This is a genomic window from Streptomyces sp. NPDC001903 (assembly GCF_042891345.1).
In the GTDB taxonomy this organism is placed as follows: domain Bacteria; phylum Actinomycetota; class Actinomycetes; order Streptomycetales; family Streptomycetaceae; genus Streptomyces.
This window is the reverse complement of record NZ_JBIASZ010000025.1, coordinates 27,714-85,384: the sequence shown is the minus strand read 5'-3', so window position 1 is coordinate 85,384 and position 57,671 is coordinate 27,714. Positions and strand designations below refer to the sequence as shown.

Annotated in this window: 42 protein-coding genes (1 of these 42 only partly in view); 14 read left to right on the top strand and 28 right to left on the bottom strand. The window is 72.8% G+C overall.

The features are described 5' to 3' along the window. Both ACFYZS_RS36530 and ACFYZS_RS36525 read right to left on the bottom strand, forming a co-directional pair. Positions 1–936 carry the 5' portion of a hypothetical protein gene (locus ACFYZS_RS36530; protein ID WP_389022599.1) on the bottom strand. Its footprint begins 54 nt before the window's first position, so 936 of the gene's 990 nt are visible here — the first part of the coding sequence; its start codon is at positions 934–936; its stop codon lies beyond the left edge, outside the window. Further along, complete coding sequence (locus ACFYZS_RS36525) at positions 933–4,430, bottom strand: DNA polymerase III subunit alpha (RefSeq protein WP_389022596.1); 3,498 nt, start codon at positions 4,428–4,430, stop codon at positions 933–935. Before ACFYZS_RS36525 ends, ACFYZS_RS36530 begins: the two co-directional genes overlap by 4 nt. Before the next feature lie 190 nt (positions 4,431–4,620). On the opposite strand from ACFYZS_RS36525, the gene ACFYZS_RS36520 reads away from it, so the two are divergent. Next, on the top strand, positions 4,621–5,730 hold the full coding sequence (locus ACFYZS_RS36520; RefSeq protein WP_389022594.1) for a DUF3533 domain-containing protein: 1,110 nt from the start codon (positions 4,621–4,623) through the stop codon (positions 5,728–5,730). After that, positions 5,727–6,455, top strand: a complete 729-nt coding sequence (locus tag ACFYZS_RS36515; RefSeq protein ID WP_389022591.1) for an acetate uptake transporter — start codon at positions 5,727–5,729, stop codon at positions 6,453–6,455. Before ACFYZS_RS36520 ends, ACFYZS_RS36515 begins: the two co-directional genes overlap by 4 nt. 229 nt (positions 6,456–6,684) lie before the next feature. On the opposite strand, the gene ACFYZS_RS36510 is transcribed toward ACFYZS_RS36515, so the two are convergent. Both ACFYZS_RS36510 and ACFYZS_RS36505 read right to left on the bottom strand, forming a co-directional pair. After that, positions 6,685–8,334 (bottom strand): amidohydrolase, encoded by a 1,650-nt coding sequence (locus ACFYZS_RS36510; protein ID WP_389022588.1) that lies wholly within the window; start codon positions 8,332–8,334, stop codon positions 6,685–6,687. Positions 8,335–8,399: 65 nt separating this feature from the next. Next, entirely contained in the window at positions 8,400–9,872 is a 1,473-nt protein-coding gene (locus ACFYZS_RS36505) for a purine-cytosine permease family protein (RefSeq protein WP_389022585.1), read from the bottom strand. A gap of 242 nt (positions 9,873–10,114) precedes the next feature. Between ACFYZS_RS36505 and ACFYZS_RS36500 the strand changes: the two genes are divergently transcribed. Further along, entirely contained in the window at positions 10,115–10,672 is a 558-nt protein-coding gene (locus tag ACFYZS_RS36500) for a TetR/AcrR family transcriptional regulator (RefSeq protein ID WP_389022660.1), read from the top strand. 74 nt (positions 10,673–10,746) lie between these two features. Here the strand turns inward: ACFYZS_RS36500 and adhE are convergent, their stop codons facing one another. The 3 genes from adhE to ACFYZS_RS36485 form a co-directional block, all read right to left on the bottom strand. Beyond that, on the bottom strand, positions 10,747–13,362 hold the full coding sequence (gene adhE, locus ACFYZS_RS36495) for a bifunctional acetaldehyde-CoA/alcohol dehydrogenase (protein ID WP_389022582.1): 2,616 nt from the start codon (positions 13,360–13,362) through the stop codon (positions 10,747–10,749). A gap of 231 nt (positions 13,363–13,593) precedes the next feature. Beyond that, positions 13,594–15,852 carry a radical SAM/SPASM protein FxsBH, inactivated beta-hydroxylase extension form gene (gene fxsBH / locus ACFYZS_RS36490; protein ID WP_389022579.1) on the bottom strand — a complete coding sequence of 753 codons (2,259 nt, stop codon included), beginning with the start codon at positions 15,850–15,852 and terminating at the stop codon, positions 13,594–13,596. Positions 15,853–15,871: 19 nt separating this feature from the next. Further along, a complete protein-coding gene (locus ACFYZS_RS36485) occupies positions 15,872–16,075 on the bottom strand; it encodes a hypothetical protein (RefSeq protein ID WP_389022576.1) in 204 nt (67 codons plus the stop codon). 104 nt (positions 16,076–16,179) lie between these two features. On the opposite strand from ACFYZS_RS36485, the gene ACFYZS_RS36480 reads away from it, so the two are divergent. After that, complete coding sequence (locus ACFYZS_RS36480; protein WP_389022573.1) at positions 16,180–17,040, top strand: alpha/beta fold hydrolase; 861 nt, start codon at positions 16,180–16,182, stop codon at positions 17,038–17,040. Here the strand turns inward: ACFYZS_RS36480 and ACFYZS_RS36475 are convergent. The 4 genes from ACFYZS_RS36475 to ACFYZS_RS36460 form a co-directional block, all read right to left on the bottom strand. Beyond that, complete coding sequence (locus ACFYZS_RS36475; RefSeq protein ID WP_389022571.1) at positions 16,973–17,773, bottom strand: hypothetical protein; 801 nt, start codon at positions 17,771–17,773, stop codon at positions 16,973–16,975. The two genes, ACFYZS_RS36480 and ACFYZS_RS36475, sit on opposite strands and share 68 nt — an antisense overlap. Before the next feature lie 81 nt (positions 17,774–17,854). Further along, on the bottom strand, positions 17,855–18,730 hold the full coding sequence (locus tag ACFYZS_RS36470; protein WP_389022568.1) for a S1 family peptidase: 876 nt from the start codon (positions 18,728–18,730) through the stop codon (positions 17,855–17,857). Positions 18,731–18,878: 148 nt separating this feature from the next. Further along, positions 18,879–19,709: a DUF1684 domain-containing protein gene (locus ACFYZS_RS36465; RefSeq protein ID WP_389022565.1), complete on the bottom strand. Its 831-nt coding sequence runs from the start codon at positions 19,707–19,709 to the stop codon at positions 18,879–18,881. Between the two features lie 78 nt (positions 19,710–19,787). After that, entirely contained in the window at positions 19,788–21,119 is a 1,332-nt protein-coding gene (locus ACFYZS_RS36460) for a DUF5685 family protein (RefSeq protein ID WP_389022562.1), read from the bottom strand. 282 nt (positions 21,120–21,401) lie between these two features. On the opposite strand from ACFYZS_RS36460, the gene ACFYZS_RS36455 reads away from it, so the two are divergent. Then, on the top strand, positions 21,402–21,851 hold the full coding sequence (locus tag ACFYZS_RS36455) for a cell division protein SepF (protein ID WP_383519077.1): 450 nt from the start codon (positions 21,402–21,404) through the stop codon (positions 21,849–21,851). A 9-nt stretch (positions 21,852–21,860) separates the two neighbouring features. Here ACFYZS_RS36455 and ACFYZS_RS36450 read toward each other — a convergent pair whose 3' ends face one another. Together ACFYZS_RS36450 and ACFYZS_RS36445 are read right to left on the bottom strand one after the other, a co-directional pair. Then, positions 21,861–23,030, bottom strand: a complete 1,170-nt coding sequence (locus ACFYZS_RS36450) for an acyl-CoA dehydrogenase family protein (protein WP_389022559.1) — start codon at positions 23,028–23,030, stop codon at positions 21,861–21,863. 196 nt (positions 23,031–23,226) lie between these two features. Next, entirely contained in the window at positions 23,227–24,876 is a 1,650-nt protein-coding gene (locus tag ACFYZS_RS36445) for an MFS transporter (RefSeq protein WP_389022557.1), read from the bottom strand. Positions 24,877–25,167: 291 nt separating this feature from the next. Between ACFYZS_RS36445 and ACFYZS_RS36440 the strand changes: the two genes are divergently transcribed. Together ACFYZS_RS36440 and ACFYZS_RS36435 are read left to right on the top strand one after the other, a co-directional pair. Further along, positions 25,168–26,289, top strand: a complete 1,122-nt coding sequence (locus ACFYZS_RS36440) for a hypothetical protein (protein ID WP_389022554.1) — start codon at positions 25,168–25,170, stop codon at positions 26,287–26,289. 261 nt (positions 26,290–26,550) lie between these two features. Further along, positions 26,551–27,645: a phosphatase PAP2 family protein gene (locus ACFYZS_RS36435; RefSeq protein ID WP_389022552.1), complete on the top strand. Its 1,095-nt coding sequence runs from the start codon at positions 26,551–26,553 to the stop codon at positions 27,643–27,645. A gap of 411 nt (positions 27,646–28,056) precedes the next feature. Here the strand turns inward: ACFYZS_RS36435 and ACFYZS_RS36430 are convergent, their stop codons facing one another. Both ACFYZS_RS36430 and ACFYZS_RS36425 read right to left on the bottom strand, forming a co-directional pair. Continuing rightward, entirely contained in the window at positions 28,057–29,022 is a 966-nt protein-coding gene (locus ACFYZS_RS36430; protein ID WP_389022549.1) for a helix-turn-helix transcriptional regulator, read from the bottom strand. A 61-nt stretch (positions 29,023–29,083) separates the two neighbouring features. Continuing rightward, entirely contained in the window at positions 29,084–29,836 is a 753-nt protein-coding gene (locus tag ACFYZS_RS36425) for a transglycosylase family protein (RefSeq protein WP_389022547.1), read from the bottom strand. 302 nt (positions 29,837–30,138) lie between these two features. Here ACFYZS_RS36425 and ACFYZS_RS36420 point away from each other — a divergent pair, with 302 nt between their 5' ends. Both ACFYZS_RS36420 and ACFYZS_RS36415 read left to right on the top strand, forming a co-directional pair. Next, positions 30,139–30,936, top strand: coding sequence for a hypothetical protein (locus ACFYZS_RS36420; protein ID WP_389022544.1), 798 nt, complete (start codon positions 30,139–30,141; stop codon positions 30,934–30,936). A gap of 216 nt (positions 30,937–31,152) precedes the next feature. After that, entirely contained in the window at positions 31,153–31,527 is a 375-nt protein-coding gene (locus tag ACFYZS_RS36415) for a hypothetical protein (RefSeq protein ID WP_389022541.1), read from the top strand. 20 nt (positions 31,528–31,547) lie between these two features. Here ACFYZS_RS36415 and der read toward each other — a convergent pair whose 3' ends face one another. The 5 genes from der to ACFYZS_RS36390 form a co-directional block, all read right to left on the bottom strand. Continuing rightward, positions 31,548–33,008: a ribosome biogenesis GTPase Der gene (der, locus tag ACFYZS_RS36410; RefSeq protein ID WP_389022538.1), complete on the bottom strand. Its 1,461-nt coding sequence runs from the start codon at positions 33,006–33,008 to the stop codon at positions 31,548–31,550. Between the two features lie 75 nt (positions 33,009–33,083). Further along, complete coding sequence (locus ACFYZS_RS36405) at positions 33,084–33,671, bottom strand: lysophospholipid acyltransferase family protein (RefSeq protein WP_389022657.1); 588 nt, start codon at positions 33,669–33,671, stop codon at positions 33,084–33,086. Positions 33,672–33,727: 56 nt separating this feature from the next. After that, positions 33,728–34,426 (bottom strand): (d)CMP kinase, encoded by a 699-nt coding sequence (gene cmk, locus ACFYZS_RS36400; RefSeq protein ID WP_389022536.1) that lies wholly within the window; start codon positions 34,424–34,426, stop codon positions 33,728–33,730. Positions 34,427–34,542: 116 nt separating this feature from the next. Further along, positions 34,543–35,631 carry a prephenate dehydrogenase gene (locus tag ACFYZS_RS36395; protein ID WP_389022533.1) on the bottom strand — a complete coding sequence of 363 codons (1,089 nt, stop codon included), beginning with the start codon at positions 35,629–35,631 and terminating at the stop codon, positions 34,543–34,545. A 183-nt stretch (positions 35,632–35,814) separates the two neighbouring features. After that, positions 35,815–36,234, bottom strand: coding sequence for a YidB family protein (locus tag ACFYZS_RS36390; protein WP_389022531.1), 420 nt, complete (start codon positions 36,232–36,234; stop codon positions 35,815–35,817). Positions 36,235–36,341: 107 nt separating this feature from the next. Here ACFYZS_RS36390 and ACFYZS_RS36385 point away from each other — a divergent pair, with 107 nt between their 5' ends. The 3 genes from ACFYZS_RS36385 (at position 36,342) to ACFYZS_RS36375 (ending at position 37,999) form a co-directional block, all read left to right on the top strand. Beyond that, the gene (locus ACFYZS_RS36385; RefSeq protein WP_389022528.1) at positions 36,342–36,683 is read left to right on the top strand and encodes a DUF952 domain-containing protein; all 342 of its coding nucleotides are present in this window, start codon (positions 36,342–36,344) and stop codon (positions 36,681–36,683) included. Positions 36,684–36,771: 88 nt separating this feature from the next. Further along, on the top strand, positions 36,772–37,248 hold the full coding sequence (locus tag ACFYZS_RS36380) for a Rieske (2Fe-2S) protein (RefSeq protein ID WP_389022525.1): 477 nt from the start codon (positions 36,772–36,774) through the stop codon (positions 37,246–37,248). Positions 37,249–37,276: 28 nt separating this feature from the next. Continuing rightward, a complete protein-coding gene (locus ACFYZS_RS36375; protein WP_389022522.1) occupies positions 37,277–37,999 on the top strand; it encodes a DNA polymerase beta superfamily protein in 723 nt (240 codons plus the stop codon). A 93-nt stretch (positions 38,000–38,092) separates the two neighbouring features. On the opposite strand, the gene ACFYZS_RS36370 is transcribed toward ACFYZS_RS36375, so the two are convergent. After that, entirely contained in the window at positions 38,093–42,517 is a 4,425-nt protein-coding gene (locus ACFYZS_RS36370; protein ID WP_389022519.1) for an FG-GAP-like repeat-containing protein, read from the bottom strand. A 721-nt stretch (positions 42,518–43,238) separates the two neighbouring features. Between ACFYZS_RS36370 and ACFYZS_RS36365 the strand changes: the two genes are divergently transcribed. Then, entirely contained in the window at positions 43,239–49,424 is a 6,186-nt protein-coding gene (locus ACFYZS_RS36365) for an RHS repeat domain-containing protein (RefSeq protein WP_389022516.1), read from the top strand. A gap of 132 nt (positions 49,425–49,556) precedes the next feature. Beyond that, on the top strand, positions 49,557–50,045 hold the full coding sequence (locus ACFYZS_RS36360; protein WP_389022513.1) for a hypothetical protein: 489 nt from the start codon (positions 49,557–49,559) through the stop codon (positions 50,043–50,045). A 96-nt stretch (positions 50,046–50,141) separates the two neighbouring features. On the opposite strand, the gene ACFYZS_RS36355 is transcribed toward ACFYZS_RS36360, so the two are convergent. The 7 genes from ACFYZS_RS36355 to ACFYZS_RS36325 form a co-directional block, all read right to left on the bottom strand. After that, a complete protein-coding gene (locus tag ACFYZS_RS36355; protein ID WP_389022510.1) occupies positions 50,142–51,164 on the bottom strand; it encodes an ADP-ribosylglycohydrolase family protein in 1,023 nt (340 codons plus the stop codon). Beyond that, a complete protein-coding gene (locus tag ACFYZS_RS36350) occupies positions 51,161–51,895 on the bottom strand; it encodes an NUDIX domain-containing protein (protein WP_389022508.1) in 735 nt (244 codons plus the stop codon). The genes ACFYZS_RS36355 and ACFYZS_RS36350 overlap by 4 nt, the downstream gene beginning before the upstream one ends. Beyond that, complete coding sequence (locus ACFYZS_RS36345; RefSeq protein WP_389022505.1) at positions 51,892–52,980, bottom strand: AAA family ATPase; 1,089 nt, start codon at positions 52,978–52,980, stop codon at positions 51,892–51,894. The genes ACFYZS_RS36350 and ACFYZS_RS36345 overlap by 4 nt, the downstream gene beginning before the upstream one ends. Continuing rightward, positions 52,977–53,573 (bottom strand): nicotinamide riboside transporter PnuC, encoded by a 597-nt coding sequence (gene pnuC / locus ACFYZS_RS36340; RefSeq protein WP_389022502.1) that lies wholly within the window; start codon positions 53,571–53,573, stop codon positions 52,977–52,979. Before pnuC ends, ACFYZS_RS36345 begins: the two co-directional genes overlap by 4 nt. A 126-nt stretch (positions 53,574–53,699) precedes the next feature. Continuing rightward, complete coding sequence (locus tag ACFYZS_RS36335; protein ID WP_389022500.1) at positions 53,700–55,106, bottom strand: pseudouridine synthase; 1,407 nt, start codon at positions 55,104–55,106, stop codon at positions 53,700–53,702. Further along, positions 55,106–55,726: an SMC-Scp complex subunit ScpB gene (scpB, locus tag ACFYZS_RS36330; protein ID WP_389022497.1), complete on the bottom strand. Its 621-nt coding sequence runs from the start codon at positions 55,724–55,726 to the stop codon at positions 55,106–55,108. The genes ACFYZS_RS36335 and scpB overlap by 1 nt, the downstream gene beginning before the upstream one ends. Then, a complete protein-coding gene (locus ACFYZS_RS36325) occupies positions 55,723–56,772 on the bottom strand; it encodes a segregation/condensation protein A (protein WP_389022494.1) in 1,050 nt (349 codons plus the stop codon). Before ACFYZS_RS36325 ends, scpB begins: the two co-directional genes overlap by 4 nt. Between the last annotated feature and the right edge of the window lie 899 nt (positions 56,773–57,671).

Here is a 57,671-nt window from a genome sequence, read left to right as displayed (position 1 = left end):
GGCGTTCGCCCGGTCGACGGCCGCCTCCACCGTCAGGCGGGCCTCGCGGACCGGGTCCAGCGAGATCTGCCGGGACGCCCGCTCGGCGCCCGTGAGGTCCTCGGCGCGCAGCACCATGCCGGTCAGCCGGGCCCGTTGCAGCCCGGCCGCGTCCAGCAGGCGGTACGCCGCCGCCCGCAGGTCCTCGTCGTGCCCGGACGCCTCGGGGAGCCGCCGGGTCCGCTCCCAGCGGGTGCCGCCGGCGAACTGCAGCGTCAGCGACAGGGCCCGGGCGGCCTGGCGCCGGCCGCGCAGTACCGCGCCGAGGCGGACCACCAGGGCGAGGAGGACGGCCCGGGCGTGCGGGCCGTCGAGCTCGTGCCGGGTGAACCCGCTGCGGACGGCGGCCGACGGGGGCAGGTCCTTCGGCGTGACGGGGCGCGGGTCGATCCCGCGGGCGCGCTCCGCTGCCAGCCGGCCCGCCCGCTGCCCCAGGATCCGCTCGACGGTGCCCGGGGAGACGGCCGCGACCGCGCCGACCGTGTGCAGTCCGTACCCGCGCAGCGCCTGCGCCTGCTTGGGGCCGATGCCGTGCAGGGCCTCCACCGGCAGCGGCCCCAGGAAGACGTCCGCCCCGCCCTCGGGCACGGCCAGGACCCCGCCCGGCCCGGACAGCCGGGCGGAGGCCGTCGCCGCCACCGCCCGGTTCCCGGCGACCCCGATCCGTACGTCGGTGCCGAGCCGGGCGAGCGCGCGCAGCCGGACCAGTTCGGCGATCCGGCCGGCGTCCGCGCCGAAGTACCGCCGGGCGCCGCGCACCTGCACCAGCGCCGCCCGGGGCGGCAGGGCCTGCACCGTCGGGGAGAACTCCCGCAGGAGTTCCAGCACTTCGCGGTAGCCCTCCTCGGTCAGCGCCGGAGCGCACCGTACGTGCAGGACTCCGCCCGCCGGGTTCATCCCGCGCTCCCCGGGCTGGAGTGCCACAGCTTGCGGCCGGTGGCGGCGCGGTCGCCGGCCGGCTGGAGGTCGGCCCACGGGTTCATCTCGTACCCGGTGGGCAGGTGGATGCGGCGCCCCGGATCGGCGGCTCCCCCGTCACCCGGCAGCGGCTCCGCCAGGCGGGCCGAGACCGCGTCCAGGCCGCCCGCAGCCCGCAGTTCCACCAGCTCGGCCAGGTCCCAGGCCGCCGCGCCGACCACGCTCAGGCTCTGCGGCCCGCGCCGCTGGACGACACCCCGTACGAGCAGCAGGAACGAGTGGAAGACGGTGTGCGCGCACGCCTCGTGGCTGTCGTCGAAGAAGGCCAGGTCGACCAGGCCCGTCCCGTCGTCCAGCGTGGTGAAGATGACCCGCTTCCCGGAGCGGATCGGCGGGGTCTGGGTGGCCGCCTTGGCCCCCGCGACCAGCACCGTACGCCCGTGCTCGACCTCGCGCAGCCTGCGGGCCGGGACCGCCCCCAGCTCCGCGAGGAAGGCCTGGTGGTCCCCCATCAGGTGCCGGGAGGCGTCCATGCCGAGCACGCCCAGCTCCGCGCTGAGCCGTTCCGCCTCGTTCAGGTCGGGCAGGCCGACCGGGGCCGTGGACCGCCCGCCGTCCAGCGGGAGTTGGACACTGCCCGGCCGGGCCCCCGCCGAGCGCTGCGCACCGTGCAGTTCCGCCACGTGCAGCAGCAGGTCGCGCCGGTTGGCGCCGAACGCGTCCAGCGCCCCGACCTGCGCGAGCCGCCCCGCGACCGGCCGGCCCGGGTGCGCCCGGTCCCAGAAGTCGCGCAGCGATCCGTACGGCTGTCCGTCCTCGATCCGCCGCGCCTGTGCCTCGCTGATGCCGTGGACGTCGGCCAGGGCCAGCCGGAGCCCCCACACCGGCGGAACCCCGGCGTCGGACACCAGTTCGATGCGGTGGGCCACCGCCGAGCGGTTCACGTCCAGCGGCAGCACCGGCACGCCCCGGCGCCGCGCGTCCGCCAGCAGCAGCCGCTTCGGGTACATCCCGGGGTCGTGGGTCAGCAACCCGGCGTAGAAGGCCGCCGGGTGATGGGCCTTCAGCCACGCCGACTGGTACGTCGGCACGGCGAAGGCCACCGCGTGCGCCTTGCAGAAGCCGTAGCTGCCGAACGCCTCGACGATCTCCCAGGTCCGGCCGATCACCTCGGCCGAGTAGCCCCGCTCGCCCGCCTTCGCCGCGAACCACACCTTGATCCGCGCCTGGGACTCCGGGTCGGAGAGCCCGCGCCGCACCCGGTCCGCCTCGTCGCGCCCGCAGCCGGTCATGACGTGCACGATCTCGATGATCTGCTCGTGGAAGACCACCACCCCGTACGTCTCGCGCAGCGCGTCCGCCAGGTCCTCGTGCGGGAAGCGGACCGGGGCCCGCCCGTGCCGCGCCTCGATGAACGGCCGCACCATGTCGGCGGCGACCGGCCCGGGCCGGAACAGCGAGATGTCGACGACCAGGTCGTGGAAGGTCGACGGCTGGAGCCGGCCCACCAGGTCGCGCTGGCCCGGCGATTCGATCTGGAAGCAGCCCAGCGTCTCGGCCGAGCGGATCAGCTCGTACGTCGCCGGGTCGCCCGGCGGCACCTGCGCCGGGTCGTCCAGGTCGAGCTCCTCCCCCGTACCGCGCCGGATCTCCGCGACGGCGTGCGCCATCGCGGACTGCATCCGTACGCCCAGCACGTCGAGCTTGAGCAGCCCGAGCTCCTCCACGTCGTCCTTGTCGAACTGGGACATCGGGAACCCCTCGCCGCTGGTCGGCACCACGGGGGTGCGCGCGAGCAGCGAGGCGTCGGAGAGCAGCACCCCGCACGGGTGCATGGCGATCCCGCGCGGCAGCGCGTCCAGCGCCTCGACGAGCTCCCACAGCCGCCCGTGCTCCTCCCCGCGCACGTCGCGCAGCTCGGGGAGCTCGGCCAGGGCCGTGCGGGCGTCGCGGGCCCGGATGTGCGGGAAGGCCTTGGCGAGCCGGTCGACGGTGGCCGGGTCCATGGACAGGGCGGCGCCGACGTCGCGGATCGCGTGCCGGACCCGATAGGTCTCGGGCATGGAGACGGTGGCGACGCGCTCGGTGCCGAAGCGGTCGATGATCCGCCGGTAGACCTCCAGCCTGCGGGCGGACTCCACGTCGATGTCGATGTCGGGCAGGACGTGGCGGCGCTTGGACAGGAACCGCTCCATCAGCAGGCCCTGCTCGACGGGGTCGGCGTGGGCGATGCCGAGGAGGTGGTTGACGAGGGAGCCGGCGCCGGAGCCGCGGGCGGCCACCCGGATGCCCATCTCCCGTACGTCGTCCACGACCTGGGCGACCGTCAGGAAGTACGAGGCGTACCCGTGGTAGGCGATGATGTCCAGCTCGTGGTGCATCCGCTCCCAGTACGCGCGGTCGTCGGCGTGCCCGCGCAGCACCATGCCGGCGGAGGCCCGGGAGGCGAGGACCCGCTGGGCGGTCCGGTGGGCCGCGCCGACGAGGTGGGCCTCGGGGAAGTGCACGGAGCCCATGCCGAGGTCGTCCTCGGGGTCCACCGTGCAGGCCTCGGCGGTACGCAGGGTCTGCGCGAGCAGCCCGCGCGCGTCGGCGGGGCGCAGCCCGGCCGCCCGGCAGATCCGGTCGGCGGCCGCGGCCATGGCGGCGGGGTCCTTGAGCCAGCGTTCGCCGCTGTCGAGGTTGCGGGGGTCGACGGGGACGAGCCGGCGGGCCGCGTCGAGGACGTCGGCGACCGGGCCCTGGCCGGGGTCGGCGTACCGGACGGCGTTGGTCAGCACGGCCGGTACGCCCTGCTCGGCGGCGAAGCCGACCGTACGGGCGGCCAGGCGCAGCGAGCCGGGGCCGGTGCCGGTGCGGCCGTGGTCGACGGCCTCCAGGCGCAGGGAGTCCCCGTACACCTCCCGCCAGGGCGCGAGCAGCCGGGCGGCCCGGTCCGGACGGCCGGCGGCCAGTGCCCGCCCCACCTCGGATCCGGGCCCGAGCAGTACGTACACCCCTTCGCCGCGCAGCTGCGCCCGGGGCAGCACCGGCGGGCCGTCGCCTGCGGCGGCGTGGGCGGCGGTGACCATCCGGCACAGCTCGGCCCAGCCCGCGGCGCCGTCGCGGGCCAGGAAGGTGGCCCGGGGTGCGGACTCGTCGACGAAGGCGCCGCCGGCGACGGGGTTCCGCCGCCGGAAGGACGGCTCGCCGGAGCCGCCCGGGCCGCCCGGCCCGCCCGGGCCCGCGGAGCCCCCCGGCCCCGCGGGACCCGCCGCGGGCGACACGGCCAGGTCGACCCCGAACAGCGGCCGGATCCCGGCCTTGGCGCCGGCCTTCGCGAACCGGACGGCGCCCGCGAGGGTGTCGCGGTCGGTCAGGGCGAGGGCGTCCATGCCCCGGTCGGCGGCGCGTTCCGCCAGCCGTTCGGGGTGGGAGCCTCCGTAGCGCATGGAGAACCCCGAAACGGTGTGCAGATGCGTAAAACCAGGCACCCGCGGCCTCCTGCTTCGCTCGAACGTGAACACCACCCCCGTCTCCACCATAGAGCAATTCGAATACCCGTGCGAAACATTCGTTCGAAAGACCCGCTGGTTCGGCCGCCTGGTCCGGCCGCCTCCCGCCCGTCATCCATTCGGCCCGCCCCTGCTGCGTGCCACCCCCCGTACGCCGAGCGTGTGAGACATGACCCAGCCCACCTCCCCGCCCCCGTCCGCCGGGTTCCTCGCAGAGGTCAAGGACGCCGTGACCGTCCGGGCCGCCCTGCTGCTCGTGGGGGTGCTGGCGCTCCAGCTCGCCTTCGTCACCTCGTACATCGGGGCCTTCCACCAGCCGAAGCCCAACGAGATCCCGATCGCCGTGGCCGCCCCCGCCCGGCCGCTCGCCGAGCAGTCCGCGCAGCAGCTCGCCGACCTGCCCGGGAAACCGCTCGATCCGCACGCGGTCCAGGACGAGGCGGCCGCGACGGCGGAGGTGGAGAACCGGGACGCGGACGGGGCGCTGGTCATCGACCCGGCCGGCCCGACCGACCGGCTGCTGGTCGCGAGCGGCGCCGGAGCCTCGCTCTCACAGGCCCTGGAACAGATCGTCGGCCGCGTCGAGCAGGCCCGGGGCCGGGCCGTACGGGTCGTCGACGTGGCCCCGGCCGCCGCGGGCGACGCGCGCGGCCTGAGCGCCTTCTACCTCGTCATCGGCTGGTGCGTCGGCGGCTACCTGTGCGCCGCGATCCTCGCGATCAGCGCCGGTGCCCGGCCCGCCAATACCCACCGCGCCTTCATCCGGCTCGGTGCGCTGCTGCTGTACTCGATCGCCGCCGGGCTGCTCGGCACGGTCATCGCGGGCCCGGTCCTGGGCGCGCTGCCCGGCGGCATCATGGCCCTGTGGGGGCTGGGCACCCTGGTCGTCTTCGCGGTCGGGGCGATCACCCTGGCCTTCCAGGGGGTGGCGGGCGTGGTCGGCATCGGCCTGGCCATCCTGCTGGTGGTGGTGTTCGGCAACCCGAGCGCGGGCGGCGCCTACCCGTACCCGCTGCTGCCGCCGTTCTGGAGGGCGATCGGACCGGCCCTGCCACCGGGCGCGGGCACCTACGCCGCGCGCTCGATCACGTACTTCGAGGGCAACGCGGCGGCCGGGCCGATGCTGGTGCTGGCCGCCTGGGCGGTGCTCGGCTCGGCCGTCACCGTGGCCTGCGCGGTCGTCCGCAAGGGCCGCCCGGGGGCCGCCGTGGGCAGCGGGCTCCCGGACGGCGCGCCGGACGGTGAAGGGGCCGCGGCCGGCGGGACGACGGCCCGGTGAACACCCCGGGCGGCGGCGGGAGCGGCGGGAGCGGGAGCAGCAGCGGTGGGAGCGGCAGCGGGAACGGGCTCCTCGGGTTCCGCAACCGGCAGGGGCCCGCCGCACAGGCCGTCTCCGTCAAGCGGATGGAGCCGAGCGCCCAGGCCCAGCTGGGCGCGCTCGGCCTCACCGGCTTCATCGTGGTCACCGTCATCGCCACCGGGATCGACGCGGGCGTCTTCCCCGAGAAGCTCGGCCACTCGGTGCTGCCGCTGGTCGGCTTCTTCATCGGCGGCCTCGCCCAGCTGCTCGCCGGGCTCTTCCAGGCCCAGCGCGGCGACACCTGGCACGCCACCGTCTTCGGCGGCTTCGGCCTGTTCTGGATGGCCAAGGCCTGCCTCCTCCAGTGGGTGCTGCCGGCCACCGACCCGGTGCTGCGCGGGGAGGTCAGCGGCCTGTTCACCCTGCCCTGGGTGTTCGTGGTGTTCGTGCTGTGGGTGGGCAGCTTCCGGATCCACCTGGTGCTGCTGTCGACCTTCACTTGCGTCCTGGTCGTCTTCGTCGGGATGACCGTGAGCGGGTTCACCGGCTCGCAGACCTGGCTCCGGGTCACCGGCTGGAGCGGGCTGCTCGCCGCCCTGGGGGCCACGTACCTGCTGGCCGGGCAGATCATGGCGAGCACCTGGGGCCGCCAGGTGCTCCCCATGGGCCGCTTCCTCGCCCCCGAGGAGCACCCGGAGGCCTGATCCGGCCGGGCAGGCGGGACTTCGGGCGCACGGCGCTACTTTGCGGACACCCCCTAGGGGGTGTCCGCAAAGTCCCGCCTGCCCCGCGGCGCCCGGCACGCGCTCTCGGCGCACCGGGCGAAATCCCGAGTACGTCCAGTACACGGGCTTCCGCCCGGCACACCGAGAGCACGCACCGGACACCGCGGGAGCGCCCTTCGGGCGCACGGCGCTACTTTGCGGACACCCCCTAGGCCTTGTGGACCACCTCGCCCGCGACCACCACCGTCTCGGCCACCGTGCCCGGGATCCGCTCCGGGGCCACGGCCAGGATGTCCCGGGACAGCACCACGAAGTCCGCCGCCTTGCCCACCGTCAGCGAACCCCGGTCCGCCTCGAGGAAGTTGGCGTACGCCGAGCCCATCGTGTAGCCGTACACCGCCGTCGCCACGTCCACCGTCTCGGCCGGCTGCCAAGGGTCCCCGCCGTCCAGCGGGCGGCGGGTGACCGCCGTGTAGATCCCGATCATCGGGTCCATCTCGGCCACGTTCCAGTCACTGGAGAACGCCAGCACCGCCGCCGCCTCGGCCAGGCTCCGCATCGGCCACGCCTTGTGCCAGCGGTCCTCGCCCACGTTCTCCGCCCAGTCCTGACCCGGCCCGGCGATCTCCGGCGCGCAGTGCCTCGGCTGCATGCAGGCCACCACCCCGAGTTCGGCGAAGCGCGGCACGTCCGCCGGGTCCAGGCATTCCACGTGCACCACCTGGTGGCGGGCGTCCCGCGGCCCGTTGACCGTACGGGCGTGCTCGACGGCGTCCAGGACCGTACGGATCCCCCGGTCGCCCGTGGCGTGCACGAAGCACTGGAACCCGCGCGCGTCCAGGCGCGCCAGCAGCTCCGCGAACTCCTCCGCCGGGTAGAAGGTCTCGCCCCGGTGCGCCCCGCACCCGGTGTACGGCTCCAGCAGCGCGGCCGTGCGCGGCTCGACCACGTCGTCGATGTACAGCTTGAGCGGCCCGACCCGCAGCCGGTCCCCCGGGTACCTGCGGGCCGCCGCGGCGAAGGCGTCGAGCTCCTCCTCGGTCGTGCCGCGCGGGTGGAACAGCGCGGCCACGATCCGCGAGCGCAGCCGGCCCTCGGCGCGGGCCCGCTCGTACAGCTCCAGGTCGTCCAGGGAGTTCTGCGGCTCCACCACCGTGGTGATGCCGAAGCCGATCGCGTCGTCCAGGCTCTTGGCGAGGCGCCCGTACTGCCGGTCCGGCGAGGCCCACGGCACGCCGAGCTCGCGCAGCGCCCGGTGGCCGTCCCGGGACAGCCCCTTGACCGCGAAGTCCTTGACGAAGCCGGTGGGCTCGCCAGTCTCCGGGTCGACGGCCGCAGTGCCGAACGGCAGGTCGGTGCGGTCCTTGGCGACCCCGAGCCGGCGCATCGCGGCCGTGTTCAGCCAGGCCGTGTGCACGTCGTACGAGAGCACGATCGCCGGGACGTCACCGGTGACCGGGTCCAGGTCGGCGGCGGTGGGCATCCGCCCGCCCGGGATCGCGGAGTAGTCGAAGGCCTCGGCCTCGATCCACCCGGCGTCCGGATGGGCCTCGCGCCAGGCCCCGATCCGGTCGAGGATCGCCTCCAGGGTGCGCACCCCGGCGAGCTGGACGCAGGCGTCGTCGGAGCCGAGCCGGACGTGGTTGTGGGCGTCGATGAAGCCGGGCAGCACGAGCCGGCCGCCCGCGTCGATCCGCTCGGTGTCCGGACCCGCCCAGGCGGCGGCCTCCGCGTCCGCTCCGAGCCAGACGATCCGGCCGTCGGACACGGCCAGGGCCTCGGCCTCGGGCAGCTCCGGGTCGACGGTGTGGATGCGGGCTCCGGTGAGCAGCAGGTCGGCGGGGAAGGGGTGCGGCATGGGTGGTGCTCCTGTGCAGAGGGGGCAGAGGTGGGCAGCGGGGGCTGAGGTGGCGGTACGAGGGGTCAGACGGCGGGGGCGTACGCGGGGACCCGGCGGGCGGCGAGGGCCCAGTACGTGAGCGCGGAGACGACCGAGCCGAGCAGGGTCAGGTCGGCGCCGCCGAGCGGGGCCACCAGCGGGCCGGTCCACAGCTCGGAGTCGCAGGTGAGCGCGGCGAACGCCATGCCGGCCAGCAGGGCGGCCATCCCGGCGGGGTGGTAGCCGGCCCGGTACCAGTAGGCGCCCGCGCTCCCGGCGTGCAGCGCGTCGCAGTCGTAGCGGCAGCGGCGCAGCAGCATGTCGGCGAGGAAGACCCCTCCCCAGGGCGCGAACACGATGATCAGCAGGGAGAGGAAGGACAGCAGCGAGGTGGTGAAGTCGGTGAGGAAGAGCGCGGCGAGCGATCCGGCGGCGGTGACCGCGGCGCTGATCACGATGGCGCGGGCGCGGCTCCACGGGATGCCGAGGACCTGGAGGTTCAGGCTGGAGGAGTAGAGGGTGATGATCGAGTTGGTGACGGAGCCGCCGAGCACGAGGGCCAGGAACACCGGCTTGAACCAGCCCGGGAGCAGGCTCTCGGCCCCCGCGACGGCGTCGGTCATGTCGGTCTGGGTGGCCGCGGCGACCCCGGCGACGCCGAGGGCGACGGAGGAGACGAACCCGCCGAGCGCCCCCATCCAGGTGATCGACTTCAGCGAGGTGGTCCGGGGCAGGTAGCGGGTGTAGTCGGCGGGCATCGGCAGGTACGAGAAGGGCCCGGCCAGCATCACGACGAAGGCCAGGCTCCAGCCGGACAGGCCCGGGGCGCCGGCGCCGGCCGGGGCGCCGGTCTCGGCGCCGGGCAGGAGGAAGACCAGCAGCGCGCCGAAGCCGAGGGCGAGGACGTAGGCCATCCAGCGCTCGGCGAACTGCACGGTGGCATGGCCCCACATGGCGACGGCGAAGGTGAGCGCGAGGGTGATCCCGAGCGCGAGGGCCCGTACCGCCGCGCCTTCGCCGAGGCCGACCTCGGCGAAGAACACCTCCAGGGCGAGGGTGCCGACCACGGTGTTGACGATGGTGTAGCCGATGCTCACCACCCAGTTCAGGACGCCGGCCGGGAAGTTCCCTCGGACCCCGAAGGCGGCCCGGGAGATCACGAGGGTGGCGGTGCCGGTGCGGATGCCGCTGAGCCCGGCGGCGCTGACGGCGAAGAAGGACAGTCCGCTGATCACGACGACCGCGGTGGCCTGCCAGAAGGAGAGGCCGAAGGCCACGGCGAGGGCGCCGTTGATCACGTAGGTGAAGGTGAGGTTGGAGCCGAACCAGAGCCAGAAGAGGTCCTGGGCGCCACCGTGCCGCTCGGCGTCGGGGATGGGGTCGATGCCGTGGGTCTCGACCCGGAACACCTCGTCGACGTCGGGGGTCGTGTCCCGCGCCGAGTCCCGCGTCGCGTCCTGTCTCGCATCCCGCGTCGCGTCCTGTGTCGCATCCCGTGTCGCGTCCTGTTGCGTCATGCGCCGTACCCCTGACTGTGGACCCACTGAACCTTGAATGACGTTCTAAGTTCTTGAATGGCATTCAAGATGCGCCGCCGATCGGGACCCCGTCAAGACCCTGTCCGGGATAAGGTCGGGCCACGAAGATCGGGAAGGCGGCAGGGGTGGCGGGAGCGGCGGGAGCAACCGGGACGGCCGGGCCGGCGGGCGGCGCGGCGGGGTCTGCGCGGCGGCGCGACGGGCGGATCGCCCAGGAGCGGATGCTGGAGGAGGCCATGGCCGCGATCGCCGAGGGCGGGCTCGCGGAGCTCACCATGTCCGCGCTGGCCGAGCGGCTCGGCACCAGCGGCGGCCACATCCTGTACTACTTCGGCAGCAAGGACCGGCTGCTGCTGGCCGCCCTGCGCTGGAGCGAGGACCGGCTCGCCGCGGAGCGGACGCAGCTGCTGGCCCGCCGGGTCACCGCGCACCGCAAGCTCGCGCTCTTCCTGGAGCTCTACCTGCCGCGCGGCCCGCGCGATCCGCGCTGGACCCTGTGGATCGAGCTGTGGGCCCGTACCCCCGCCAACGAGGACCTGCGCGCCGCCCAGCAGGAGATCGACGACGGCTGGCAGCGGGACCTGGAGGCCCTGCTCGCGAAGGGCGTGGACCAGGGCCGCTTCGCCGCCGCCCTGGACGTGCCCGCCCGCGCCTCGGAACTGCTCGCGCTGCTGGACGGGCTGAGCACCCGTGTGGTGCTCGGGCAGCGCGGCGCCGACCGCGCCGCGTCCCTGGAGCGGGCCCGCTCGGCGGCGGCCCTGCTCGTCCCGCACGCGTAGGGCGGGCGCGCGCAGGCCCGCCCGGGCACTTCCGTGCGCCCGGGCGGGCCTGCGCCGTTCTCGACGATCCGGGGTCAGGCGCCCCGCGCGCCCTCGGCGTTGCCGTAGTACGCCTGCCGCATCAGCCGCTGCATGTCGTCGATCATCGGCATCCGCGGGTTGGCGGGCGCGCACTGGTCGGCGTACGCGTTCACGGCCTGCTCCGGCAGGGCCTCCAGGAAGGCCCGCTCGTCCACGCCCTCCTGCGCGAAGGAGGCCGGGATCCCGCACTTGGCGCGCAGCTCCTCGACGGCGCGGGCGTACGATTCGACGCCCTCGGCCGGGGTCGCGGCCGGCAGGCCCAGCATCCTCGCGATCTCCTGGAAGCGCTCCGGGGCCCGGTAGACCTCGGCCTTGGGCCACGGGGTGGCCTTGTGCGAGACGGTGCCGTTGTACCGGATGACGTGCGGCAGCAGCAGGGCGTTGGTCCGGCCGTGGGCCACGTGGAAGGTGTTGCCCAGGGTGTGCGCCATGGCGTGGACCAGGCCCAGGAAGGCGTTGGCGAAGGCCATGCCCGCCACCGTGGAGGCGTTGTGCATCCTCTCGCGCGCCTCCGGGTCGTTCGGCCCGTCCACCACGCAGCGCTCGAGGTTCTCGAAGACGAGCCTGATGGCCTGGAGGCAGAGCCCGTCGGTGTAGTCGTTGGCGTACGCGGACACGTACGCCTCGGTGGCGTGCGTCAGGGCGTCGAAGCCGGAGTCCGCGGTCACGGTGGCCGGCAGCCCCATCGCAAGGACCGGGTCGACGATGGCGACGTCGGGGGTCAGCGCGTAGTCGGCCAGCGGGTACTTCCGGGCGGCGGCCGGGTCGGAGATGACGGCGAACGGGGTGACCTCGGAGCCGGTGCCCGAGGTGGTCGGGACGGCCACCATCCGGGCCTTCTCGCCCAGCGCGGGGAACGTGTAGGCCCGCTTGCGGACGTCGAAGAACTTCTCCTTCGTGTCGGCGAACTCCACCTCGGGGTGCTCGTACATCAGCCACATGATCTTCGCGGCGTCCATCGGGGAGCCGCCGCCGAGGCCGATGATCGTGTCCGGCCGGAACTCGCGCATCAGCGCGGCGCCCGCCCGCACGGTGGCGAGCTCCGGGTTGGGCTCGACACCGTCGATGACCTGGACGGCGACGGAGCCCTCGCGGGCCCGCAGGATGTCGGTCACCTTCCGCACGAAGCCCAGCGCCACCATCGTCTTGTCGGTGACGATCGAGACCCGGCCGATGCCGTCCATCTCGCCGAGGTGGCGGAGGGAGTTGCGCTCGAAGTAGATCTTCGGCGGGACCTTGAACCACTGCATGTTGTTGTTCCGCCGCCCGATCCGCTTGATGTTGACCAGGTTGACCGCGGTGACGTTGTCCGACACCGAGTTGTGGCCGTACGAGCCGCAGCCGAGCGTCAGCGAGGGGAGGAAGGCGTTGTAGACGTCGCCGATCCCGCCGAAGGTGGAGGGCGAGTTGGCGATGACCCGGACCGCCTTGACCTTCCTGCCGAACTCCTCGACGAGCGCCTCGTCCTCGGCGTGGATGGCGGCGCTGTGGCCCAGTCCGTGGAACTCGACCATCGCGGCCGCCAGTTCGAGTCCGTGCTCGGTGTCGGAGGACTTCAGCGCGGCCAGCACCGGGGAGAGCTTCTCGCGGGTCAGCGGCTCGCCCTCGCCGACCTCGTTGCACTCGGCGATGAGCAGGGAGGTGCCTTCGGGGACGGTGAACCCGGCCTGCTCGGCGATCCAGTGCGGGGACCTGCCGACGACGGCCGCGTTCAGCTTGGCGCCGGCGCAGTTCGCGGCGTAGGCCGTCGTACCGAAGACGAACTCCTCCAGCTTGGTCTTCTCGGCCGCCGTCACCACGTGGGCGCCGAGCCGCCGGAACTCGGCGAGGCCCTGCTCGTAGATCTCGGCGTCCAGGATGACGGCCTGCTCGGAGGCGCAGATCATGCCGTGGTCGAAGGCCTTGGAGAGCACGATGTCGTGGACGGCGCGGGCCAGCTTGGCGCTCTTGTGGACGTACGCGGGGACGTTGCCGGCGCCGACGCCCAGGGCGGGCTTGCCGCAGGAGTAGGCGGCCTTGACCATCGCGTTGCCGCCGGTGGCGAGGATGGTGGAGACGCCCGGGTGGTTCATGAGGGCGCCGGTGGCCTCCATGGAGGGCTGCTCGACCCACTGCACGCAGTCGGCGGGGGCGCCCGCCGCGACGGCGGCGTCCCGGACGATCCGGGCGGCCTCGGCCGAGCAGCGCTGCGCGGAGGGGTGGAAGGCGAAGACGATCGGGTTACGGGTCTTCAGGGCGATCAGCGCCTTGAAGACGGTGGTCGAGGTCGGGTTGGTGACCGGGGTCATCGCGCAGACGACGCCGACGGGTTCGGCGATCTCGGTGATGCCGTTCAGCTCGTCGCGCCGGATGACGCCCGCGGTCTTCAGACCGCGCATCGAGTTCACCACGTGCTCGCACGCGAAGAGGTTCTTGACGGCCTTGTCCTCGAAGACGCCGCGGCCCGTCTCCTCGACGGCGAGCCGCGCGAGCTCGCCGTGCCCGGCGAGAGCGGCCAGCGAGGCCTTCTTGACGATGTGGTCGACCTGCTCCTGGTCGAACGCCTCGAACCGGCCGAGCGCCGTCAGCGCCCGCCGTACGAGCCCGTCCACCATCTCGTTCGCCTGCATGGCGGGAACTCCTTCGCATCGACACGGCCGGAACGGTTTTCCTGATGCCTCAATTCGACACCCGAAACCGAAAGCCACCGCCCCGACAAAGCCCTTTCCTCCCAGGCCGAAGGACCATTCACACCCACCCACCCACCTGCCACAAAAGCCCCTGACCTGCAACTTCACCCAAGGACCAAAGACCCCTGCACACTTGTGAATCCATTCACAAAGATTTCCCGACCGCGCCCCTCATATTTCCGATCCGAACTCCCGGCGCAGTGCCGCCAGCACCGCCTTGCCGCTCACCGTCAGTTCCGCCGCCCCCTCGAGCCGGTCAAGGGCGCGCTCGATACCGCCCGCGTCGCCGAGGCCGCCGGCCGCCCGGCGGAACGCCTCGGCCGCCACCGCCTCGTGCGCGTCCGCCAGCAGCCGCGACACGGGCACCGGCTCCTCGCGCCACGGCGACGGATGCAGCCACTCCCCGTCCGACGCGTACAGGTCGGCCACCTCCGTCAGCTCGCGCAGCCGAGCCCGCCGCCGGCCGGTGAGCAGTGCGAGCGCGGTATCCCGTACGTCCGCCCCCAGCGGCACGCCCAGCGCGCCGGGCCCGCGTCGCGCCTCCTCCTTCGGCGCCCCCGCGTCCATGAGCGGGGTCAGCGTGGTCAGCCCGGCCGCTGTTTCCCGTGCCAGCGACGGCACCGTGCCGTGCAGCAGGTCCCAGGCCTCGGCCAGCCGACGCTCCCAGCGCTCGGCCCCGGCCGGGTCCAGCCTCGGTGTGGAGGGCAGGGCGAAGCAGCCCCGGTCGGGGTCCAGGTCCTCCAGCGCCAGGGGCACCGGGGGTGCGTCCGGCCCGGCACCGCCCGCCAGGACCCGGACCGGCTGCCAGTCCGCGCTCTCCCCGCCCGGCCCGAAGGTCCGTACCCCGCCGCCCTCCCCCTGTACGGAGAGCCCTTCCGCGGTGGCCCGGATCTCGGCCCGCCCCGGATCCGCGCGCAGCAGCCCCAGGGTGGGCAGGTACAGGCCGCCACCCCCGAGTACCACGGGCGCGGGCAGCTCCAGCCTCCCGCGCACCACGGCTGCGGCTGCCAGCACGGACAGCCTGTGCGCGGGCTCCGCGCCCGGCGGCCTCCCCTGCCGTACGGCGTCCAGGGCGGCGAGCAGCCAGGTGCGGGTGTACGGGTGGTCCAGTACGGCGGCGAGTGCGTCCGGCGCCGCGGCTTCGACGGCCGTGACCAGCTCCCAGGCCCGCTGCCAGTCCGCATCACCACGAGCTTCCAGCTCCGTGTGCAGCCGGACCAGCAGCACCCGGGTCAGCTCCTGCTGGGCAACCGCCAGCGCTGCCGGATCGGTGGCCTCGGAGGCGACCGCGGCCCGGGCGGTGCGCTGCTCGACGCCCTCCACCAGCATCTTCAGGTCGGTGCAGTAGACGGACGGATTGTCGAAGCCGTTCGCGGCGCGGTAGCGGTGCGCGTAGAGGCCGCCGCCGCATGAGCGCACCACCGGGCAGGCGCGGCATGCGGCACTGACGCCCGCGAGGCCCAGCTGCCGGGCCCGGATGCCGGGGTGGGCGGCCACCTCGTCGAAGGCGTGCCGGAAGACGTCGAAGCCGGTGGCGGCGGCTCCCTCGTGGGCGGTCTTGAGCGAGTCGGCCTGCTCCAGGGAGCCGTCGGTCTCGACGACGACCAGGTCGGTGGGGGTCAGGCCCAGGGATTCGGTCAGGCTCGGGCCGCCCCGCAGGGTGCTCAGCAGTGAATCGAAGAGCCGTACGGGCACCGGCCGGCCCAGCCCGTCCCAGTGGTCGAAGAGCCGCAGCAGCCAGCGGGCGTAGGTGTCCGGGCGCCCGTCGGGCCGGGGCGGGGGCGCCTCCCACGTGGCGTGCGGCAGCAGGAAGTCGATGCGCGGCGGTGCGAGCGCGAGGAGCGCGTCGAGCACCGCCGCCGGGTCGTTCCGCACGTCGATCGTGCAGAGCAGCCCCTGGTAGAGGGGGCGGTGGCGGTCCTCGCCGAGGAGACGGACCGCGTCGAGCACGCGGGAGTGGCTGCTGCGGCCGTTCGCGTATCGGCGGTGCCGGTCGTTGGCGGCGCGGTCTCCGTCGAGCGACACCCCGACGCCCACCCCGTAGTCGGCGAACAGCGCGAGGACGGCTTCGTTCAGCCGCAGCCCGTTGGTGTGGACGCGCAGGTCAAGGACCGCCACCCCGTCGAGGGCCCGGGTGAGCGCCTCGCACAGCCGGCGCAGCCGGGCGGGTCCGGCCAGCAGCGGCTCTCCGCCGAGGAGGATGACGGTCACCGACGGCAGCGCGTGGGCGCGCGCGTGCTCGGCGAGCCGCTCCGCGAAGCGTTCGACGGCCGCTTCGGGGATCACCGCGGGCCGATGCCGCCAACTCTGGTCCGCGTGCTCGTAGATGTAGCAGTGGTCGCATGCGAGATCGCATCTGCTGTGCACCTTGACCACGAACTCGCGGAACGGAATGAGGGCTGCGGCGGCACCGGCCCCGGTGGCCTCCATCGCGACGGGGCGCCCCCGCTCAGAGGGAGGAGTTGAAGGTGACCGTCCGGACCGCGGGGGCGGCGGCCCGGCCGGGCAGCACCCGGTCGATGACCCGGTCGGACTCCGCGCCGCCGCGCGCTGCGAGGGAGGCCAAGGAGGCCACGGAGGCCGTCGAGGGCCGGCCGTCGTACTCCTCGTGCACCGGTATGACTGCGGGATTCTGCTGCTGAATGGTCGTCACGGTTCCCCCTCCGGGTCGTGGCTGTGCTTCCATCAGGACATCGAGAATGCTGTCGGGATGAGACTAGGGACATCCGCAGGGAGCCGGTAGACCGCGGAGGCGTGGTGCGCGTCGAGGTGAAGGCAGAGGACGGCCGCAGGCTCGTCGCCGAGGACTGGGGCGACCCGGACGGGCTCCCCGTCCTGCTGCACCACGGCACCCCGGGCAGTCGGCTCGGCACCGCCCTGGGCGACATCACGGAGCGCTGTCCGGGCATCCGCTTCTTCGCCTACGACCGGCCCGGCTACGGGGACTCCGAGCGCGCCCGGGGCCGTACGGTGGCCGATGCCGCCGCGGACTCGGCCGCCGTGGCGGACGCCCTGGGCCTGGACACCTTCGCCGTCGTGGGCCGCTCCGGGGGCGGTCCGCACGCCCTGGCCTGCGCGGCGCTGCTCCCGGATCGGGTGACGGGGACGGCCGCCCTGGTCAGCCTGGCGCCCTGGGGCGGGGCCGGGCTCGACTGGTTCGCCGGCATGACCGCCCACAACGTGGAGCACTACGCTCTCGCCGCCCGCGACCCGGCAGCTCTGGAGCGCCGGCTCACCCCCCGGGCGGCGGCCATCGGCAGTGATCCGGGCAAGCTGCTGGAGGAGCTGCGGGCGGAGCTGTCCGAAGCCGACCTGCCGGTGCTCTCGGACCCCGATGTGCATCGGGCGCTGATGGACAACTATCGCGAGGCGCTGCGCACTTCCGCGTACGGCTGGCTGGACGACAGCCTGGCCTTCTGCCGCCCCTGGGGCTTCGACCCCGGCTCCATCCGGGGCCGGGTCCTGCTGTGGCACGGCGCCGAGGACGCCTTCTCCCCGCTGGGGCACTTCCGGTGGCTGGCCGGCCACATCGACCGGAGCACGGCCGTACTCAAGCCGGGGGCCGGTCACTTCGCGGCTCAGTACGCGCAGCCGGAGGCCCTGGAGTGGCTGCTGTGACGTGGTGCGCCTCCTCGACGGGCGCGACGACCGCCTCGCGCGCACCTTCGAGGCACTGGACGATCCGCTCGTGGGAGTCGCCGACGCTGTCGACGACCTGGATGCGCATGTGGAAGGCCCGCACCTCGTCGATGAACCGCTTGGAGAACACCCCCACGCCGACGGTGTCATAGGTACCGGTGGCGACGAGCGGGTATCCCGCTCCCATCCCGACGAGGCGGAAGTCCACCGTGGGCCGCAGTCCGGCGGAGGACAGCCGCTCTCCGACACCGGCCAGGCTCGTCCACCCGTCGTCCTCACCGGGCTGTCCGGCGGCGGGGTCGCGGGCCAGGGTCAGCCGGTAGTCCACGTGCTCCACCACGACGTTGTGCTGGCCGCCGTTGAGAACCCCGACGCTCCAGTCCTTGCCGGGGCCGGGCAGCTGTCCCGACACGAACTCGGCCCGCCATCCCAGCGCGGGCCGTACGGTACGGGCGTACTGGGCGCGGGCCAGGACGGCGCCGGCCGCGACGGCCAGCAGGCTGGCGAGGGGTTCGGGGCTCATCAGCTGGAGCCGCCAGGGCCACTGGCCGCGGGAGGCCTCGGACATGTTCCCGCGCACGATCTCCCAGACGAGTACGGCGCCCAGGAGGCAGAGCAGCACGAGGGGTGCGGTGAACAGCCAGCGATTGCGCCGGATCCGCCGCTGCGCGTCGGGTGCGGAGCCGCCCCGCGCGGAAGGTGCACTGGCCATGTGCGCTACCCCGTTTCCCCCGAAAGGCGAGCCCCCGCCCGGCAGTTGGGCGGGGGCTCATTGTGCCGCAGGGCGGACGGGTCAGTACACGCTCACGCCGTAGGCGTTGAGGGCCTCGACCGCCGGCTGGAAGAACGTGGTTCCGCCCGAGGTGCAGTCGCCGCTGCCTCCCGAGGTCAGGCCGATGGCGCGGGTGCCGGAGTAGAGCGGGCCGCCGCTGTCGCCGGGCTCGGCGCAGACGTTGGTGCGGATCATGCCGTAGACGATGTCGCCGCCGCCGTAGTTGACGGTGGCGTTGAGGCCGGTCACCGAGCCGCCGTGGGTGCCGGTGGTGGAGCCGCGCCGGGTGACGGACATCCCGACGGTGGCGTTGGCGGCGCTGGTGATGTCCTGGCTGCCGACGGTGCCGGGCGGCACCGGCGAGCTGCTGGCGTACTTGATCAGGCCGTAGTCGTTGGTCGGGAAGCTCGATCCGACGGTCGAGCCGACGGTGGTGGTGTGCGAGGAGTTCGTCCACCAGGTGCCGGCGCCGTCGGTGCAGTGCCCGGCGGTCAGCACGTAGTACGTGTTCCCGCTGCGCACGTTGAACCCGAGCGAGCAGCGCCAGCCCGAGGTGTAGATGGCGTCGCCGCCGGAGATCAGCTTGCGCAGCTTGCCGGGGGTGCGCTCGATGCGCAGGGCAGCGGCGTCGGCCCCGGCCTCCGTGCGGATCCTGGCGATGTCCGCGGCGGAGACGGTGGAGTCGGCGGTGACCACGAGGGTTCCGCTGGCGGGGTCGGTGTACCAGGCGGTGCCGGCGACGTCGGCGCGCTGGACGGAGGCTCCGGCCGCGGCGAGCCGCGCCGCGCTGAAGCCGCTGTCCGCGCTCGCCGCGGTGGGGGCGGCGAGCCCGGCGACGGCCGCCAGGCCGGCGGCCACGGCGAGCAGCCGGGTACGGGTGATGCTCTTGATCCTCACTTCTCGTCCTCCCGGGAGGGATCGGGGGCCCGGCGGACAGTGGGGGGCGCCGGAGCCCGTGAGGCGCAGCCGGGGGTACGGCGGGCGCACAGGATTTCGTCGTGCCCCTGACAAGCCCCCGGAAGGCGCTGTCGGGAGTGTCTCGGCGTCAGATTCGGGCGGCAAGGGCATCTTTCAGCCTCCGCTCGCCCGCCGCGACCTCGAAGGGCAGGGTGTTCCCGGGTGGCGGGAACGGACAGATGAAGTGGTCGGCGAAGGCGCAGGGCGGCAGCACGGTCCGGTTGAAGTCGACGGTGATCGAGCCGTCCACCGGATCCGGGGTCCCGGGCCTGAGGAAGCGGAAGCGGTAGCTGGAGCTCCCCCCGGTGGCGTCGCCGATCACGGCCCAGAGGCTGCCGTCGTCCTCGTCGACGGCGACCTGGAGGGTGTGCCCGGCGCCCCGGTAGGCGAAGCTCAGCTCACCGCCGAGGCCGAGCCCGCGCTCCTGCCCGTCGGCGTTCGCCACCTGGACGGTCCGGTCCTCGGCGTACGGCCGGAAGCGCCCCGGCAGTACGAAGTCCGGGTCGTACGGGGTGGCCTCGATGCCCGCGAAGGCCCGGCGCGCCGCGGATCCGGGGTCGAAGACCCGCACCGCCCACTCCCCCTCGCGCCTGATCACGGTGATCCGGAGGTCGGGGGCGGCGGCGACCCGGGAGTGCGCGGGCGCGGCCTCGTCGGCGGCGAGTACGGCGTCCCCCGTGAAGGGCTCGCCGTCGAGGCTGAGGCCGTCCTCGGCGCAGGCGCTCAGCGCCACCCCGCCCTCGGTGGCGCGCCAACGCCCCGGAACGGCCGGAATTCGACCTTCCGGGTAGTCCGAGAGCCAGTGGGTGCCGATGAGGGAGAGGGGGCCGTAGGGGGCGGACACGGAAGCGACCCGGTGCTCGTGCCATTTCCGCCAGGCGGTCTTCGGATCGTCTGCGTCATCTGCGTCATCGCTCATGCCGCTCAACCCTTCCACACGGGGCCGGACGGGAATCTCCCTGTACGCCGTCCGGCCCCGTGGGCATCTGACCGGGTCTCAGCAGTCGCAGCCGCAGCCGTCGCAGCAGCACCCGTCGCAGCTGCAGCAGTCACAGCAGCCGCTGCAGTCGGGGCATCCGTTGCCGCAGTCGCACGCCTCGCACCACGCGTCCCGCTTCTTGCGGGACCACGGGCCCTCGTGGTCGGTGCAGCACAGCTGGCAGGTGCAGAACAGCCCGATGGAGACCGCGCAGCCGGCGAGCAGCCCGCGGCGCGGCTTCTGCGGGGGCAGGCCGCCGCCGGGCCCCGTGGGCGGCCCGGGCAGCCACGGCCCGCCGGGCCCGCCGGGCCCGCCCGCGCCGCCACCGCCGTACGGATTCCCCCCGTACGGCGCGCCGCCCTGGCCGCCCTGGCCGGCGTACGGGCCGCCGCCGTACGGGCCCGCCTGGCCCGGGCCGTAGCCCTGCGGGGGCGCCCCGTGGCCGCCCTGCCCCGCGGCGTTCATGTCCGCGCGCCCGGCCGTGTGCGCGCAGCCGCCGACCCCGAAGGCCCGGTCCACCGAGGTCTTCAGCTCGTGCACGAGCAGCCGGTGGGCGAGCCCGGCGTCCGCGAACTCGACCTCGCGCAGCGCCAGCCGGATCCCGTGCAGGGCGTCGTCGGCCAGCCGCCGGGCCTCCGCGAGCGGGGTCCCGGTGGCCGTCAGCGGGTTCCAGGCGCCCGCGGCGGCATCCGCGGCCTGGTCCTCGACGGCGTCCAGCAGGTGCGCGAGACGCCCGAAGTAGCGGCCCGCCTCGGCGAGCGCGGGGGCGTTGCCTGGCCGTCCGGCCAGCTGCGCGGTATGGGCGAAGGCGGCGGCGGTCGCGGTCTCCGTGGGCTCGGTCACGACGAGCACCGGCGTGCCGGGCCCGGCGAGCGCCTCGATGCCCTCCTGCCGGTCCACGGCGTCGACGAGGACGGCCGTGTCGAAGCCGATCCGGGCTCCGGCGCGGGCGCCGGCCCGGTCCCAGCCGCGGGCCACCTTGCGGGCGGCCATGGCGATCGGCGCGCGGGCCAACAGCCCGTCGCGGTCCGCCACGTGGTCCCGTACCTTCGCCGAGGCGAGGACGAGCGAGACGGCGGCCGCGAGCCGGGCGCCCTCGCCCTTGGCCACCGCCGCGGTCCGCATCCCGCGCAGCGGGCAGGGGCCCGCCGTGCGGCGCGAGCCGGGCGCCGGCCCGGACTGAGCCTCCGTCAGAACGGAGACGAGCAGCCCGTCATAGTTGGTCACGATCCGGGCGAACTGTCCGTGGTCCGCGCGAAGTGCAAGGCACAGCCCGCAGAGATGGGCCATCCACTCGGTCTTGAAGCGCTCCCCCAGCCGGTGCGTGCAGGGTCTGACGATGCCGAACAAACCGGTCCCCCGTGTGTCATACGCGTGCGTGATGCGCATCGTATCGAGCGGGATCGTTCACCCATACGTCCGCGTCGGTCACCCACACGGAGGCAGCGGTCGTATTCTCACTCAGTCAGCAGTGGTAGCCGCCAGGAAGCTTGACGGTGCAACGGATGTTCTGCACCAGTACCGTCACGAAACCCCTGCGCGGCGGCTATCCACTTGGCGCGTTGTCAGCATCATGGACGACCATAGGGGCAGCGGAGAGAAGACGACTGACCGCGGTGAAAGGAGGCGTCCATGGGTTCGGTACGCAAGGCGAGTGCCTGGTTGGGTCTCGTGGAGGACAGCGACGACGAGCGGTACTACGACGACGACTACGCGGAGGCCGCACAGGGTTCCGTCTCGGGCCCCGGCGACCAGTGGGTCACCGACCCCCGGGTCAGGGTCGCGTCGGAGTCGGCCGTCGAGCAGGGCCGGCGGATCGCGACGGTCACCCCGGACGGCTTCCGTGACGCGCGCGGCATCGGCGAGCTGTTCCGCGAGGGCGTCCCGGTGATCGTGAACCTGTCGTCCATGGACCCGGCCGACGCCAAGCGCGTGGTCGACTTCGCGGCCGGCCTGACCTTCGGCCTGCGCGGCTCGATCGAGCGGGTGGCGACCAGGGTCTTCCTGCTGACCCCGGCCGACACCCAGATCGTGAGCGGCGAGCCCGCCGGCCGCTCGCGCGACTTCTTCAACCAGAGCTGAGCAGGGCCCTCACCGGAAGGCGTCGAGCCCGGTGAGCGCCTTGCCCAGCACCAATTGGTGCATCTCGACGGTGCCCTCGTAGGTCAGCACCGACTCGAGGTTCGTGGCGTGCCGCATGACGGGGTATTCGAGCGAGATCCCGTTGGCACCGAGGATGGTCCGCGCGGTGCGGCAGATGTCGATGGCCTCGCGGACGTTGTTGAGCTTGCCGAAACTGATCTGCTCCGGCCGCAGGGTGCCCGCGTCCATCCGCCGGCCCAGGTGGTGGGCGAGCAGGATGCCCTTGTGGAGTTCCAGCGCCATGTCGGCCAGCTTCGCCTGGGTGAGCTGGAAGCCACCGATCGGCTTGCCGAACTGCTCGCGCGTCCTGGCGTAGTCGAGCGCGGCCTCGAAGCTGGCGCGCGCCGCGCCCATGGCCCCCCAGATGATCCCGTACCGCGCGTGGCTGAGGCAGCCCAGCGGCCCCTTGAGCCCGGTGACGCCGGGAAGCACCGCGTCCGCCGGCAGCCGGACGTCGTCCATCACGAGCTCGCTGGTCACCGAGGCCCGCAGCGACCACTTGTGCTTGATCTCGGGCGCGGAGAACCCGGCCGAGTCGGTGGGGACGGCGAACCCGCGGATCCCCTCGTCGGTCTGTGCCCACACCACGGCCACGGCCGCGACGCTGCCGTTGGTGATCCACATCTTGCGCCCGTTCAGCACCCAGTCGCCGCCGTCGCGCTTCGCGTACGTGCGCATGGCGGCCGGGTCGGAGCCGACGTCGGGCTCGGTCAGCCCGAAGCAGCCGATCAGCTCGCCGGCGGCCATCCCCGGGAGCCAGCGCTGCTTCTGCTCCTCGGATCCGTACTTCCAGATCGCGTACATCGCGAGCGAGCCCTGCACCGAGACGAGGGACCGGATCCCGGAGTCGGCGGCCTCCAGCTCCAGGCAGGCGAGCCCGTACTGCACGGCGGAGGCCCCGGCGCAGCCGTACCCCTCCAGCGACATCCCGAGCGCCCCGAGCGAGCCGAGCTCTCTCGCCAGCTCCCGGATCCCGGGCAGCTCGCCGCTCTCGTACCAACCGGCGATGTGCGGCAGCACCCGGTCGGCGGCCCAGCCGCGCACGGTGTCGCGGATGGCGAGGTCCTCGGGTGCGAGGAGCTCGTCGATCCCGAGCGGATCGGTGGGTACGAAGGGCACGGCGCCTCCTGGTGCGGACCTGCGGTTCGAAACCTAGCGGTGCAAGTTTGTCCTCGCGGCCGCCCGCGGTCCACCCCCCGCCCGCCCGCGCAGCGGCCGGGCCGCGTCGTGCCGGGCCGCGTCGTGCCGGGCCGCGTCGTGCCGGGCCGCGTCGTGCCGGGCCGCGTCAGGGCAGGCCGCCTCGGGCCGGGCCGCGTCAGGCCGGGCGGGCGGCCGGGTCGCGGTCCGGCTTGGCGGCCGCGGGGACGCGGGCGGCGTCGGGGCCCGCCTGGGCGGGGAGGCGGACCGGATCCGGCTCGGCGTCCGGACACTCCATCACCCGCGGCAGCTTCAGCGCCATGACGGCACCCGCCAGCAGCAGCCCGGCGCTGACCACGAGCGTGACGTGCAGCCCGTGCACGAAGGAGTGGCGCGCCGCCGCGTACAGCGACTGCCCCGCCGCGCCTCCGAGCGCCCCCGCGATCTGGTACGCCTCGCCCAGGGAGTTCGCCGCCCCCGCCGCGTCCGCCGCCGAAACCCCCGGCACGTGCGTCAGCCCCGGCGCGTAGGCCGCGTTCATGACGCTGCCGAGCAGGGCGATGCCCATCCCCGCGCCCAGCTGGTAAGAGGTCTCGCCTATGGAGGCCGCCCCGCCGGCCGTGGCCGCCGGCGCCTCGCTCAGCATCGACTCGTACGCCGCGAACAGCGTGGTCTGCAGCCCGAAGCCGAGCAGGATGAACCCGACCGTGAGCAGCACGGGCCGGTCGTGCTGCCCCATGAAGGTCAGCAGCAGCACGGCGAACGCCGTCAGGACGAAGCCCAGCGACACCATCGTCCGCGGCCCGATCCGGGCCAGCGTGTACGAGCCGGTGGCACCGGCCGCCATGGCCGCGAAGGTCAGCGGCAGCAGCCGCAGCCCCGTCTCCAGCGGGCTGAGGTGCAGCACCAGCTGCAGGTACTGGACCGCGATCAGCTCCAGCCCGACCAGCGCCAGCATGGCGAGCACGATGCACCCGACGGAGGTGGAGAACGCGGCCCGCGAGAACATCCGCATGTCGATCAGCGGGTGCGTGCGCCGCTTCTGCCGCCGTACGAAGAAGATCAGCAGCGCCGCGCCCAGCAGCAGCGGCACCAGCGCCTCGGCGTCGAAGAGCCGGCGCTCCGCGCCGATCCGCTTGACCCCGAGGACGAAGCCCAGCACGCCGGCGGCGGCCATGAGCGCGCCGACCACGTCCCACGGCCCGTCGGCGGCGCCGCGCGACTCCGGCAGCAGCCAGCGCCCGAGCGGCAGGATCAGCGCCATGAGCGGGATGTTGATGAGGAAGACCGAGCCCCACCAGAAGTGCTGGACGAGGAACCCGCCGAGCACCGGCCCGCTGGCCGCTCCGATGGCGGCGACGGCGGTCCAGATGCCGATGGCGAGGGCCCGCTCGCGCCGGTCGGGGAAGACCTGCCGCAGGATCGACAGGGTGGCCGGCATGATCATCGCGCCGCCGACGCCGAGCAGCGCGCGGGCGCCGATCAGGACCTGGGCGTTGTCGGCCAGGGCGGCCAGCGCCGAGGCCGCGCCGAAGAGCCCGTAGCCGAGCAGGAGTATCCGGCGGCGGCCGACCCGGTCGCCGAGGGTGCCGAAGAGGATCAGCAGGGAGGCGCAGACCAGCGGGTAGGCGTCGACGATCCACAGGAGCTCGATCGAACCGGGGCGCAGGTCCTCGGTGACGGAGGGGACGGCGACGTGCAGGATCGTCGCGTCGAGCGCGACGAGGACCAGGCTGACGCAGAGGACCGCGAGGACGAGCCAGCGGTTGGCCCCGCCGGAGGCGGCGCGCAGCCGCAGCCGGAAGGCGGCCGCGTTCGTCCCCGACATGCATGTACCTCCCAGATGATCGCTCGCACTCGGCGGACCAGCGTCTGCGGAGCCGCGGCGTTGGTGCACCGTGCGGCGTCCTACGGGGTCCGGCATCGACACGCGAGTGAAGCGTCAGCGTACGCGAGTTCGCCTGTCCGACACGTGGCCAAGCTCTCACCTCGGCGGCGACCGCGGTGTGGTGTGCGCCACTCGACTCACCCCGCCCTCCCCCTCCCCCTCCTCCGCGTACACGCGCGGTCACGACCCGTGGTTCTGTGCCGAGGGCACGCACGGGCGCCACCGATAATCATGCCCGTGAAAGATCTTGGATTTCGCCGGGCCGCGCCCGCCCTGGCCGTCTTCGCGGCGGTCCGGCTGCTCGGGCTGGCCGTGCTCGCGCTCTGGTGCGCGGCCGCCGGCAGCAGCCCGCACACGCTGCTGTCGGCGCGCTGGGACTCGCTCTGGTACGCCCGCATCGCCGCCGAGGGCTACGGGTACGAGGTGCTCCTCCCGAACGGGGACGTGCACTCGAACCTGGCCTTCTTCCCGCTGCTGCCCTGGCTGGAGCGGCTGGTCGCGGCGCCGACCGGGCTGTCGTACGGCTCCGCGGGGCTGGTGGTCTCGGTGGTGGCCGGGCTCGCGGCGGCCTGGGGGATCTTCGCGGTCGCGGACCTCCTCCACGGCCGCCGGGCCGGGGTGTTCGCGGCGGGGGTCTGGGCCGCATTGCCCGTCGGGATCGTGCAGTCCATGGCCTACAGCGAGTCGCTGTTCACGGCGCTGGCCGCCTGGGCGCTGTACGGGGCCCTGCGCGGCCGGTGGCTGACGGCCGGCCTGCTCGCGGCCGGGGCGGGGCTGACCCGCCCGGTCGGCGCCGCGGTGGTGGCGGCGGTCTGGGTGGCGGCCGCCCTGGCGTGGCGGCGCGGGGACCGGTCTTGGCGGATGGCGGCGGGGGCGGTACTGGCCCCGCTGGGCGCGGCCGCGTACGTCCTGTGGGTCGGGGCGCGCACCGGCGGCGGGCTGCTCGGCTACCTGGACGTGCAGGGCGGCTGGGGCAACGGCTTCGACGGCGGCTGGGCGTTCGCCCGCTTCGTCGGGGCGAAGCTGGCCTCCTCCCCCGCCGGCGCCGCGGCCGGGATCGGGCTGATCGCGGGGGTCGCGCTGGTGCTGTGGCTGTACGGGCTGTGCGTACGGCAGCGCCAGCCGGCCGCGCTCCTGGTCTACTGCGGGATCGTCGTGGCGCTGGCGCTCTGCGCGTCGGGGTACTTCGGCTCCAAGCCCCGGCTGCTGCTCCCGGCGTTCCCGCTGCTGCTGCCGCCGGCGGTGGCGCTGGCCCGGTGGCGGACCGGGCGGGCGGCCGCGGTGCTGGCGGCGGTGGCGCTGGCGTCGGCGGTGTACGGGGCCTTCTGGCTGAACGGGTCGGGGCCTCCGTAGGCACCGGCCCCGGCGTCCGCGGCGGGGCCACGTAACGGAATGGATCATTCCGATCCATCTTTCAGCAAAGTAATTGAGCTGCGGTGATAAAGCGCGGCTAAGTATGCGAAAGAATGGCCAGGGCATTGGATCAAGGCGCCTCCAACTAATGCCTGAATCCACGGAATTAAGCTCCGTGTGAGACCAACTCCACATCACATGGTCATCACAAAGCCCGTGATTCGACCGGGCCGCCCATCGGCGCGCGGTAACGTCGATTGAGTGCGTACCGACCAAATCCTGACCCGTCTGGAGCGGGTGTTCGCCCGGCTGGACCGGGAACCAGAGCGACCGGCTCATCTGCAAACACCGCAGATGAGCCGGCACCGCGTCGTGCTCCTCGGATCGACCCTCGCGTTCTACCTCGCGATCGTGGTGGCCGTCCTGACCACGTCCTGGCTCGTCCGCCTGGACTGGCAGGTCATGTTCTTCCGGCCCTACGAGCAGTGGCCGCAGCTGCACGCCTTCCTCGACTACCTCGTGGTCCTGGGCCAGCGCGGACCCACCGCGGTCATGGTCGCCGCATGGCTCGGCTGGCGCTCCTGGCGCCAGCACACCCTGCGCCCGCTGATCACCCTCGGCGTGGCGCTGCTCCTGCTCAACATCACCGTCGGCGCCGTCAAGCTCGGCCTCGGCCGGCTCGGCCCGCACTACGCCACGCAGATCGGCTCCGCCGAACTCTTCGCCGGCGGCGATATATTTCCTTCCGGCCACACCGCCAATGCCGTCGTGACCTGGGGAATCCTGGCCTACCTGGCTTCCACCACGGTCACCCGGCGGGTGCTGTCCGTGGTGTCCGCCGTCGTCTCGCTGAGCGTCGGCGCCACCACCGTGTACCTCGGCACCCACTGGGTCAGCGACGTACTGCTCGGCTGGTCCGCGGGTCTGCTGATCATGCTGGCGCTGCCCTGGTTCGAGCCGCTGATCGCCGCCGTCGAGGCCCGGGTCTTCGCGCTGCGGGAGCGGCTGCGCCGCCGCCTGGAGACCGGAACCGTGCCCGTCCCGGTCGCCACCGCGCTCACCCCGCTGCTCTCCGCGGGCGGCAAGTGGCAGCTCCGGCTCGTCGACGGCGCCTCCGCGCCCGGCGGCTCCGCCGGCCCCACCGGTCCGCAGGAGCCGGCCGCCGTGCCCGTCCCGGCGACCGTGGGCGCGGGCTCCGCGCACGCCCCGGTGCCCCGCCCCGCCGCGCACATCTCCGGCAGGCCGCACCTGATCCGGTCCGAGCGGACCCCGCTCACGCCGGCCGGGAGCCGCCGTCCGGCCCACACCGAGCGGCCCGCGGGCCGGGCCGCGGCCCGGCCGGCCACCGGCGGCTGACGCCCCGTAGGACAGGGCAGCCCGTACGGAACACCGCGGGGCGGTACGCACCCCTCACCCCGCACCACAGCACCGCGCACCACATCACCGCGCACCACCGAGGCGGGCCGGGTCACCACCCGGCCCGCCTCGGCCATTTCGGCGGCCGCCGTCGCACATCCGCCCGGAACGTCAGCGCGGCGCCCGGAGGTTCGTCCGTACCGGGTCACGCTTGGGTCACGGAATGTCGACAGTTCTTTGACGGACCCGGCTTCATCCGCACCGCCGGGAAAACGTCCGCGCGCCATTCTTTTTCCGGCCCGCGACAAGTCCTCCGCGCATCCTGTTTCGCATTCCGTCCGGGGCCCCCGGAATTTCCCCGGGGATTGCCGCGGACCACCCGGCGCCGCCGGGTGAACCCCCGCGGTTTCCTTACATCTTCTCCACGGCCCGCCCGAGAAGGTCCCGGGCCGCTCTGATCCTGTCCGTCAGCTCCACAGGCTCCAGCACCTCGAACTCACAGCCGAGCAGCATGACGTGAATGACGAGGACGTCGAGGCTCACGGCCCCCGTGCGCAGCAGGCAGCTGTCGGCGTCGAGCGGCTCCAGGACGCCGTCGGCGGGCCCCACGACCCGCGCCGCCGCCTCCGCCGGCATCTTCAGTTTCAGCAGCGCCTTGGCCGCGTACGCCCCTTGCGACACACCGCGCGACACGTACGCGGCGAGGTCCTCGGCGGGCGCCGGACGCGGGGTGAACCGCGGCCCGTGCGGCGGTCTGGGCTCGATCCGGTCGGCGCGGAAGGTCCGCCAGTCCTCCCGGTCCAGATCCCAGGCGACCAGGTACCAGCGCCGCTCGGTGCAGACCAGGCGGTGCGGCTCCACCGCGCGGCGGCTGGCGCTGCCCGCGTGGTCCCGGTAGTCGAAGCGCAGCCGCTCGGTGTCCCGGCACGCGGCGGCGAGCTCGGTCAGCACGGAGGGGTCGACCGTGTCCCGCCCCGGCCCGCGCAGCATCGGCACGGTGAACTCGTTGAGCGCCGACACCCGCCGCCGCAGCCGCCCCGGCAGCACCTGCTCCAGCTTGGCGAGCGCCCGTACGGAGGCCTCGCCGATCCCCTCGACCCCGTTCCCGGCGGCCGTCCGCAGGCCGACGGCGACGGCGACGGCCTCGTCGTCGTCGAGCAGCAGCGGCGGCAGCTCGGCCCCGGCGCCCAGCTGGTAGCCGCCGCCGGTGCCGGGGCTGGCGTTCACCGGGTAGCCGAGCTCCCTGAGCCGGTCCACATCGCGCCGCACCGTCCTCGGGGTCACGCCGAGGCGTTCCGCGAGATCGGCGCCGGTCCATTCGCGGTGGGCCTGCAGCAGGGACAGCAGGCGGAGCAGTCGTGCGGAGGTTTCCAGCATGCCGAGCAGTCTGCCGGTACCCCGGCCCCCGTCCGAATCGCCGCCGCGGGCCGAGCCCCCGTCAGGGAGCGGGTACGGCCGCCGGAGCCGGCGCCGGGAGCCTGCCCGGGGTCGGGGTCGGAGTCGGGGCCGGGGTGGGAGTCGGCGTCGGGGTCGACGCCGGGGTCGGCGTCGGGACCGCAACCGGGGGCGTGGCCGGGACCGGTACCGGCGCCGGAGGCGACGGCGGCAGGGCCAGCAGCGTGCCGACCACCAGCGCCTGCGGCTTCGGACCGATCACCGCCCGGTTCACCTCGTACAGCGCCTGCCAGCCGCCCTTCACCCGGTACCGCCGGGCGATCTTCTCCAGGGTGTCCCCGGTCCGCACCGCGTGCATCCGCCCCGCCAGCCCGTACCGCTTCGAGCACACCGGCCACGCGTCCCACCCCTGGAACCCCACCACGTCCTCGGCCACCCTGATCTGCTGCTCCCGGCTCGCCAGGTCGGCCCGCGGCGCGAAGACAAGCCCGCCGTACTCCTCCCAGGTCGGCTGCCAGAACTGCAGGCCCCCGTAGAAGCCGTTGCCGGTGTTGACCGCCCAGCGCCCGCTGCTCTCGCAGTCGGCCACGCAGTCCCAGGGCCACTGCCCGCCGGGGCCGCAGTCCCCCGGGCCGGTCCCGATGATCCCGGGCGAGCCGGGGTGGGCCGCCCCCGCGGGTCCGGGCGCGGGGGGCGGCGGGGCCGCGCCGGCCCCCGACGGGAGTACGAGGACGAGGGCCAGCGCGGCAGCAGCGGCGGCGGCCGGGGCGGCGCGCCGGATCCGGAGGTCGGGCATCGCGTCACGCTACGCAGCGCCCGGGCGTCCTGCGGGCCTTGCCACGCGGCCCGCTGCACGGCCCACCCGGTCGGCGGAGCCGCCGACTCCGCCGGAAACAGCCAGGAGCAACCACCAACTGTGCACATACAAAAAAGAGTTGGCACGAAAAGAAAGCTCCGGTCCGACCGTTCACCCCTCCGGGGGCCAGGTTCGATTCCGTTCCCTCCAACGGCGTGACCCCGGCCGCCGCTCGGGCGTTGAGCCCGGCGAGCCGGGAACCGCCCGGCCGCCCCCGCTCGCCTAGTCCGAGGAGCCAGCCCGTGCCCCGCATGCTCGACGTCAGTGATGAGGTACGTGCCGAGATCGGTGACGAAGAAGCCGAGAGGCTGCTCACCGGCGACGACGCACCGCGCAGCTACGACTGCACCTCCTGCCGCACCCCCGGGGACCCCGAGACCGACCGCACCAGCACGGTGCTGTTCGTCGGCGAGGAGACGGCCGTCCTCGCCTTCGCCCACGCCGGCTGCATCCCCTCGCAGGTGGTGACCGTCTCCGAGGAGCAGCTCCAGGGGGCGGTCCGCAGCATCACCGGCGACAGCCCCGCCGGCGGCGAGTCCCCGCAGAACGTGCCGGGCGGCCAGGCCGTCCTCGGCATCACCAGCGGCCTGGTCCTGATCGGCGGCGAGCTGCACCCGGCGCTCGTGGTCGAGCCGACCGCGCCCATCGCCCGCCCCGGCACCACCGGCCCCGGCGACGACTTCCTGCCGCTCCTCATCGAGCAGGGGTTCATCCCGGTCACCGACACGGCCGAGCTGCCGACCCCGCTGGCCGGCTGGTCGGTGCTGCTCGCCGCGGGCCAGCTGCACGCCGTGCTCCAGCCCGGCACCGAGGGCGGCGGCCAAGTCGCCTGGTGGCAGGCGCACCAGGCCCTGTCGGTCACCGACGGCTGGCGGGCCGCCGTCAACAAGACGCAGCGCGTGCTGATCTACGCCGCGCCGGTCGGCTCCATCGGCCAGCAGCCCCGCGAGGACCTGCTCCGCGACGCGCTGGACAAGGCCGCCGCCGGCGGCAAGCTCGTGGCGGCCTCGATGCCGCTGGCGGGTACCTCCGGCGTCTGAGTCCAGGCGCACGCAGGGGATCCCGGAACACCGCGCCGCACCCGTCGAGGGTGCGGCGCGGTCTGCGCCGGGGGTACGCGGTCCATCCCGCGCACCCCCGGCGATCTGCGTTTTTATGGTTCCCGCCCGCATCCGCAGGGCCCCGGGTTCGTTGGCTGATACGTGCATTCATACGACCCATCCCGCGCCCCTGCCCCCGCGAGCGCCGTCTCCCCGATGCGCCCCGCCGTCTCGCACACCCCGATCTACGACACGCTCTACTCGGAGTACCTGCGCGCCTTCCGGGCCCTGCCGGGCGACCGCACGGGCGAAGAGGACCTCGGGTTCACGGCGTTCTCGTACGCGAGCGGCGTCGCCCCGTACGGAGGCGGCTCGTACGGGAGCGGCTGGAACGGCTCGGCGTGGCAGACCGACCCGTGGCCCGCCTCGTACGCCCCCGCGCCGCAGCCCTCGTACGCGTACGCCGGATCCGCGACCGGTGGCGGCGAGCAGGGCGCCGCCGGCTCCGCATACGCGGGCGGGCGCCAGCACCACACCGGAATGCACCACATCCCGGCGGCACTGCCGCCCGCTCCGCGCCGGGGCTACTGACCCCGGACCGCCCTCGCCGCCTACTTCTTCTTGTACTGGGCGCCGCGCTTCTCGCGCACCCGCACCGAGATGTGGATCGGGGTCCCCTCGAAGCCGAACTCCTCGCGCAGGCGGCGCTCGATGAAGCGCCGGTAGCCGTGCTCCAGGAAGCCGGAGGCGAAGAGGACGAACCGCGGCGGCTTGCTCCCCGCCTGGGTGCCGAACAGGATGCGGGGCTGCTTGCCGCCGCGGATCGGGTGCGGGTGGGCCGCGACGACCTCGCCGAGGAAGGCGTTCAGCCGGCCGGTCGGGACGCGCGTCTCCCAGCCCGCGAGGGCCGTCTCGATCGCCGGGACCAGCTTCTCCATGTGACGGCCGGTGAGCGCCGAGACGTTCACCCGGGGCGCCCAGGCGACCTGCTGCATCTCGGTCTCGATCTCGCGCTCGAGGTAGTAGCGGCGCTCCTCGTCGAGCTCGTCCCACTTGTTGTAGGCGATCACGATCGCGCGCCCGGCCTCGACGGCCATGGTGATGATGCGCTGGTCCTGGACGCTGATCGTCTCGGTGGTGTCGATCAGGATGACCGCGACCTCCGCCTTCTCGACGGCGGCGGCCGTGCGCAGCGAGGCGTAGTAGTCGGCGCCCTGCTGGAGGTGGACCTTCTTGCGGATGCCCGCGGTGTCCACGAACTTCCAGGTGACGCCGCCGAGCTCGATCAGCTCGTCGACCGGGTCGCGGGTGGTGCCGGCCAGCTCGTTGACGACGACGCGGTCCTCCTTCGCGACCTTGTTGAGCAGCGAGGACTTGCCGACGTTCGGGCGGCCGATGAGCGCGATGCGCCGCGGGCCGCCCACCGGCATGCCGCCGAAGGTCTGCTCGGGCGCCTCGGGCAGCGCCTCCAGGACGGCGTCGAGCATGTCGCCCGTACCGCGACCGTGCAGCGAGGAGACCGGGTGCGGCTGGCCGAGGCCGAGGGACCACAGGGAGGCCGCGTCGGACTCGCCGCTCTGGCCGTCGACCTTGTTCGCGCACAGGACGACGGGCTTGCCGGCCCGGCGCAGCAGCTTGACGACGGCCTCGTCGCTGTCGGTGGCGCCGACCTTGGCGTCGACGACGAAGACGACCGCGTCGGCGGTCTCGATGGCGTACTCGGCCTGGGCCGCGACGGCGGCGTCGATGCCGAGGACGTCCTGCTCCCAGCCGCCGGTGTCGACGACCTTGAACCGGCGGCCGGCCCACTCGGCCTCGTACGTGACGCGGTCGCGGGTGACGCCGGGCTTGTCCTCGACGACCGCCTCGCGGCGGCCGATGATGCGGTTCACCAGGGTCGACTTGCCGACGTTCGGGCGGCCGACGACGGCGAGCACGGGCAGCGGCCCGTGGCCCGCCTCCGCGATCGCACCCTCGACGTCGTCGACGTCGAAGCCTTCCTCCGCGGCGAGCTCCATGAACTCCGCGTACTCGGCATCGCCAAGCGCTCCGTGGTCGTGCTGGTCGTTCATGAAGTCCGTTCCTCGTCGTTCGTGGTGATCGGTGGTGCCCGCGCAGCGCGGTTCCACTACTGGGTCAAGTCTCGCTCAGCGCCCGGTGAGGCGCTTGGCGTCGGCCAGGTGGGCGGTCAGCCTGCTCTGGATGCGTGCGGTGGCCTCGTCCAGGGCCGTGCGGGTGCGGCGGCCGGTGCCGTCGCCCGCGTCGAAGGCGGAGCCGAAGACGACGTCGACCCTGCTCTTGAACGGCGGCAGTCCGCGGACCAGCCGCCCTTGGCGCTCGGTGCTGCCGAGCACGGCCACGGGCACGACGGGCGCGCCGCTGCGGACCGCGAAGTACGCGAGGCCGGCGCGCAGCGAGGCGAAGTCGCCTTCGCCTCGGGTGCCCTCGGGGAAGATCCCCAGGGCTCCGCCGTTCTCCAGCACCGCGAGCGCCTTGCCTATGGCGCCCCGGTCCGCGCCCGTACGGTCGACCTTGACCTGGCCGATCCCGTCCAGGAACGGGCCGAGCGGGCCGACGTACGCCTCCTTCTTGATGAGGAAGTGCAGCGGCCGCGGGGCGGTGCCCATGACCATCGGCCCGTCGATGTTGTGCGCGTGGTTCACCGCAAGGATGACAGGCCCCGAGGCGGGCACGCGCCAGGCTCCCAGTACGCGCGGCTTCCACAGCCCGTACATGAGGCCGATGCCGATCCGCCGGCCGAGCGCCGCACCCTTGAGGGAGGGCGTTGCGCTCACTTGCGGCCCGCCCGCTTCTCTTCCACCAGGGTCACGACGCACTCGATCACCTGGTCGAGCGTGAGCTCGGTGGTGTCGACCTCCACGGCGTCGTCGGCCTTGGCCAGCGGGGAGGTCTTGCGGCCCGAGTCGGCGGCGTCGCGCTTGATCAGGGCTTCCTTGGTGGCCGCGAGGTCCGTGGCCTCCTTGCCGCGCAGCTCACCGCTGCGGCGCGCGGCGCGGGCCTCGGGGGACGCGGTCAGGAAGATCTTGAGGTCGGCGTCGGGCAGGACGGTGGTGCCGATGTCCCGCCCCTCGACGACGATGCCGCCCTCGGCCGAGGCGGCGATGGAGCGCTGGAGCTCGGTGATCAGGGTGCGCACCTCGGGGACGGCGCTGACGGCGCTGACCTTGGAGGTGACCTCCTGGGTGCGGATCGGGCCGGAGGCGTCCAGGCCGTCGACCGTGATGGTCGGGGCGGCCGGGTCCGTACCGGAGACGATGCCGGGCTTGCCGGCCGCCACGGCGATGGCGTGCGGGTCGTCGGTGTCGACCCCGTTGGTGATCATCCACCAGGTGATGGCCCGGTACTGGGCACCGGTGTCCAGGTAGCGCAGCCCGAGCTTGGCGGCCACGGCCTTGGAGGTACTGGACTTGCCCGTGCCGGAGGGACCGTCGATGGCGACGATCACGGCGGACGGAGCTGCGGTTTCCACGGTGCGGGCACCTTCCTGGTTGCGCGTACGTGTCCGGGCGCGCCAAAGCGCCCCTCCCCAAGGTTACCGGCCCCGGGCACGGGCGCCGCCCAGTCCGGCGGAGGCGGGCCGACCGGCTACTGCTGGCGCAGTGCCCAGCCGCGTTCGCGCAGCTCCGCGGTGAGCGAGGCGGCCGCCCTGGGGTCGACCATGAGCTGGACGAGACCGGCCTGCTGGCCCGTGGCGTGCTCGATGCGCACGTCCTCGATGTTGACCCCGGCCCGCCCGGCGTCGGCGAAGATCCGCGCGAGCTCGCCCGGCTGGTCGCTGATGAGCACGGCGACGGTCTCGTACGCGATGGGCGCCGCGCCGTGCTTGCCCGGTACCCGGACCCGGCCCGCGTTGCCCCGCTTCAGGACGTCCTCGATGCCGGCCGCGCCGCCGCGCCGCTTCTCCACGTCCGCCGACTGGAGTCCGCGCAGCGCGTCGACCGTGGCCTCCAGATCGGAGGCGATCCCGGCGAGCACGTCGGCCACCGGGCCCGGGTTCGCCGAGAGGATCTCCACCCACATCCGCGGGTCGGAGGCGGCGATCCGGGTCACGTCCCTGATGCCCTGGCCGCACAGCCGTACCGCGGTCTCGTCGGCCTCCTCCAGGCGCGCCGCGACCATGCTGGACACCAGCTGCGGGGTGTGCGAGACCAGCGCCACCGCCCGGTCGTGCGCGTCGGCGTCCATGACCACCGGTACGGCCTTGCACAGGGCCACCAGTTCGAGCGCCAGGTTGAGCACCTCGTGGTCGGTGTCCCGGGTCGGGGTCAGCACCCAGGGCCGCCCCTCGAAGAGGTCGGCCGTCGCGGCGAGCGGGCCGGAGCGCTCCTTGCCGGCCATGGGGTGGGTGCCGATGTACGCCGTGACGTCCACGCCGAGGGCTTCCAGCTCCCGGCGGGGGCCGCCCTTGACGCTGGCCACGTCCACGTACGCCCGGGCCAGGCCGCGGCCGATCGCCTCGGCCAGCGTCGCGGCCACGTGGGCCGGCGGTACGGCGACGATCGCGAGGTCGACCTGGCCCTCGGGGGCCTCGTCGGTGCCGGCGCCGAGGGCGGCGGCCGTACGGGCCTGGGCCGGGTCGTGGTCGGCGAGGTGGACGGTGATCCCGCGGGCGGTCAGGGCGAGCGCCGCGGAGGTGCCGATCAGTCCGGTTCCGATCACGACGGCGGTTCTCACGGGGGCGCTCCAGGGATGCGGGTGACGAGTGGCTGACGGGTAACGGCGCGTCAGGGCCAGAGTAGCCAGCGCACACGGCAGGAGGGCCCGGCAGCCCGTCATGTGGGACGGCGACCGGACCCTCGGCGCTGCTACGGGCGCGGAGCGGACACCCCGGGGGTGTCCGCCCAGAGGTTCTGCCGGCTAGAGGTTCTGCCGGCGGATGATGTCCTCGAGCGACCCGCTCGGGATCGAACCGGCCGGGCTCAGCTTGTCGACGGCCTGCGGCAGCGACTGCGCGATCTGGTCGGCGGCCTCCTCAGGGCTGACGCCCGCCTGCCGGGCGACCTGCTGCAGGGTGTCGTCCGGCAGCGCCTCGGCGATCTGGGCACCGCTGACCGGCTCGTTGTCTCCCGTACCGATCCAGGACTGCGCCTGGTCGGCGAGTCCGGACTTGCTCAGCATGTCCATCAACCCGCCGAGCGGATTGTTCCCGCCTCCGGCCGCCGGGGCCCCGCCCGCACCGCCGCCGCCCATGAGGGCTCCGAGCAGCGCGCCCAGGATGTTGCCGCCGCTGCCGCCGAGGAGGCCGCCCAGCAGGGAGCCGAGGTCGTTACCCGCCATCGTCCGCGCCTTTCGAGAGGGTTCGAGACAGGGTCAATGTCACCCAATCCGCCCCAAACTGCCACTTGGTGCGGATCGTCCGGGGCGGGTGCGGTAGAACGACCGACATGATCTTCCACATCGTTCCGCTCGCCGACTGGACCGCCGCGCCCGAGCTCCCGTACGCCCCCTCCTCGCTCGAATCGGAGGGCTTCGTCCACTGTTCCGCGGACCGCCCGACGGTGCTCGCGATCGCGGACGCGCACTACCGCGACGCACCGGGTCCGCTGCTGGCCGTCGAGCTCGACGAGCGGGCCCTGACCTCGGAGGTCCGCCGCGAGGGTGAATCGGGCGGCCGCTACCCGCACGTCCACGGTCCGCTGGACCGGGCGGCCGTGGTCCGCCTCTGGGAGGTCGCGCGTACGCCGGGCGGCCCGGCGGAACTGGTCCCGTGGGAGCAGGGCTCCTGAGCCGGGCGGCGCGGGGGCTTCTCCTGGGGCGCGGGAGGCGCCAGGATGCTGCTCGCCATCCCGGAGCGACCCGATCGAGGAGCACCCCATGAGCGACCCCACACCGACGGCCCGCCGTACGGTTCTGGCGGCAGGAGCGGCCGCCGCGCTGGCCGGCGGCACGCTCACCGCGTGCGGCGGCGAGGCGAAGAGCCCGAAGAGCGAGCCGGGCAGCCCCTCGACCCCGGAGGCCGCGGCCCCGCCCTCCTCCTCGGCCTCGGCCTCGGCGGGAACGGGCAAGGCACTGCTCAAGTCCTCCGCGGTACCGGTGGGCGGCGGCACGGTCCTCAAGGACGAGAAGCTGGTGGTCACCCAGCCCACGGCCGGCTCCTTCCGCTGTTTCACGGCGGTGTGCACGCACCAGGGCTGCCTCGTGAACAAGGTGGAGGCCGGCACGATCGACTGCCCGTGCCACGGCAGCAAGTTCCAGATCACGGACGGCGCGGTGGCCCACGGCCCGGCCACCCGCCCCCTGGCGGAGAAGCAGATCACGGTGGCCCCGGACGGGGATATTTCGCTCGCTTAGGGCTGCCGCGCCCGCCTACGCTCCCCGGATGAACGACCGGACGACGCCCGCGGAAGCCCTGGACCTCACCCTCGTACGCGACCACACGATCTACGCGTGCGTGATGGGCTCCCGGGCGTTCGGCCTGGCGACGGAGGCGAGCGACACCGACCGGCGCGGCGTCTACCTCGCCCCGACCCCGCTCTTCTGGCGCTTCGAGAAGCCGCCGACGCACGTGGAGGGCCCGCGGGAGGAGGAGTTCTCCTGGGAGCTGGAGCGCTTCTGCGAACTGGCCCTGCGCGCCAACCCGAACATCCTGGAGTGCCTGCACTCCCCACTGGTGGAACGGCTGACCCCGCCGGGCGAGGAGCTCCTCTCCCTCCGGGAGGCCTTCCTGTCCCGCCGGGCGCACACCACCTTCACCCGGTACGCGATGTCCCAGCACGTCAAACTCGTCGCCGACGTCCGCATCCACGGCGCCCCGCGCTGGAAGCACGCCATGCACCTGTTGCGCCTGCTCCTGTCCTGCCGCGACCTCCTGCGCACGGGCCGCCTGACGATCGACGCCGCCGAGCACCGCGACCGCCTCCTCGCGGTCAAGCGCGGTGAACTGAGCTGGCCGGAGGTGGACGGCTGGATGACCCGCCTCCGGGAGGAGTCCGACACGGCGCTGACCGCCACCCCCCTCCCCCCGGACCCGGACCACGCCCGCGTGGCCGACTTCCTCCTCCGCACCCGCCGCACCTCGGCCCTCGCCGAGGCACATCCGTAACCGCGACCCGGACCGGCCGCGCGCATGGGGATGGCCCCCGTCCCCTCCCGGTGCGGGAGGGTACGGGGGCCATCCGTAGGGGTCACACGCCGATCAGCGGTGGCCGACGAGAATGTGCACGTCCGCCGTACCCGCCCGGGTGATCGCCGCCGACTTCCCGGTGAAGTCGAGCAGCTGCCACCCTTCCCAGTTCCCGCTGGCATAGCGGATGTTGTGGAAGGTGGACCCGTCGGGCGCCACGCTGACGAACTGCGCATCGCCGTTGGCCATGCCGGTCACGCCGAGGCTGATGGCGCCCTGGATGCCGTAGACCGGGCTCCAGCCCTGCCAGTTGCCGTTCGCGTACCGGATGTTGTGGTACGTGCGGCCGTCGTTGCCGACCGCCATGAACTGGGCATCGCCGTTCGGCAGGCCCGCGACCGCGATGGCCGAGGCTTCGAACCCGTTTCCGCCCTCGTACCCGGCCAGCGTGTTCCAGGGCTGCCAGTTCCCGTTGACGTAACGGACCGTGTGGTACAGCTTGCCGTCGAGCCCGACGATCACCAACTGCATGTCGCCGTTCGGCATCGCCGCAGTGGCCACCGAGCGGGCCTTCACGGTCGTCACCGGGTTCCAGCCCTGCCACGTGCCGTTGACAAAGCGGGCATTGTGGTAGATGCGGTCATCGCCGCCGATGGAGATGACCTGTGCGTCACCGTTGTACATACCGGCGATGGCAGCCCCGCGCGACGCCCAGGGGGCGCCTCCGGGGGTCTTGAGCAGCTCGAAGGGACTCCAGTTGCCGCTGGTGAACCGGGCCCTGTGGTAGAGGTTTCCGTCGTTGCCGGCTCCCAGGACCTGCAGCGAACCGTCGGGGGTCGAGGTGACCGCCTGCTGGCTCCCCTGGAATTCCGTGGCAGTGGCCACGCCGTTCAGCTTGCCGAACGGGCTCCACTCGCCGCCGGCCGGTCGCGACGCGTGGAAGAACGCGCCGCTGTTCGACGGGTACGGGTCCTTGCCCGCCGTCACCTTGCCGTAGGACAGCCAGCCGGCGCCGCTCGCGTTGTCGCCGCCGTTCCAGGCGTAGACGCTCGCGCTTCCGTTGACGCCCGAGATGATGAGGTCGGCGTTGGCGTCACCGCTGAACGCACCGAACTGCATCGAGTGGTGGTGGGGCGTCAAGCCGTTGGACACCTGGCCCAGCGACTGCCAGCCGCCGCCGGTGTCACCGCCCCTGTTCAGCCAGACCTCGACCAGCCCGCTGTTGTTCTTGAGCAGGTAGTAGTCGGCCTTGCCGTCACCGTCGTAGTCCGCCCACCGCACGCGGTCCTTCTCGTCGGTGAAGCCGTTGGTGACCTTGCCCAGTGCCTGCCACCCGCCGGCGCCGTCACCACCCTTGTTCAGCCAGACGGAGAAGGCTCCGGTGTCCGCGAAGGTCAGGTAGTCGGAGCGGCCGTCGCCGTCGAAGTCGGCGAGCCGGACCTTGCGCTGGTCGGTCGTCTGACCGGCGGAAACCTGTCCCAGCGACTGCCAGCCGTTCGATCCGCCGCCCTTGTTCAGCTGGACCGTCAACGACCCGTTGGGGTTGATGAGCTGGTAGTCGGCCTTGCCGTCGCCGTCGAAGTCGGCGAGGCGGACCCTCGTACGGTCGGTCGTCGTCGTCAGACCGTCGGAGACCTGGCCCAGCCACTTCCAGCCGCCGGCGGCGTCACCGCCGTTGTTCACCGACACCGAGACTGCGCCGTTGTCCGCGATGGTGACGTAGTCGAGCTTGCCGTCGCCGTCGAAGTCGGCCCAGCGGACGCGGTCGTCATCGTTGCCGACCTCGTTGCCGGCCACCGGGACCGTCCCCAGCTGGGTGTCGATCACGAACTGGCCGCTGAAGGCGATTCCGTTGGCGTCGGGCGTCTTGCCGGGCCACGCCACGACCTTGCCGTCGGCCTTGCGGGACCACAGGTCGGGGATGTTGTCGCCGGTGATGTCACCGACCGAGCCGAGCACCGGGTACGAGGCCTGCGTGACGGACGAACCGATCTTCACCCGGCTGGCGGGATTGCCCCAGGTGGTCGGGTCGAGCTTGCCGTTGACGCCCTTGCTGCCGTACGTACGGAAGATGTCACCGGTGGCGTTGTCACGCAGCCACAGGTCGGGGATGGTGTCGTTGTTGACGTCGCCGGGGGCGATGACGGTGAACTTGTCCCAGTCGCCGTTGCCGACCAGGACCGGCCCGCCGTCGTTGTCCAGGGTCTTCTGCGCACGGTTGCCGTAGTACGCCCACAGCTGCTTGCCCTGCTTGACCAGCAGGTCGGGGACGCCGTCGCCGTTGAGGTCACCGGCGGCGACCATCTGTTCGGCGTTGTACCAGTGGTCGTCGCCGGTCCAGTTCTCGTCACCGAAGCAACCGGTCTCCTCGTCCTTGACCGGGCAGCTCACGCCGAGTCTGATCGGCTTGTCGTTGACGGTCCCCCTGCCGTCGTTCGGGTAGATCGACAGGACCTTCTTCTTCTCGTTCTCCACGTAGTGGAGGGAGACGAGGTCGTTGTACCCGTCCGTGCCCCAGTCTCCGCGCGTGTCGGTCTGGGTGCCCGTGAACGACACACCGCCGCTGGTGGCCACGGTGAACTTGCTGTTGCCCTGCCCCGCGTACGTGAACAGCTGGCCCTTCGCGTCGACGGTCCAGATGTCGCGGATCCCGTCGCCGTTGAGGTCACCCGGCAGGTCGCGCTCCTGGGAGCGGTTCGCGTAGAACGTGTACTGCTGGGTGTCGGAGCGGTTGCCCGCCTGGTCCACGCTGTAGGCATAGACCGAGTGGGGTCCGGATCCGGGCGGCGTGATGGCCACGCTCCCGCCGGGCGCCACGGGCTTCATGCGGGGCTCGAAGTCGGTGTAGTACCAGATCTGCTTCACGTCCGTCTCGCCGTTGGCGCTGAAGGTGAAGGTTCCCTCTTTACGGGCCGTGCCCGTGATCGCGGGCCAGCCGTCCTTGCCGTCCGGGAACTGGACCGAGCTGACCAGCGGCAGCTTGCTCGGGCGGGTCCGGTCGACGGTGAACTTGCACGTGGTCGACCAACCGGAGTAGTTGCCGTCCTGGTCCTTGGCACGGACGTTCCAGGTGTAGTCACCCGTGGGCAGCTTCTCCGTCGGAACCGCCCAGGTCGCCACCTGTCCCCGGTTGGCGGGGATCGACGCGGTCGCCACCGGGGTGCTCTGCCCCGGCTTGAAGACCTGGAAGTCGGCCTGGAGGTTGCCGCCGTCCGGGTCGTCGATCGTCGCGTAGACGCCGACGGCCGTGTTGCCGATCAGGCCGCCCGCGGTGCAGGAGGTCGCCGGGTCCGTTCCGAGGGAGGAGGGAATCGCCGGCGGGTTGTTGTACTCGGTCTCGATGGTCAGGGTCTTCGGGTCGAAGCGCTTCCAGCCGAAGGTGTCCGACTCGTTGCCCGCGAAGAGGCCGACCGTGACGCTGGACCAGCTGCCGGCAGCGGCCTGCCGTATCAGCGCGGTCGCGTCGAACTCCAGGTTGCCGGCCGCGCAGTCGCTTCCCCAGCCCTTGGACTCGTTGACCGTGGCCAGAGGGGCACCGCCGAGCTTGGCGGGCTGGTTGTTCCAGGTGGTCGCGGACGAGATCGCCCCGACGTTCCAGAGCTGTACGGGCCGGGCCTGGCAGGACCAGGACCAGGTGTTGCGCACCCGCAGGGTCGACTTGTTGACCTGCGTGCCCTTGATGTTCGACGTGTCGATCTGGAAGAAGGAGCGGGAGAGGCCGTTCGTCTCGTTCTCGTAGCCGACGCGGACGTCGTCCTTGCTGTTCCAGTACGAGTTGGACGGGTACTTCTTGTAGACCCGCGTCCAGTTCAGCCGGTCGCCCCAGGCCCAGGACGGGTCGATGAAGACGGGGTACTTGGTCTGCGTGCCGGTCAGCAGCGCCTGGTCCGGCTTGATCTCGAGCGTGCCGTTCGCCACCGTCGCCGGCATGTGCGCGTCCTGCGCACCGGCGGGCGGAGTGAACACGTCGGCGGGCGCCTCCCCCGCGGTCGTCGCGCTCATCGCGGCCGCCGACCGCGACGACATCGTCTTCGACGCAGGGGCGGCAGCAGGGGCTTCGGCCTTGCTGGAGTCCCACATCAGCGGCGACGGGCTGGTGAACACCGTCTGCCCCGCGGGGTTGACCGCCGTGATGGCGCCGGTCCCCGCGTCGGTGGACACGTTCAGACCGACCGTGTCGAGCTTGAACTTCAGCGAGGCGAGCTCGGGGTTGGCGGCCGCGGCCGCCGTCTTCACCACGAGCAGCTGCGAGAAGCCCTCGACCTCGGCCTTCACCTGGAGGTCGACGTCCGGCAGCACGTTCGCGTACGTCGCCACGTTCGCCGCCAGCGTCGGCTTCGGCAGCGCCTTCGGCCAGGACAGCGACAGCGTCCGCCCGTCCTTCACACCCGTCAGCAGCGGACCCGTACCGCCACCGGAGAAGGACACCGACACCGTGGCGGCCTTCGAGACGACCTTCCCGTCCGCCGCGAACTGCAGCGTCGGATCGGTCGCCACCCACGCACCATCGCGCAGCACGCGCACAGGCGTCCCGTATTTCTTTACCGACCATTTACCAGTCGGCAGTGCCCAGCGGTCCGAGGACTCGGTTCGGGCCGAAACCAACTCATAAGGCTGACCCGTCTCCTTGGCCTTCTTCAGAGCGAAATCCTCTTCGCTCATGGAGCCATTGGCAACCGGATCGCCGGTGGCCGCAACAGCGGCCGACGGCGTCAGGACAACCAATCCGGACGCCGTTATTCCGCCTATCAAGGCCAGAGAGATTCCGGCCGAAACAAGGCGTCTATCTCGTCGACCCCAACGGGGTCTCCCCTCCACCACGCAAACTCCCCACCAGTTGGTACTTGGCTGATTCCGCGCGCGACTCTACCTGGGGCGCCATCCATCACATGCATCCTTACCTGCAACTTCATTGAAGGATGGGCACAGGCGTCCGATTTAACCCAACAAGATCGCCTTTGGTTTCATTGGATGCGGACAGCGGCAATTCTTGCGGTCTGACGATGTATCTGGTGGCCCAAATCACCCTGTTAGTCTGCGCTCCGAAACAATTCCAATAGAGCAGTTGGGGTGGGGTGTGAGACGATTTCGCACACGGGGACTTTCGGCGGCTGTGGCCGCCGCGGTTCTCGTCGGCGTGCTGCCTGGTGCAGCAATAGCGGCAGAGTCCAAGAAAGGACCGTCGCTCCCGGGGCTGAAGCAGCCGAAGGCAGTTCCGGTGGGGAAGGTTTCCGTTGGGGGCGCCAAGCGTCCGGACGCGGCGGCCGACAATTCATGGAAGAAGCAGAAGCCGAAGGCGAGCTGGCCCGCGGCCGGCTCCGCCGAGGTTTCCCTGGCCACGGGCGGAACCGCGGGCAAACTGCCCGTGGCTCTCTCCCCGGCCGACACGGGGCTGGCGAAGTCCGCCCTGCTGCAGAGCGGCCCGGCCGCCGGTGTCTCCAACCCCGGCCGGGTCAAGGTCGCGGTGGCCGACAAGGCGGCCGCCCGCAAGGCCGGCGTCGACGGCGTCCTGCTCTCGCTCGGCCGCTCGGACGGCATCGCGAACCCCGTCCCGGCCAAGGTCGAGGTGGACTACAACTCCTTCCGCCAGGCCTACGGCGGCGACTACGCCGCCCGCCTCCACCTGGTGGAACTCCCGGCCTGCGCCCTGACCACTCCCGAACGCCCGGAGTGCCGGACCCAGAAGCCGCTGCAGACCAAGAACGACACCCGCACCGGCAAACTGTCCACCCGGGTCAGCACCCCCGCCACCACGGGCACCGCAGCCAAGTCCGGCCAGAAGGCGATGTCCGCCGCGGCCGCGGCATCCGGCGGCGCCATGGTCCTCGCCGCGACCGCCGGCGCCGCCGGCCCGACCGGCGACTACAAGGCGACCTCGCTCCAGCCCTCGGGCTCGTGGACCGCGGGCGGCTCGACCGGAGCCTTCAACTGGTCCTACCCGATCGAGGTTCCCTCCGTACCCGGGACCGTGGACCCCCAGATCAGCCTGGGCTACAGCTCCCAGTCCGTGGACGGCCGCATGGCGGCCTCGAACAACCAGGCCTCGTGGATCGGTGACGGCTGGTCCTGGGAACCCGGCTTCATCGAGCGCCGGTACAAGTCCTGCGAGGACGACAAGACCGGCGGCACGAACACCACCAAGGTCGGCGACCTCTGCTGGTTCAACGACAACGCCACCCTGTCCCTGGGCGGCAAGTCGACCGAGCTCGTCTACGAGGCGGGCAAGGGCTGGCACCCGGCCTCCGACTCCGGGGAGAAGGTCGAGAAGCTCACCGGCGCCACCAACGGCGACAACGACGGTGAGCACTGGAAGGTCACCACGACCGACGGCACCCAGTACTTCTTCGGCCTGAACCGCCTTCCCGGCTGGAAGGACGCCTCGACCCCGACCACCAACTCGGCCTGGACCGTGCCGGTCTTCGGCAACCAGGCGGGCGAGCCCTGCTACAACGCCTCGTTCGCGAACGGCTGGTGCCAGCAGGCCTGGCGCTGGCAGCTCGACTACGTGGTCGCCCCCGGCGGCGACGCGATGGCGTACTACTGGAAGACCGAGACCAACAACTACGGCCGCAACGTGTCGTCGACCACGGGCAAGGGCACGGTCACCCCGTACGTCCGCAGCGGCTGGCTCGACCACATCGACTACGGCCTGCGCTCCGACACCGTCTACAGCGCCAAGGCGATGGGCCAGGTCACGTTCGACGTGGCCGAGCGCTGCCTGACGGGCTGCGGCACCTTCGACGAGACGAACGCCAAGAACTGGCCGGACAGCCCGTACGACCAGTTCTGCAAGGACGGCTCCACGGAGTGCAAGAACCAGTTCTCCCCGACGTTCTGGACCCGGATGCGCCTGACCGGCATCAACACCAAGGTCCTGACCGGCGGCCAGTACAAGGACGTCGACTCCTGGGCCCTCGCCCAGGACTTCCCGCCCTCCGGCGACGGAATATCGACCCCGCTCTGGCTGAAGTCCATCACCCACACGGGTAAGGCCGGCGACGGACCCGACATCACGCTGCCGCCGGTGACCTTCGCGGGCGAGCAGAAGGCCAACCGCGTCGACAAGACCGGCGACGGCCTCGCCCCCTTCATCCGCCTGCGCCTCTACCAGATCACCACGGAGACGGGCGGCACCATCGGCGTCACCTACTCCCAGCCCGACTGCACGGACACGACCCTGCCCAAGCCGGACGAGACCAACACCACTCGCTGCTACCCGGTCAAGTGGGCCCCGGAGGGTCCGACCGCGAAGGTCGACTGGTTCAACTCGTACGTCGCCACCCAGGTCGTGGAAGGCGACAACCTCGCCGCCACCCCGGACAAGGTGACCTCGTACGACTACCTCGGCGGCGCCTCCTGGACCAAGGAGACCAGCGAGTTCAGCAAGGCCGAGAACCGCGTCCATTCCGTGGCGCGCGGCTACGAGCGCGTCCAGACCCGCACCGGCGCGGCCGGTGACCCGCGGCTCCTGACCGAGAGCCGCTATTTCCGCGGCCTCGACGGCAAGGACGTCAAGGACTCGACCGGCGCAGCCGTCACCGACCGCGAGGAGTTCGCCGGCAAGGCCCGCGAGAGCGTCACGTACAACGGCGACGACACCGCCAAGCCGATCAGCGCCACCTCGTACACCCCCTGGCGGTCGGCCGCGGTCGCGACCCGCACCCGCCCCGGGCTGCCCGACCTCGTCTCGTACAAGACCGGCACCGAGAAGGAGTCGACCCGCACCACCGTCTCCACCGGTACCCGCACCACGGAGAAGGTCCAGCACTACGACGAATACGGCATGATCGACACCGTTTCCGAGACCGGCGACACCGCCAAGACCGGGGACGAGAAGTGCACCACCACCAGCTACGCCCGCAACACCGGCAGCTGGATCCTCGGCAGCGTCAGCCGCGTCGAGACCGTCGCCGTCCCGTGCGGCACCACGGTCAACCGTCCGGCCGACGTCGTCTCGGACACCCGCACCTACTACGACAACGCCGCTCTCGGCTCGGTTCCGGGCACCGGTCTCGTCACCAAGACGGAGACGATCAACGGCAAGGGCGACGGCTACGACGTCCAGTCGACCGTCCCGAGCACGTGCGGGCCCGCCAAGAACCAGCTCTGCTACGACGTCTACGGACGCCGGCTCGCCGCGGCCGACGCCTACGACAAGGTCACCACCACGGCGTACACCCCGGCGACGGGCGAGGTGCCCACGTCGACGGTGTCGACCAACGTGAAGGGGCACGTCACCACGACGGTCAGCGACCCCTACCGGTCGCAGCCGCGCCAGGTGACCGACGCCAACAGCAAGGTCACCACGACCGAGTACGACGCGCTCGGCCGCCTCGCCAAGGTCTGGCTGCCCACCAGGTCGGCCACCACGTACCCCGACTCGCCGAACCAGTCGTTCGAGTACCTGATCCGCAACGACGGCCCGATCGTCGTGACGACCAGGATGCTCACCCACGACAGCCAGTACTCCACGAGTTACTCCATCCGCGACGGCCTGCTGCGCCAGCGGCAGACCCAGCAGCCGTCCCCCGACGGCGCCGGCCGACTGCTCACCGAGGTGTCCTACGACACCCGCGGCCTGGCCTGGCGCAACTCCGGCACCTACTACGCCGCCGGGACCCCGGAGGCCGTCCTGGTCACCGGCCAGGAGCTGAACTACCCGGCGTCCACCGACACCGAGTACGACGGTGCCGGCCGGACCACCGCGGTCATCTCCAAGAAGTTCGGCGACGAGACCAAGCGCACCGTCACCAGCTACACCGGTGACACCACCACGGTCGTCCCGCCCCAGGGCGGCACCGCCACGACCACGGTCGTCGACGCGCTCGGCCGGACGGTCGAGCTCAAGCAGTACACGGACGCGGCGCGCACCGCCTCCCAGTCCACGCTCTACAGCTTCAACAGGCTCGGCCAGCTCGAGCAGTTGACCGACCCGTCGAACGCGAAGTGGAAGTACGCCTACGACGTCCGCGGCCGCAAGGTCCAGACGGACGATCCCGACAAGGGCCTCAGCACGACCGCCTACGACAAGGGCGACCGGGTCACGGACGTCACCGACGCCCGGGGCGTCACGCTCCACACCGACTACGACGACCTGGGGCGCAAGACCTCGGTCTCGAAGGACGGCACCCGCCTCACGTCGTGGGAGTACGACACCGTCGCCAAGGGCCAGGCCTCCAAGGCGACCCGCTGGATCGACGGCCAGGCGTACGAGTCGGCCGTCACCTCGTACAACAGCCTGTACCAGCCGACCGTCACCCAGGTCACGATCCCGGCGTCCGCCGAGACCGGGACGCTGGCCGGCACCTACAAGTGGACCACCTCGTACAACCCGAACACCGGCCAGGTCATGTGGACCAAGCAGCCGGCCGTCGGTGACCTGCCCGCCGAGACGGTCACCAACGGCTACACCGCCGTCACGGGCCTGCTCGACAGCGTCGGCGCTGGCACCGACCCGCTCGTCTCGGCCACGACGTACGACCACTACGGACGCGCGATCCGCCAGGAGTCCGGTGAATTCGGCCGGCACGTGTGGACGACCACCGAGTACGACGAGCACACCGGCGCCGTGAACCGCTCGTACGCCGACCGCGAGGTCGCGCCGCAGCGGATCGAGGACACCAAGTACGGCTACGACCTGTCCGGCAACATCACGTCCATTGCCACGGCCACCGGCCAGGACGCCCTGCGCAGCACCGACACGCAGTGCCTCCGGCTGGACGCGCTGGGCCGGATCACCGAGTCCTGGACCAACACGGGTGAGCAGTGTGCCGCGGCGCCCTCTCCCTCCGTGGTGGGCGGCCAGGACGCGTACTGGAACACGTACACCTACGACGCCCTCGGCAACCGGAAGACCGAGACCAACCACAAGACGGCCTCGGGTCCGGCCTCCGACACGCTGCGCACCTACGCCGCTCCGACCGCCGGCAAGCACGACCTGCCCAAGGTCACCCAGACCGGCACCGCGCCGCATGACGAGACCTTCGCCTACGACGCCGCGGGCAACACCAGGACCCGCAAGATCGGAGGCGCTGCCGAACAGACCCTGAACTGGGACGACGAGGGCCACCTGGCCTCCGTCACCGCCGGCGCCACCGAGGTGGCCCGCTACCGCTACACGCCGGAGGGTCAGCGCCTCCTGAACAAGGACGCGACCGGGACCACGCTCTACCTCCCGGCCGGCAACGAGCTCCGCCTCGCGTCGGGCAAGCTCACCGGCACCCGGTACTACGCGGCGGGCACGGAGACCGTCGCCATGCGGACCGGCACCAAGCTCGCCTTCCTGCTCAACGACCACCACAACACCACGACCACGCAGATCACCGCCGACGCCGCGCAGGCCGTCACGCGGCGCAAGACCACCGTCTTCGGTGGCGCGCGCGGCAGCAAGCCCGCCGACTGGTCCGGGGACAAGGGCTTCGTGGGCGGCACGAACGACGGGGCCACCGGCCTCGTCCACCTCGGGGCCCGCGAGTACGACCCGTCGGTCGGCCGGTTCATCTCGGTGGACCCGGTCTTCCTGACGGACGACCCGCGTCAGCACAACGCCTACCAGTACGGCAACAACAACCCCGTCAACAACGCGGACCCGACCGGCGAGGCGCTGGAAGAGTGCGCGAGCGGCATGTACAAGTGCCACAACGGCAACGACCCGTACGACTACGGAAATCGCTACGAGACCATCGTGAACGCCGTGGGCGGCACCCTGGCCCCCGACTACGTCGAGCGCAAGCAGCGCGAACGCTCGGCCTGCCGCCACGACCCCGACTGCAAGGGCGGCGGCTCCTCCGGCTCGTTCGGTTCGAGCAGCCGGCACTCGGAGGCGCCCAAGCCGAAGCCCAAATCGCACCGCAGTGTTCTGGACACCATCTCCGGTGGCCTCAAGAACGCATGGGACGCGACCAAGAACTCGGCCGTCGGGCAGTGGGTCGGAGACCACTGGGACGACATCAAGGTGGGTCTGACCATCGCCGGGTTCGCGGCCTGTCTCATCGCCACGGTCGGGACCTGCATGGTGGTGGGAGCCGCCATCGCCGTCACCAAATTCGGCGGTGACTGGATCGCCACGGGCAAGGCCGACCCCACGGCGCTGGCCAAGGACCTGGCCTGGGTCGCCGTCGGCGGAGGCGCCGCGGCAGCGTTCGGCCGGGCCACCGGAGCCGCACAGACGTGGTCGCAGGCGTACAAGACCAACGCCTTCGTCCGCGAGCCGTCGGTGCGCCTGGTCACCCCTGCCAACAGCCTCAAGCCCGCCGTCATGCACCAGACGACCCGGGTGAGGTGGGGCGACACCACGGCCAACATGAGCGTGAACGCCGGATTCAACACCATGTTCTGCGGTTCGGGGAACGCCAGCCTCGGCGCCATCGGACAGGGACATGGGGGGTACAAGGGCTCCTGCTAGAAAGAACGCGTACGGTCCGGCACGGGGCTCTCGCCCCGTGCCGGACCGGCCATCAGCAATCCGACAAGGGGTACGGCCATAAAACCGACGCGACCGAAGACTTTGCGGCGCACATCGTTCACGGCGCTTTCGGTGCTGTTCACCGCCCTTTTCGGTGGCGCCGCCCTCGTGATCGGGGTGGTCATGGCCTCCGACGGCCTTGACCGCGCCGCCCTGGAGGTCATGGCCGCCTGTCTGGGCGTGGTCGCCTTCTGCCGCCGGATCACCGGATCGCGCATCGTCCTCGACCGGCGGGGGGTGACCATCGTGAACCCGGTGTTCACCTACGAGGTCCCGTACCGGTACGTGGCCAGGGTGGAGAACGACCGGCGGGGCAACCTGGTCGTCACCACCTCCCAGGCGGTCGAGATCTCTTCCGTCGGGTACGCGGGCTCGATCATCGACAACTTCGTCGGGAGCACCGACAAGGCCGTGGCGCAGATCAAGGCCGCGCTCGCCGAGCGGCGCGACCTCCGCGGGGACGCCGCCCCGGTCCGGCGGTGGACGCGGGCATGGGTGGCCGACGTCTGCACGGTCGGGATGGTCGTCTGCGTCGTGCTGGCCCTCGTCGCCGGCCCCTGACCGGAACGCACCCGCCAGAGCCCCCGCCGGAGCGTTTCCGGCGGGGGCTCCCGCTTGTACGGCTCGACCTTGTGCGGCCCGTCCCTGTAGGGCCCGTCACACGTCCCAGAGGGTGCCGAACGTGAGGAGTTCGGTCCGGTACTCGATGCGGGCCTCCCAGTCGCGGGGCCAGACGTCCGCGCCGAGGTGGGCGCCGGCGAAGGCGCCGGCCAGGCAGGCGATCGAGTCCGAGTCGCCCTTCGTGCAGGCCGCTCGGCGCAGGGCCGTCAGGGGTTCCTCCGGGAAGAGGAGGAAGCACTGGAGGGCCGTGGCGAGGGCCTCCTCCGCGATCCAGCCGTCGCCCGTCGTCAGGCACGGGTCCGTTTCCGGGGAGGGGGACTTCAGCGCCGCCGTCAGGCGGTCCAGTACCGCCAGGCACTCGTCCCAGCCCCGGGCCATGAAGGACTCCGGCGAGGCGTCCGACGCCGTGCGCATCCAGAGGTCGCCCAGCCAGCGCTCGTGGTAGCGGGTGCGGTGGTGCAGGGCGTACGAGCGCAGCTGCCCGACCAGGCCCGTCACCTCGGTGCCCTGCGCGAGGAGGTGCACCGCCCGGGCCGTCAGGTCGGAGGCCGCGAGGGCCGTCGGGTGGCCGTGGGTGAGGGCCGACTGGAGCTGGGCCGCGCCGGCGCGCTCCTCCTCCGTCCAGCCGGGGACCAGGCCCACCGGGACCACTCGCATGTTCGCCCCGCAGCCCTTCGAGCCGGTCTGGCTCGCGTCCCGCCAGTCCCGGGAAGGGTCGTTCAGCAGGCCGCACGCCCGCAGGCAGGTGTTGCCGGGCGCCCTGTTGTTCTCCGGGGAGTGGTACCAGGCCACGAACTCCTCCCGGACCGGGCCCGCGAGGAGACCGGGGTCCAGGGGCCCGCGCTCCCCCGCCGTCCGTATGCCGCGCGCCAGGGCCAGCGTCATCTGGGTGTCGTCCGTGACGATCGCCGGGTTCGGCAGCCGCATCCCGCGCCACGGGCCGGTCTTCGCCAGGATCGACGGGACGTCGTTGAACTCCGTCGGGAAGCCCAGCGCGTCGCCCAGGGCGAGGCCGATCAGGGCCCCCGTCGCCGGCCGCTTCTTCGGAGTCAGGGTCATTTCGGGTGTCCTTCCGTGGGACGGAGCAGGGGCGGGTGGAGGGCGGTCGCCGGGCCCGCCCGGTACAGCGCGGCCGGTTTGCCGCGGCCCCCGGTCAGGCGGGCCGCCCCCGGAACCGCCTCGACGAAGCCGGGCGTCGCCAGCACCTTGCGGCGGAAGTTGGGGCGGTCCAGGGCGGTGCCCCAGACGGTCTCGTAGACGGACTGGAGCTCCCCGAGGGTGAATTCGGGCGGGCAGAAGCCGGTGGCCAGGCAGGTGTACTCCAGCTTCGCGCCGACCCGGGACCGGGCGTCCGCCAGGATCAGCGCATGGTCGAAGGCCAGGCCGGCCGCCTCCGCCACCGGCACCCAGCGCGCCTGCGTCGCGTCCCCGCCGCCCTCCGCCGCCGGCTCCGGCATGTCCGGGACCAGGGCGGTGAAGGCCACCGAGACCACCCGCATCCGCGGATCGCGGTCCGGTTCGCTGTACGTGCGCAGCTGCTCCAGGTGCAGCGCGGCGACGACCGCCTGCGACAGGCCGGTCTCCTCCGCCAGCTCCCGGCGGGCCGCCGTCTCCGCGGACTCCCTCGGCAGCACGAAGCCGCCCGGGAGCGCCCAGGCCCCCTCGTACGGCTCCTGCCCGCGCCGGATCAGCAGGACGTGCAGCGCGCCGCCCCGGACAGTGAACACCGCGAGGTCGACCGTCACCGCGAACGGCTCGAACGCGTGCGGGTCGTAGGCCGCCGTCGTCATCGGTGCTCCGGCAGCGGGTCCGCGAACTGCCAACCGCCGGCCAGCAGTGCGTCGACGGCCTGGACGGCCTGCGCCAGCCGCGCCCCGCGGTCCCCGCGCACGGTCAGGAAACGCCTGCCGGTGGCCGCGAGTTCCGTGCGGAAGCGTTCCGTCATCCAGGGCCGCAGGTGCTCGCCGTCGCGCAGCCCGTCGTCCTCGAAGGGCACGTCCGCGTGGTCCGTCAGCAGGTACAGGTCCCGGTGGGTCAGCGCGGCGATCTTCTCGACCTCTTCGCTCCGGCCTCCCGTGTACCGCTCGTGCCAGATGCCCGTCGCGAAGGAGTCGGTGTCGCAGATCAGCACCGGCGAGCCCGACCGCGCCGCCCGCTCCTCCTCCGCGTCCTGCCGCCGTGCGATCACCGGGAACTCCTCCGATCCGAAGGAGACGTCCTCCCAGGTCGCCGCCGGGTCCGCCGCGCGGGCCGCCGCCAGCTTCTCCTCGCTGTAGGTGCGCCCGTACTCCGCGACCCAGCCCGTCCCGGCCCACACCCCGCCCCGCGCCCGGTAGTGGTCCGCGAGCGCCCGCGACAGGGTCGTCGTACCGGTCGACTCGGCGCCGAGCACGACGATCCGCCGGGTCAGGGCCGCGCGTACGCCGGGACCCAGGAACTCCCAGTTCCCGACCGGGTCGGCCCGTACCGCCGTACCGGAGACGGGGAAGCGGGTCCGCCCCGGGTCTACGCAGACCTCCTCGGCCCCGAACCGCCGGGCGAGCTCCGCCCCGTACTCCTCCGAGGTGAAGACGGCGTCGACGCGCCCCGGCACCGCGCCCCGGAAGACCGCCATGTGCGCCTCCCAGACGGCCGGGTCGTGCAGGTCGACCGGGATGTCGTCGACCGCGCCGACGACCTCGGCCCCCGGGTGCGCCTCGCGCATCCAGGCCACCCGGTCGGCGAGCGGCACCGATTCCACCGAGGCCGCGCACACCAGCACGGTCAGCCGCTCGCACTGCTCCCGGGCGGTGCGCACGAGGTGGTGGTGGCCGGCGTGCGGCGGGTAGAACTTGCCGAGGACCAGGCCGTGGGCGTAGCGCCGCTCGCCGCTCATGCCGTCGCCTCCGCCGCCGTACGGGCGCCGCGCACCGGCATCGTCCGGCGCCAGCCGAGCAGGCCCACCACGCAGAGCGCGAGGAAGCCGGCGTACAGGACCGAGGTCAGGTACAGCCCCTTGTACGCGTAGAGCGGGATGTAGACGAGGTCGGCGGCGATCCACAGCCACCACGACTCGACGAGCTTGCGGCACTGGCCGTAGGTGGCCATGAGCGAGAGCCCGGTGGTCAGCGCGTCCCAGAACGGGACGGTGGAGTCGGAGACCCGGCTCAGCAGGAGCGTGAGCCCGAGCACCCCCACCGCCCCCGCCGCGGCCAGCACGGCCCATTCGGTGCGCGTGGTGCGGCGCACCGGCAGGGCCTCGGCGGTTCCTGGTCCACCCCCGTGGGTCCAGGACCACCAGCCGTACGCGGCGAGGGCGATGAAGACGATCTGGAGTCCGGCGTCGGCGTACAGGCCGGACTGGGCGAAGAGCACGATGAAGAAGACGTTGTTCGCGATGCCGATGGGCCAGTTCGCGACGTGCTGCCGGGCGACGAGCCAGACGCACAGGGCTCCGGTGGCGAAGCCCAGGATTTCGGTCCAGCTCATGACGGCCGACCCCCCTCGTTCTTTAATAGTCATGTTGACTATAAACAGCGGGGCGGGTCCCTGACAAGCGAAAAGCCCGCAGTGCCACGTGGGCACTGCGGGCTTCTCCCAGCCGTTGGGCGAGGGCTACAGACCGACCTCGCGCATGAGCATGCCGACCTCGGTGTTGGTCAGGCGGCGCAGCCAGCCGGACTTCTGGTCGCCCAGCTCGATCGGGCCGAAGGAGGTCCGTACGAGCTTCTCGACCGGGAAGCCGGCCTCGGCCAGCATCCGGCGGACGATGTGCTTGCGGCCCTCGTGGAGGGTCACCTCGACCAGGTAGTTCTTGCCGACCTGGTCGACGACGCGGAAGTGGTCGGCGCGGGCGTACCCGTCCTCCAGCTCGATGCCGTCCTTGAGCTTCTTGCCGATGTCGCGCGGCAGCGGGCCGGTGATGGCGGCGACGTACGTCTTCTTCACGCCGTACTTCGGGTGCGTGAGGCGGTGGGCCAGCTCACCGTGGTTGGTGAGCAGGATGATGCCCTCGGTCTCCGTGTCGAGCCGGCCGACGTGGAACAGGCGGGTCTCGCGGTTGGTGACGTAGTCGCCCAGGCACTGGCGGCCGTCCGGGTCCTCCATGGTGGAGACGACGCCGGCGGGCTTGTTCAGCGCGAAGAACAGGTGCGACTGGGTGGCGACCGTCAGGCCGTCCACCTTGATCTCGTCCTTCGGCTGGACGCGCTTGCCCTGCTCCAGCACGATCTCGCCGTTGACCTCGACGCGGGCCTGCTCGATGAGCTCCTCGCACGCGCGGCGCGAGCCCATGCCCGCACGGGCGAGCACCTTCTGCAGGCGCTCGCCCTCCTGCTCGGCGCCCGGGAAGGTCTTCGGGGTCTTGATCACGGGCTTGTCGGCGTACCGGTCGCGCACGCGCTCCTCGATCCGCGCGTCCAGCTCGCGGGGGCGGGACTGGCCGCTGCGGCTGCCGGGGCCGCGGCGCGGGCCGCCGGCCCCGCCGATGCCGGGGGTCTTGGAGGTGCGGGGACCGCCCTTGGCGCCACCGCGCGCCGCGTCGCCGCGGGCACCGCCGCCGCGGTTGCCGTCGGCCGCGCCGCGGGCACCGCCACCGCCGGCCTTGGCACCGCCGCGGCCGTTGCGCTCGCCCTCGGGGCCGACGTCGTAGCGGCGCTCCTCGGGGCGGGGGTTGCGGATGCGGGGCGCGGGCTCGCGGTCGCGGTCGGAGCCGCCGCCCTGGTAACCGCCACCGCCGCCGCCCTGGTAACCGCCGCGGGAGCCGCCGGAGCTGCCGCCGCGGGAGCCGCCCTGGTAGCCGCCGCCGGAGCCGCCGGAGCTGCCGCCGCGGGAGCCGCCCTGGTAGCCGCCGCCGGAGCTGCCGCCGCGGGAGCCGCCTCCCGAGCCGCTGCCGCCGGAGCCGCCACCGCGGTAGCCGCCACCGCCGCCGCTGGAGCTGCCGCCGCGGGAGTTACCACGCCCGCCGCCGCCACCGCCGCCGCTGTTCCTGTTGCCACCGTTGCCGTTGCCGCTGCTTCGCATCAAAGTTCCGTCGTCTTGTCGTCTTCATCGGTATCCGGTGCATCCGGATCGAACGACGGAACACCCTCTTGCGTCTCGGCTTCGATCGCGTCCGCCTCGGGGAGGAAGGGCGCGAGCTCCGGGAGCTCGTCCAGGCCGCGCAGGCCCATCCGCTCCAGAAAGTAGTTCGTCGTCCTGTACAGGATCGCACCTGTTTCGGGTTCCGTGCCCGCCTCGGCCACCAGACCGCGCTGGAGCAGGGTCCGCATGACACCGTCGCAGTTCACTCCGCGGACCGCCGAGACCCGTGATCGGCTCACCGGCTGGCGATACGCGACCACCGCCAGAGTCTCCAGGGCCGCCTGGGTCAGCCGGGCCTGCTGCCCGTCCAGCACGAAGCGCTCGACGGCGTCGGAGTACTCCGCGCGGGTGTAGAACCGCCAGCCGCCGGCGACGAGCCGCAGCTCGAAGCCGCGCCCCTGGACGGTGTACTCGTCGGCCAGCTCGCGCAGGGCGTCCGCGACCTCCCGCGGGGTGCGGTCCAGCACCTTGGCGAGGTGCGCCTCGGTCGCGGGCTCGTCCACGACCATCAGGACGGCCTCCAGGGCGGGCTTCAGCTCGAGCCCGGCCACGTCGCTCATTCCTTGACCTCCACGATCCGGTCGAACTCGTCGGTGACGGTCGGCATCCCGTCGCCGTCCCCGCCGCTCCAGCGGACGGTGAGCGTCATCAGGGCCTCCTCCTGGTCGAGGACCACCGCCTTCTCGCGGTAGAGCTCCAGGAGGGCCAGGAAGCGCGCGACGACGGTGAGGGTGTCGTCGGTGTCCTCGGTCAGCTCCTGGAAGGTTGCCTCGCCGCGCGCCTTGAGCAGCGCGACCACGACCGCGGCCTGTTCCCGGACGCTGACGAGCGGGGCGTGGATGTGGTCCACGTACACCTGGGGCTTCGCCTTGGGCTGCATGGCCTTGACCGCGAGCCGGGCGAGGCCCTCGGCGCCGATGCCGATGACGACCTCGGGCAGCAGCTCGGCGTGGTGGTCCTCCAGGCCGACGGTGCGCGGGTGGCGGCGGCCCTCGTCCTCGGCGCGCCGCTCGAAGATCTCGGCGATCTGTTTGTACGCGCGGTACTGGAGCAGCCGGGCGAAGAGCAGGTCGCGTGCTTCCAGCAGCGCGAGGTCCGCCTCGTCCTCGACCTCGGCGGCCGGCAGCAGGCGGGCGGCCTTCAGGTCGAGGAGGGTGGCGGCGACCACGAGGAACTCGGTCGCCTGGTCTAGGTCCCAGTCGGGGCCCATGGCACGGATGTGCGCCATGAACTCGTCGGTCACCTTGGAGAGGGCCACCTCGGTGACGTCGAGCTTGTGCCGGGAGATCAGCTGGAGCAGGAGGTCGAAGGGCCCCTCGAAATTGGCCAGCCGCAGCGTGAACCGCCCGTCGGACTGCGCCCCGACGGCCGCGGCCGGGTCCTGCACGGCGGCAGACGCCTTCGCCGCGCCCTCCACGGGCTCCTGCGGGGCCCCGGCGGGGGCCTGTACGGGCGCGGGGTCCTCGATGGGGTCCTCGCCCGGCCCCGGCGCCACAGGCCCCTCAGGGGCCGCGTGGGGGTCTCGCGGCCCGGACGCGGCCTGGGCGCCCGGCCCGCGCCCCAGACTGCGGCGGGCGGGGCGGCTGGGATCTGCGGGAGCGGGCATCACGGTCCAAGGCGGTACGGAGGGGGTGTCGGTCGGCCGGAGCCAGCCCCAAGGCTGCCACGCCCCGCCCACCTCCCTCCCCCGGACCCGCCCGGAGGACGGAAGCCGCAGAGCCGGAAGCGGCGGGGGGCGGGGTGGGGGGCGGGAGCCGCCGGGGCGGGAGCGGGAGGTCGACCGGCGGGACGGGGGCGGCAGCCGCCGGGGCGGAAACGGGAAGTCGACCGGCGGGACGGGGGGCGGCAGCCGCCGGGGCGGAAACGGGAAGTCGACCGGCGGGGCGGGGGGCGGCAGCCGCGTGGGCCGGAGCGGGAAAGTCGATCGGCGGATCAGGGGGCAGGAGACGCGGGAGCGGGAGCGTGCAATCCCCACCGGGGCTGCGGTCAAGGCAGGCCCGGTGCCCGCCCTCCTCGCCTTCCGACAGCCCGTCACGGGCCCGACTGTCGGATGTGGCACCGGTCACCACGGGTGTGAGGGCCCACCGGCCCGAAATCCCCGCCAGGTCGGCATCAGCCACCGTCACGACCAGCGGTCAGGTCCGCAAGTGACGCGCAGGGCGGGCACAGGGGGTAGAACGACGAACGGAGCGTCTCAAGGCGCGGGGAAGACGGCCCGCAGGCCGCGTCCGGCATCAGGCCCGGCGGGCAGGGGCGGCTTCGGGCCTGCCCGCAGGATCACACCCCGCACTCCACCGACACCGCCCCACCAGAGCCACCACCATCACCACCCCGCACAACCAGCAACCGCCTACCGGCGGCCGGAAGCGACGCGCAGGGCAGGCACACGGGGCAGAACAACGAACGGGGCGTCTCAAGGCGCGGGGAAGACGGCCCGCAGGCCGCGTCCGGCATCAGGCCCGGCGGGCAGGGGCGGCTTCGGGCCTGCCCGCAGGATCACACCCC

Coding starts and splice junctions, on each gene's coding strand:
- ACFYZS_RS36425 (WP_389022547.1), bottom strand. CDS start 29,836: ATGCCCGACCTCCGGATCCGGCGCGCCGCCCCGGCCGCCGCCGCTGCT.
- ACFYZS_RS36350 (WP_389022508.1), bottom strand. CDS start 51,895: ATGACGACGGCGGCCTACGACCCGCACGCGTTCGAGCCGTTCGCGGTG.
- ACFYZS_RS36345 (WP_389022505.1), bottom strand. CDS start 52,980: ATGAGCGGCGAGCGGCGCTACGCCCACGGCCTGGTCCTCGGCAAGTTC.
- ACFYZS_RS36475 (WP_389022571.1), bottom strand. CDS start 17,773: ATGGCCAGTGCACCTTCCGCGCGGGGCGGCTCCGCACCCGACGCGCAG.
- ACFYZS_RS36415 (WP_389022541.1), top strand. CDS start 31,153: ATGCGCCCCGCCGTCTCGCACACCCCGATCTACGACACGCTCTACTCG.
- ACFYZS_RS36335 (WP_389022500.1), bottom strand. CDS start 55,106: ATGCGAAGCAGCGGCAACGGCAACGGTGGCAACAGGAACAGCGGCGGC.
- ACFYZS_RS36500 (WP_389022660.1), top strand. CDS start 10,115: ATGCTGGAGGAGGCCATGGCCGCGATCGCCGAGGGCGGGCTCGCGGAG.
- ACFYZS_RS36405 (WP_389022657.1), bottom strand. CDS start 33,671: ATGTACGGGCTGTGGAAGCCGCGCGTACTGGGAGCCTGGCGCGTGCCC.
- ACFYZS_RS36505 (WP_389022585.1), bottom strand. CDS start 9,872: ATGACGCAACAGGACGCGACACGGGATGCGACACAGGACGCGACGCGG.
- fxsBH (WP_389022579.1), bottom strand. CDS start 15,852: ATGGAGGCCACCGGGGCCGGTGCCGCCGCAGCCCTCATTCCGTTCCGC.
- pnuC (WP_389022502.1), bottom strand. CDS start 53,573: ATGAGCTGGACCGAAATCCTGGGCTTCGCCACCGGAGCCCTGTGCGTC.
- scpB (WP_389022497.1), bottom strand. CDS start 55,726: ATGAGCGACGTGGCCGGGCTCGAGCTGAAGCCCGCCCTGGAGGCCGTC.
- ACFYZS_RS36520 (WP_389022594.1), top strand. CDS start 4,621: ATGACCCAGCCCACCTCCCCGCCCCCGTCCGCCGGGTTCCTCGCAGAG.
- ACFYZS_RS36380 (WP_389022525.1), top strand. CDS start 36,772: ATGAGCGACCCCACACCGACGGCCCGCCGTACGGTTCTGGCGGCAGGA.
- ACFYZS_RS36430 (WP_389022549.1), bottom strand. CDS start 29,022: ATGCTGGAAACCTCCGCACGACTGCTCCGCCTGCTGTCCCTGCTGCAG.
- ACFYZS_RS36510 (WP_389022588.1), bottom strand. CDS start 8,334: ATGCCGCACCCCTTCCCCGCCGACCTGCTGCTCACCGGAGCCCGCATC.
- adhE (WP_389022582.1), bottom strand. CDS start 13,362: ATGCAGGCGAACGAGATGGTGGACGGGCTCGTACGGCGGGCGCTGACG.
- ACFYZS_RS36390 (WP_389022531.1), bottom strand. CDS start 36,234: ATGGCGGGTAACGACCTCGGCTCCCTGCTGGGCGGCCTCCTCGGCGGC.
- ACFYZS_RS36355 (WP_389022510.1), bottom strand. CDS start 51,164: ATGACCCTGACTCCGAAGAAGCGGCCGGCGACGGGGGCCCTGATCGGC.
- ACFYZS_RS36325 (WP_389022494.1), bottom strand. CDS start 56,772: ATGCCCGCTCCCGCAGATCCCAGCCGCCCCGCCCGCCGCAGTCTGGGG.
- ACFYZS_RS36440 (WP_389022554.1), top strand. CDS start 25,168: ATGCCCGTGAAAGATCTTGGATTTCGCCGGGCCGCGCCCGCCCTGGCC.
- ACFYZS_RS36385 (WP_389022528.1), top strand. CDS start 36,342: ATGATCTTCCACATCGTTCCGCTCGCCGACTGGACCGCCGCGCCCGAG.
- der (WP_389022538.1), bottom strand. CDS start 33,008: ATGAACGACCAGCACGACCACGGAGCGCTTGGCGATGCCGAGTACGCG.
- ACFYZS_RS36465 (WP_389022565.1), bottom strand. CDS start 19,709: ATGAGCGATGACGCAGATGACGCAGACGATCCGAAGACCGCCTGGCGG.
- ACFYZS_RS36455 (WP_383519077.1), top strand. CDS start 21,402: ATGGGTTCGGTACGCAAGGCGAGTGCCTGGTTGGGTCTCGTGGAGGAC.
- ACFYZS_RS36445 (WP_389022557.1), bottom strand. CDS start 24,876: ATGTCGGGGACGAACGCGGCCGCCTTCCGGCTGCGGCTGCGCGCCGCC.
- ACFYZS_RS36375 (WP_389022522.1), top strand. CDS start 37,277: ATGAACGACCGGACGACGCCCGCGGAAGCCCTGGACCTCACCCTCGTA.